At 72.3% G+C, this 42981-nt stretch carries 42 protein-coding genes and 1 pseudogene (1 of these 43 only partly in view); 18 read left to right on the plus strand and 25 right to left on the minus strand.

Annotated elements, in window-relative coordinates:
* The 8 genes from IH00_RS0124655 to IH00_RS0124690 form a co-directional block, all read right to left on the minus strand.
* Positions 1–277: the beginning of a TetR/AcrR family transcriptional regulator gene (locus tag IH00_RS0124655; RefSeq protein ID WP_031077161.1), read on the minus strand. The gene continues 374 nt to the left of window position 1, outside the view; 277 of the gene's 651 nt are visible here — the first part of the coding sequence; its start codon is at positions 275–277; its stop codon lies beyond the left edge, outside the window.
* A gap of 126 nt (positions 278–403) precedes the next feature.
* Positions 404–1753: a dicarboxylate/amino acid:cation symporter gene (locus IH00_RS0124660; RefSeq protein WP_420710917.1), complete on the minus strand. Its 1350-nt coding sequence runs from the start codon at positions 1751–1753 to the stop codon at positions 404–406.
* Between the two features lie 347 nt (positions 1754–2100).
* The gene (locus IH00_RS0124665; protein ID WP_234334949.1) at positions 2101–2355 is read right to left on the minus strand and encodes a DUF4229 domain-containing protein; all 255 of its coding nucleotides are present in this window, start codon (positions 2353–2355) and stop codon (positions 2101–2103) included.
* A gap of 113 nt (positions 2356–2468) precedes the next feature.
* Positions 2469–2996, minus strand: a complete 528-nt coding sequence (locus tag IH00_RS0124670; RefSeq protein WP_031077168.1) for a GNAT family N-acetyltransferase — start codon at positions 2994–2996, stop codon at positions 2469–2471.
* Positions 2997–3015: 19 nt separating this feature from the next.
* Complete coding sequence (locus IH00_RS0124675) at positions 3016–3669, minus strand: UdgX family uracil-DNA binding protein (RefSeq protein ID WP_031077171.1); 654 nt, start codon at positions 3667–3669, stop codon at positions 3016–3018.
* Between the two features lie 53 nt (positions 3670–3722).
* Positions 3723–4886: an aminofutalosine synthase MqnE gene (gene mqnE, locus IH00_RS0124680; protein WP_031077172.1), complete on the minus strand. Its 1164-nt coding sequence runs from the start codon at positions 4884–4886 to the stop codon at positions 3723–3725.
* Positions 4887–4979: 93 nt separating this feature from the next.
* Positions 4980–5435 carry an Lrp/AsnC family transcriptional regulator gene (locus tag IH00_RS0124685; RefSeq protein ID WP_031077173.1) on the minus strand — a complete coding sequence of 152 codons (456 nt, stop codon included), beginning with the start codon at positions 5433–5435 and terminating at the stop codon, positions 4980–4982.
* Between the two features lie 110 nt (positions 5436–5545).
* Entirely contained in the window at positions 5546–6211 is a 666-nt protein-coding gene (locus IH00_RS0124690) for a UbiX family flavin prenyltransferase (protein WP_031077174.1), read from the minus strand.
* A 94-nt stretch (positions 6212–6305) separates the two neighbouring features.
* Here IH00_RS0124690 and IH00_RS0124695 point away from each other — a divergent pair, with 94 nt between their 5' ends.
* Positions 6306–6926: a rhomboid family intramembrane serine protease gene (locus tag IH00_RS0124695; RefSeq protein WP_031077175.1), complete on the plus strand. Its 621-nt coding sequence runs from the start codon at positions 6306–6308 to the stop codon at positions 6924–6926.
* A 28-nt stretch (positions 6927–6954) separates the two neighbouring features.
* Here IH00_RS0124695 and mqnP read toward each other — a convergent pair whose 3' ends face one another.
* The 3 genes from mqnP to IH00_RS0124710 are packed head-to-tail and all read right to left on the minus strand — an operon-like array spanning position 6955 to position 9793.
* Complete coding sequence (mqnP, locus tag IH00_RS0124700; RefSeq protein WP_031077177.1) at positions 6955–7875, minus strand: menaquinone biosynthesis prenyltransferase MqnP; 921 nt, start codon at positions 7873–7875, stop codon at positions 6955–6957.
* Entirely contained in the window at positions 7875–8345 is a 471-nt protein-coding gene (locus tag IH00_RS0124705; RefSeq protein WP_031077178.1) for a hypothetical protein, read from the minus strand. The genes mqnP and IH00_RS0124705 overlap by 1 nt, the downstream gene beginning before the upstream one ends.
* Positions 8342–9793 carry a menaquinone biosynthesis decarboxylase gene (locus IH00_RS0124710; RefSeq protein WP_031077180.1) on the minus strand — a complete coding sequence of 484 codons (1452 nt, stop codon included), beginning with the start codon at positions 9791–9793 and terminating at the stop codon, positions 8342–8344. The genes IH00_RS0124705 and IH00_RS0124710 overlap by 4 nt, the downstream gene beginning before the upstream one ends.
* 89 nt (positions 9794–9882) lie before the next feature.
* On the opposite strand from IH00_RS0124710, the gene IH00_RS0124715 reads away from it, so the two are divergent.
* The 4 genes from IH00_RS0124715 (at position 9883) to IH00_RS0124730 (ending at position 15244) form a co-directional block, all read left to right on the plus strand.
* Complete coding sequence (locus tag IH00_RS0124715) at positions 9883–10278, plus strand: PLD nuclease N-terminal domain-containing protein (protein ID WP_031077182.1); 396 nt, start codon at positions 9883–9885, stop codon at positions 10276–10278.
* A gap of 326 nt (positions 10279–10604) precedes the next feature.
* The gene (locus tag IH00_RS0124720) at positions 10605–12668 is read left to right on the plus strand and encodes a hypothetical protein (protein WP_039947400.1); all 2064 of its coding nucleotides are present in this window, start codon (positions 10605–10607) and stop codon (positions 12666–12668) included.
* 5 nt (positions 12669–12673) lie between these two features.
* Entirely contained in the window at positions 12674–14224 is a 1551-nt protein-coding gene (locus IH00_RS0124725) for a type 1 periplasmic-binding domain-containing protein (RefSeq protein WP_031077187.1), read from the plus strand.
* 129 nt (positions 14225–14353) lie between these two features.
* Positions 14354–15244 (plus strand): SDR family oxidoreductase, encoded by an 891-nt coding sequence (locus IH00_RS0124730; RefSeq protein WP_031077189.1) that lies wholly within the window; start codon positions 14354–14356, stop codon positions 15242–15244.
* A 49-nt stretch (positions 15245–15293) separates the two neighbouring features.
* Here IH00_RS0124730 and IH00_RS0124735 read toward each other — a convergent pair whose 3' ends face one another.
* The 8 genes and pseudogenes from IH00_RS0124735 to hemL all read right to left on the minus strand — a co-directional run bounded on the left by IH00_RS0124735 (position 15294) and on the right by hemL (position 23760).
* Positions 15294–15806 (minus strand): SRPBCC domain-containing protein, encoded by a 513-nt coding sequence (locus IH00_RS0124735; RefSeq protein ID WP_031077190.1) that lies wholly within the window; start codon positions 15804–15806, stop codon positions 15294–15296.
* 61 nt (positions 15807–15867) lie between these two features.
* Positions 15868–16953 (minus strand): c-type cytochrome biogenesis protein CcsB, encoded by a 1086-nt coding sequence (ccsB, locus tag IH00_RS0124740; protein ID WP_031077193.1) that lies wholly within the window; start codon positions 16951–16953, stop codon positions 15868–15870.
* Positions 16950–18749, minus strand: a complete 1800-nt coding sequence (resB, locus tag IH00_RS0124745; RefSeq protein WP_031077195.1) for a cytochrome c biogenesis protein ResB — start codon at positions 18747–18749, stop codon at positions 16950–16952. The genes ccsB and resB overlap by 4 nt, the downstream gene beginning before the upstream one ends.
* Before the next feature lie 5 nt (positions 18750–18754).
* Entirely contained in the window at positions 18755–19492 is a 738-nt protein-coding gene (locus IH00_RS0124750; RefSeq protein WP_031077197.1) for a cytochrome c biogenesis CcdA family protein, read from the minus strand.
* A gap of 216 nt (positions 19493–19708) precedes the next feature.
* Positions 19709–20308: pseudogene (locus IH00_RS0124755) on the minus strand (TlpA family protein disulfide reductase); the annotation flags it as partial.
* Between the two features lie 68 nt (positions 20309–20376).
* Positions 20377–21624, minus strand: a complete 1248-nt coding sequence (locus tag IH00_RS0124760) for a polysaccharide deacetylase family protein (RefSeq protein WP_031077202.1) — start codon at positions 21622–21624, stop codon at positions 20377–20379.
* A 121-nt stretch (positions 21625–21745) separates the two neighbouring features.
* Positions 21746–22456: a histidine phosphatase family protein gene (locus tag IH00_RS0124765; protein ID WP_031077204.1), complete on the minus strand. Its 711-nt coding sequence runs from the start codon at positions 22454–22456 to the stop codon at positions 21746–21748.
* Positions 22453–23760 (minus strand): glutamate-1-semialdehyde 2,1-aminomutase, encoded by a 1308-nt coding sequence (hemL, locus tag IH00_RS0124770; RefSeq protein WP_078887934.1) that lies wholly within the window; start codon positions 23758–23760, stop codon positions 22453–22455. The genes IH00_RS0124765 and hemL overlap by 4 nt, the downstream gene beginning before the upstream one ends.
* Positions 23761–24043: 283 nt before the next feature.
* Here hemL and IH00_RS0124775 point away from each other — a divergent pair, with 283 nt between their 5' ends.
* From IH00_RS0124775 to IH00_RS0124790, 4 genes are all read left to right on the plus strand, one after another.
* The gene (locus IH00_RS0124775; RefSeq protein ID WP_078887935.1) at positions 24044–24688 is read left to right on the plus strand and encodes a hypothetical protein; all 645 of its coding nucleotides are present in this window, start codon (positions 24044–24046) and stop codon (positions 24686–24688) included.
* A gap of 288 nt (positions 24689–24976) precedes the next feature.
* The gene (locus tag IH00_RS0124780) at positions 24977–25492 is read left to right on the plus strand and encodes a GNAT family N-acetyltransferase (RefSeq protein ID WP_031077210.1); all 516 of its coding nucleotides are present in this window, start codon (positions 24977–24979) and stop codon (positions 25490–25492) included.
* Positions 25493–25686: 194 nt separating this feature from the next.
* A complete protein-coding gene (locus tag IH00_RS0124785; protein WP_234334944.1) occupies positions 25687–26601 on the plus strand; it encodes an NmrA family NAD(P)-binding protein in 915 nt (304 codons plus the stop codon).
* Positions 26602–26901: 300 nt separating this feature from the next.
* A complete protein-coding gene (locus tag IH00_RS0124790; RefSeq protein WP_031077213.1) occupies positions 26902–27636 on the plus strand; it encodes a Mut7-C RNAse domain-containing protein in 735 nt (244 codons plus the stop codon).
* A gap of 34 nt (positions 27637–27670) precedes the next feature.
* Here the strand turns inward: IH00_RS0124790 and IH00_RS0124795 are convergent, their stop codons facing one another.
* Positions 27671–28156 carry a MarR family winged helix-turn-helix transcriptional regulator gene (locus IH00_RS0124795; RefSeq protein ID WP_031077215.1) on the minus strand — a complete coding sequence of 162 codons (486 nt, stop codon included), beginning with the start codon at positions 28154–28156 and terminating at the stop codon, positions 27671–27673.
* A gap of 149 nt (positions 28157–28305) precedes the next feature.
* Entirely contained in the window at positions 28306–28893 is a 588-nt protein-coding gene (locus IH00_RS0124800; RefSeq protein WP_234334945.1) for a TetR/AcrR family transcriptional regulator, read from the minus strand.
* Between the two features lie 178 nt (positions 28894–29071).
* Here IH00_RS0124800 and IH00_RS0124805 point away from each other — a divergent pair, with 178 nt between their 5' ends.
* A complete protein-coding gene (locus IH00_RS0124805) occupies positions 29072–30520 on the plus strand; it encodes an FAD-dependent monooxygenase (protein ID WP_324615798.1) in 1449 nt (482 codons plus the stop codon).
* A 31-nt stretch (positions 30521–30551) separates the two neighbouring features.
* Here the strand turns inward: IH00_RS0124805 and IH00_RS0124810 are convergent, their stop codons facing one another.
* On the minus strand, positions 30552–31148 hold the full coding sequence (locus tag IH00_RS0124810; protein WP_158827923.1) for a hypothetical protein: 597 nt from the start codon (positions 31146–31148) through the stop codon (positions 30552–30554).
* Between the two features lie 42 nt (positions 31149–31190).
* On the opposite strand from IH00_RS0124810, the gene IH00_RS0124815 reads away from it, so the two are divergent.
* Together IH00_RS0124815 and IH00_RS0124820 are read left to right on the plus strand one after the other, a co-directional pair.
* The gene (locus tag IH00_RS0124815; RefSeq protein ID WP_031077223.1) at positions 31191–31526 is read left to right on the plus strand and encodes a YnfA family protein; all 336 of its coding nucleotides are present in this window, start codon (positions 31191–31193) and stop codon (positions 31524–31526) included.
* Between the two features lie 70 nt (positions 31527–31596).
* Positions 31597–32379, plus strand: coding sequence for an SDR family NAD(P)-dependent oxidoreductase (locus IH00_RS0124820; protein ID WP_031077224.1), 783 nt, complete (start codon positions 31597–31599; stop codon positions 32377–32379).
* A 249-nt stretch (positions 32380–32628) separates the two neighbouring features.
* Here the strand turns inward: IH00_RS0124820 and IH00_RS0124825 are convergent, their stop codons facing one another.
* Positions 32629–33822 (minus strand): RtcB family protein, encoded by a 1194-nt coding sequence (locus IH00_RS0124825; RefSeq protein WP_031077226.1) that lies wholly within the window; start codon positions 33820–33822, stop codon positions 32629–32631.
* A 176-nt stretch (positions 33823–33998) separates the two neighbouring features.
* Here IH00_RS0124825 and IH00_RS0124830 point away from each other — a divergent pair, with 176 nt between their 5' ends.
* The 3 genes from IH00_RS0124830 to IH00_RS0124840 all read left to right on the plus strand — a co-directional run bounded on the left by IH00_RS0124830 (position 33999) and on the right by IH00_RS0124840 (position 37254).
* On the plus strand, positions 33999–34847 hold the full coding sequence (locus tag IH00_RS0124830; protein WP_031077228.1) for a hypothetical protein: 849 nt from the start codon (positions 33999–34001) through the stop codon (positions 34845–34847).
* A gap of 111 nt (positions 34848–34958) precedes the next feature.
* The gene (locus IH00_RS0124835) at positions 34959–35684 is read left to right on the plus strand and encodes a DUF3558 family protein (protein WP_031077230.1); all 726 of its coding nucleotides are present in this window, start codon (positions 34959–34961) and stop codon (positions 35682–35684) included.
* 130 nt (positions 35685–35814) lie between these two features.
* Positions 35815–37254, plus strand: a complete 1440-nt coding sequence (locus tag IH00_RS0124840; protein ID WP_031077231.1) for a DUF2637 domain-containing protein — start codon at positions 35815–35817, stop codon at positions 37252–37254.
* Positions 37255–37291: 37 nt separating this feature from the next.
* On the opposite strand, the gene IH00_RS0124845 is transcribed toward IH00_RS0124840, so the two are convergent.
* Both IH00_RS0124845 and lysS read right to left on the minus strand, forming a co-directional pair.
* Positions 37292–37495, minus strand: coding sequence for a hypothetical protein (locus tag IH00_RS0124845; RefSeq protein ID WP_031077232.1), 204 nt, complete (start codon positions 37493–37495; stop codon positions 37292–37294).
* Positions 37496–37650: 155 nt separating this feature from the next.
* Positions 37651–39402 (minus strand): lysine--tRNA ligase, encoded by a 1752-nt coding sequence (lysS, locus tag IH00_RS0124850; protein WP_031077233.1) that lies wholly within the window; start codon positions 39400–39402, stop codon positions 37651–37653.
* 206 nt (positions 39403–39608) lie between these two features.
* On the opposite strand from lysS, the gene argS reads away from it, so the two are divergent.
* The 3 genes from argS to IH00_RS37675 all read left to right on the plus strand — a co-directional run.
* A complete protein-coding gene (gene argS, locus IH00_RS0124855) occupies positions 39609–41375 on the plus strand; it encodes an arginine--tRNA ligase (protein WP_031077235.1) in 1767 nt (588 codons plus the stop codon).
* 237 nt (positions 41376–41612) lie between these two features.
* On the plus strand, positions 41613–42362 hold the full coding sequence (locus IH00_RS0124860; protein WP_234334946.1) for a DUF4253 domain-containing protein: 750 nt from the start codon (positions 41613–41615) through the stop codon (positions 42360–42362).
* Between the two features lie 105 nt (positions 42363–42467).
* Positions 42468–42981 (plus strand): hypothetical protein (locus IH00_RS37675; RefSeq protein WP_039947392.1); only part of this gene is annotated, 514 nt, incomplete at its 3' end.

The raw sequence follows: 42981 nt of genomic DNA on the forward strand, positions 1-42981 counted from the left end.
GCTGCCGGTCGGCCGGCAGCCCGGGCCGGACCGCGGCGCGGACGGCGGCGACCAAAGCGGCGGCCTCCCGCCGGATGCACGCCGTGAACAGCTCCTCCTTGGAGTTCAGGTAGAGGTACACCAACGGCTTGGACACGCCCGCCAGTTCGGCGATCTCGTCCATGGACGCCGCCCGGTAGCCCCGCTGCCCGAAGGTCCGTACCGCCGCGTCCATCATCTGCTGCTCGCGCACGGCCCGCGGCATCCGCTTCGGCTTCGCACCCGCTCCCGTGCTCATCACGGCCCCTACCTCCTACCCTTCGGTAGCCACACAGCCTAAGGCGTGCGGGCGCGCACGCCGGTGCCCCCGGCCCTCCGCTCGGACGCGAGGGGGGCCGGGGGCACCGACAGGGGCGGGCGGGCGTCAGGCGGTGGCCGGCACGGACACCTTCTGCTCGGCCTCGCGCACGCCGAACGCCTCGTCCTCCTCGTCGACCGGGGAGGCGGTGGCCGCGTTGTACGCGTCGAGGTCGAGGATCTTCTCGCGGGCGGCGACGACGACCGGGACCAGGGCCTGGCCGGCGACGTTCGTGGCCGTGCGCATCATGTCCAGGATCGGGTCGATCGCCATCAGCAGGCCCACGCCCTCCAGCGGCAGCCCCAGCGTGGAGAGGGTCAGCGTCAGCATGACCGTCGCGCCGGTCAGACCGGCCGTGGCCGCGGAGCCGATGACCGAGACGAAGGCGATGAGCAGGTAGTCGCCGATGCCCAGCTGTACGTCGAAGATCTGCGCGATGAAGATCGCGGCGAGCGCCGGGTAGATCGCGGCGCAGCCGTCCATCTTCGTCGTGGCGCCGAACGGGACGGCGAAGGAGGTGTACTCCTTCGGCACGCCGAGACGCTCGGTGACCTTGACCGTCACCGGCATGGTGCCGACGGACGAGCGGGAGACGAACGCGAGCTGGATGGCCGGCCAGGCGCCCTTGAAGAACTGCAGCGGGTTGAGCTTGGCGACGGTCGCCAGCAGCAGCGGGTAGACGCCGAACAGCACCAGGGCGCAACCGATGTAGACGTCGGCGGTGAAGGTGGCGTACTTGCCGATGAGGTCCCAGCCGTAGTCGGCGATCGCGTAGCCGATGAGGCCGACGGTGCCGAGCGGCGCGAGCCGGATGACCCACCACAGGGCCTTCTGGAGCAGCTCCAGCACGGACTCGCTGAGCGTGAGCACCGGCTGGGCCCGGTCACCGAGCTTCAGGGCGGCGATGCCGGCGACGGCGGCCATGAAGACGATCTGCAGCACGTTCAGCTCGGTGAACGGCGTGATGACGTCCGTCGGGACGATGCCGGTGAGGAAGTCCAGCCAGGAACCGGCGTGTTCCGGCTTCTCGCCGTCCTTCGGCGTCAGACCGGTCCCCGCGCCCGGGTTCGTGAGCAGGCCGATCGTGAGGCCGATGGCCACGGCGATCAGCGATGTGATCATGAACCAGAGCAGGGTGCGGCCCGCGAGGCGGGCGGCGTTGTTCACCTTCCGCAGGTTGGTGATCGACACCAGGATGGCGAAGAAGACGAGCGGTGCGACGGCCAGCTTCAGCAACTGGACGAAGATGTGGCCCACCTTGTCGAGCGTGGTGTAAAGCCACTGCACGTCATAGGTGCGGGTGACCCAGCCGAGGACGACGCCGAGCACGAGACCGGCGACGATCTGGGCCCAGAAGGGCACCTTGGGGACGGATATGCGGCGGGCGGGCTTCTCGGTGCTCGCGGACGCGGACACGGACACACTCCAGTGAGGGCGTATCGGGGAATACGGGACAGGATGGGGTGGGTGCGGCGCACGCGCGCTTCAGGCGGCGCCGCTGCATGATGCCGGGTCAGACCTCGCGGCAACAGACCGCGGACATACAGCGGCACAAATCGACATGCAGGCGCGCCACGAGCGGGAGGCTCATGGCTTCACGGGGGCGCACAGCTGTCTTCACGCCGAACACGTTAACACTTGTACTTTGAGACCCTCAAAGCACTTCTTTGGGTCGGCTTGCTCCATGAACGCCAACACCCCCGTGCGAAGCGCGGCTTCGGCACGGGGGTGCGGACGGGCTGTGGGCTACGTCACGGCGCTGCTCACTGCGCGGTGGCGTCCTCCTGGGACCTGCTGGCCTCCAGCCGCGCCTTCACGCCGTCGACCTTCGGCGCGATCTGCGCGGACATCGCGTCCCGCTGCTTGCGCAGCAGGACGAAGCTGAGGGGCGCCGAGATGACGATCGAGAGCAGCAGGACCCACAGGAGGTTGGAGTCACCGAGCCCCCGCGGCAGGACTCCGGCGTACACCAGGCCCCACAGGGCGAAGAAGCAGCCGGCGAAGATGCCGAAGCGCATGAGGGTGTAGCGGATGGTGGCGCTCGTCCAGGCGGCAGCGGACACGGCGGGGCCTTCCTTCTTCCTGTTCGCTCGGTTGCCCATCCAGTGAAGCACGTGCCGTTTGGATCATTTCAGGGGGTGAGCGGCAGATACATGATGATGTCGTCACGGTCGTCACCCTCGGCGACCCGGATCGCGCCCGGGATGCGCCCGACCTCCTTGTACCCGCAGGAGGCGTAGAACCGGTCGACGCCGGTGCCGCCGCGGCAGGTGAGCCGTATCGCCTCGATGCCGCCGAAGCCGCGCACGGCCGCCTCCGTCGCGGCCATCAGGTCCCGCCCGTACCCCTTGCCCTGGTGGCGGGGGTGCACCATCACCGTGTAGAGCCACACCCAGTGGGTCATCAACCGGTGCGTGTTGTACGTGATGAAGGCGGTGGCGGCGACGGCCCCGTCCTCGTCGTACCCGGCCAGCAGGCGCGTGCGGCCCTCCTCGATGGCGACGAGGTGCTTGACCCACTCCGGGCGGACGTCGTCGGGGACCACCGGGGGGACGAAGCCGACGGAGCCGCCCGCGTTGGAGACGTCCGTCCACAGGCGGAGGACGCCGTCGCGCAGGGCGGCGTCGATACGCGGGTCGAGGGCGAAGGTCAGTGGCATGCCCTCGACGGTAGACGACTCACCCCAGGGCCCGGGCGGCCATCCGCAGGTCGGACACCAGCCCCGCGTAGACCGCCTCGCGGTCGTCCGCGCGCAGCACGGCGGACGGGTGGACGGTGGCCAGCAGGGTCTCGCCGCGGTCCTCGTACGGCAGGAGCATGCCGCGCTGCCTGGTCACCCGGAAGCCGGAGCCGAGCAGCGCTTTCCCGGCGGTCGCGCCGAGCGCGACGATGATCTCCGGGTCGACGAGCCGCACCTCCGCGTCGAGCCACGGCTTGCAGGCGCTCATCTCCCGCAGGCTGGGCGCCTTGTGGATGCGGCGCTTGCCCCGCTCGGGGACGATCTCGAACTTGAAGTGCTTGACGGCGTTGGTGGTGTACGTGTCGCCGGGGTCGATCCCCGCCTCGGCCAGCGCCCGCGCCAGCACCTTGCCCGCGGGCCCGACGAACGGCGCCCCCTGCCGGTCCTCCTGGTCGCCCGGCTGCTCGCCGACGAGCAGCACCCGGGCGTGCGCGTTCCCCGCGCCGAACACGGTCTGCGTGGCGTCGCGGTGCAGCGGGCAGCCCCGGCACCCGGCGGCGGCCTCGCGCAGCGCCTCGATGCCGCCGCGCCCGGGCACGAAGGGCTCGGCGGTGTACGCGTCCTCCGGGGCGGTCCCCGTACGACCGGCCATGCGCCCCGGGTACCCACCCGGGGCGCGGACGAACGGGCCGGAGTTGCGGCAGGTCAGACGCGCATCGGCTGCGGGGTCTCCCGGCGGCCGGCGTCCGGGCCCGGGTACTCGCGGATGATCTCGTAGCGGGTGTTGCGCTCCACCGGGCGGAAGCCGGCGTCGCGGATCAGCTCCAGCAGGTCCTCACGGCTGAGCTTGTTCGGGGTGCCGTAGTTGTCCGCGTCGTGCGTGATCTTGTACTCGACGACCGAACCGTCCATGTCGTCGGCGCCGTGCTGGAGCGCCAGCTGCGCGGTCTGCACGCCGTGCATGACCCAGAAGACCTTGACGTGCTGGACGTTGTCGAAGAGGAGCCGCGAGACCGCGAAGGTCTTCAGCGCCTCCGCGCCCGTCGCCATGGTGGTGCGCGCCTGCAGGCGGTTGCGGATCTTGCCGTCCTGCATGTCGACGAAGTCGTGCTGGTAGCGCAGCGGGATGAAGACCTGGAAGCCGCCGGTCTCGTCCTGGAGCTCACGCAGCCGCAGCACGTGGTCCACGCGGTGGCGGGGCTCCTCGATGTGGCCGTACAGCATCGTGCACGGGGTCTTCAGCCCCTTCTCGTGCGCGAGCCGGTGGATCCGCGACCAATCCTCCCAGTGGGTGCGGTGGTCCACGATGTGCTGGCGCACTTCCCAGTCGAAGATCTCCGCGCCGCCTCCGGTCAGCGACTCCAGGCCGGCCTCGATCAGCTCGTCGAGGATCTCGGAGGCGGACAGCCCGGAGATGGTCTCGAAGTGGTGGATCTCGGTCGCCGTGAACGCCTTCAGGGAGACGTTCGGCAGCGCCTTCTTCAACTCGCTGAGGGAGCGCGGGTAGTAGCGCCACGGCAGGTTCGGGTGGAGCCCGTTGACGATGTGCAGCTCGGTGAGGTTGTCGTTCTCCATCGCCTTGGCGAGGCGGACGGCCTCCTCGATGCGCATGGTGTACGCGTCCTTCTCGCCCGGCTTGCGCTGGAACGAGCAGTACGCGCACGACGCCGTGCACACGTTCGTCATGTTGAGGTGCCGGTTGACGTTGAAGTGCACGACGTCGCCGTTCTTGCGCGTGCGCACCTCGTGGGCGAGACCGCCGAGCCAGGCCAGGTCGTCCGACTCGTAGAGGGCGATGCCGTCCTCGCGGGTCAGCCGCTCCCCGGACCGGACCTTCTCCTCCAGCTCGCGCTTGAGCCCCGCGTCCATGTCAGGCCGCCTCCCATACGTGTGTCAATCGGGCCTGCCCCACCGTACTCCCCCGCCTTCCGCAGGCGGGCGGAGCCCCGTCGAGGCAGTGCGTCACGCCTCCTCGGGCAGGTCGCCGACCCGGTTCTCCCACTTCGTGGACAGCACGATGGTGGTGCGCGTGCGGGACACGCCCTTCGTGCCCGACAGCCGCCGGATCGTCTTCTCCAGGCCGTCCACGTCCGTCGCCCGCACCTTGAGCATGTACGAGTCGTCGCCCGCGATGAACCAGCAGTCCTCGATCTCCGCGAGGTCCCGCAGCCGGCGCGCCACGTCCTCGTGATCGGCGGCGTCCGAGAGCGAGATGCCAATCAGTGCCGTGACGCCCAGGCCGAGGGAGGCGGAGTCGACGGTGGCGCGGTAGCCGGTGATGACGCCCGCCGCCTCCAGGCGGTTGATGCGGTCGGTGACGGAGGGCCCGGAGAGCCCGACCAGCCGGCCGAGCTCGGCGTACGAGGCCCTGCCGTTCTCCCGCAGGGCCTGGATGAGCTGCCTATCCACGGCGTCCATATGCCTGAAGCCTTCCATCTGGTCAGCGAAACCGCGCGTTTGAGTGTCAATCTAAGGCATGCGAGGTCGGCACCCCGCACCACATCTTTACGGAACGCCGCGAGGCGCCGTCATTCGTTCCGGGAGGCCCCGAGCTCCCCTCTCCAACGGCGGTACAGCCCGTGCGGCACGCCCGCCGCGTCCAGCACCCGTCCGGCGACGAAGTCCACCAGGTCCTGGATGTGGGTCGCGCCCGCGTAGAACGCCGGGGACGCCGGGAGGACCACCGCGCCCGCCTCGTCCAGCGCCACCAGGTGCTTCAGCGTCTGCCCGCTCAGCGGGGTCTCCCGCACCGCCACCACCAGGGGGCGCCGCTCCTTCAGCGTCACGCTCGCCGCCCGCTGCAGCAGGTCCTTCGACAGGCCCAGCGCCACCCCGGCCACGGCGGCGGTGGACGCGGGCACGATCAGCATCCCCTTGACGGGGTACGAACCCGACGACGGCCCCGCGGCCAGGTCGCCCGCCGCCCAGTGCCGCACGTCGTCCACCCGCACCGGGAACGTCCCGGGCTTGCCGTCGGCGCCCCGCGCCAGCCACTCCCGCAGGTCCTCGCGCCAGTGCGCGTCGCGGAAGGCGATCCCGGTCTCGTCGAGCAGCGTCAGCCGCGAGGCCCGGGACACCACGAGGTCCACGCTCTCACCCGCCGCGAGCAGGCCGCGCAGCACCGCGGCGGCGTACGGCGTCCCCGACGCCCCGGACACCCCGACGACCCAGGGAACGCGCTTGCCGACAGTCATGCGCCCGAGCCTATCCGGCCGGGCAGGCGGGGAACCGGCCAAGGTGCCCGGACGTTTCCCGAGGTGGGAGCACGCCATACCGCAGGGGGCCGCGATGACGGGGACGACGGGCCGCGAGCCCGGGGCACGGAGCGGCGCCGGCCGGGTCTGGGCGGCCGCGCAGCTGATGCTGGCCTGGGTGGCGCTGCTGTGGGTGCTGGAGGCCGTGGACCTGGCGACCGGCCACGCCCTGGACGGGTACGGCATCAGCCCGCGGGAGGTCACCGAGCTGCGCGACCTCGTCCCCGCGGCGTTCCTGCACTTCGGCTTCGGCCACGTCGCGGCGAACACCGTGCCGCTGCTGGTCCTCGGCTTCCTCGCGGCGCTCGGCGGCATCCGCCGCTTCCTGGCCGTCGCCGCGCTGATCGTGGTCGTCGACGGGCTGGGCGTGTGGCTCGTCTCCCCGTCGTACAGCGTCACGGCGGGCGCGTCGGGGTTGATCTTCGGCCTCTTCGGCTACCTGGTGTTCCGCGGTTTCGTGGACCGCAAGGCGCTGGACATCGGCGTGGGCCTGCTGATCGGCGCCGTCTGGGGCAGCACGATCCTGCTCGGCATATCCCCCACCCAGTCCGGCGTGAGCTGGCAGGGCCACCTCTTCGGCCTGGTGGCGGGGGTGGCGGCGGCCTTCGTCTTCCGCCGCCGCACCCGCGGGGCACCGGCGCTCACACCGGTCTGACCCCGGTCCGGCGCCCTCCGCCGGACCGTCAGACCGTGAGCCCGCGCACCAGCAGGTCGATCAGCGCGCACACGAAGAGGCTGATCCCGATGAAGCCGTTCGTCGTGAAGAACGCCCGGTTCAGGCGCGACAGGTCGTGCGGCCGGACGATGGTGTGCTCGTAGACGAAGGCGACGGCCACGACGGCCAGGCCCGCCCAGAAGAAGGCGCCCGCGTCCGTGACCAGGGCGTACCAGACCAGCAGCGCGGTCGTCACGACGTGGCACGCCCGCGCGCCGTACAGCGCCGCCGGGATGCCGAAGCGGGCGGGGACCGACATCACGCCGTGGGCGCGGTCGGCCTGGACGTCCTGGCAGGCGAAGATCAGGTCGAACCCGCCGATCCAGACGCCGACGGCGAGCCCCAGGACGACCGCGTCCCAGGACCAGGCCCCGGTGACCGCGAGCCAGGCGCCGACCGGGCCGATGGCCTGGGCGAGGCCGAGGATGGCGTGCGGGTAGTTGGTGAAGCGCTTGCCGTACGGATAGACCACCATCGGCACGACGGCCAGCGGCGCGAGCGCCAGGCACAGCGGGTTCAGCAGGGCCGACGCGCCCAGGAAGACCGCCAGCGCCACCAGCGCCCCGGTCCAGGCCGAGCGCACGGACACCGCTCCGGTCACCAGCTCGCGTCCCGCGGTGCGCGGGTTCCGCGCGTCGATCTCCCGGTCGATGATCCGGTTGCAGGCCATGGCGAAGGTCCGCAGGCCCACCATCGCGACCGTGACCAGCAGCAGGGTCGGCCAGTCGATCGTCCGGTCGAGCTCGTACATCGCGGTGAGGGAGGCGATGTACGCGAAGGGCAGCGCGAAGACCGAGTGCTCGATCATCACCAGCCGCAGGAAGGCCTTCACCTTGCCGGTGGAGCGCGGCGCCGGGCCGGAGCCGACGACCCCGTCGGTGGTCGTCATCACGCGAGACTCCCGAGGAACGCGTCGAGATCGGCCAGGAGCCCGGCGGTGGGCACGGGGCCCGTCTCCACCGTCAGCGTGGTGCCGGGGTCGTCGGGCGGGGTGACGCGCACCGTGAACGCGCAGGCGTTCGCGCCCGCCGGGCGGGCGTCCAGGCGCAGCACGGCCCCGCCGTCGACGGTGAACGGCCCGGAGGCGGCGGCGAGCTCGGCGCGCAGCGTCCCGGCGAAGCCGGCGGGCTCCACGTCGCGCACACCGGGCAGCTCGAAGCCGTCGCCCTCGCCGCCGGTCTCGACCATGACCATCCAGACGTCCCCGGGGCCGGCGAACTCCTCGGGCGGGACGCCGGCCTCCGCGGCCGCGGCCCGCACGCCCGGGTCGGCCGGGTCCAGCGCGGGGCGCACCAGGGCCACGTAGTCGGTGTCGGTGCCGATGAAGAGGGCCGGGCCGCCGGCATCGACGGGGCTCACAGGCCGTACTCCTTCCAGCGGCGGTCCACCAGCGCGGCCGTCGCCGGGTCGGACTCCACCATGTCCGGCCAGCCGCCGTCGCGGGTGTAGCCCTCCTCGGGCCACTTCCTCGTCGCGTCGATGCCCGCCTTGCCGCCCCAGAACTGCTGGTAGGAGGCGTGGTCGAGGTGGTCGACCGGGCCTTCGACGACGGTCAGGTCACGGGCGTAGTCGGTGTTGCCGAGTGCTCGCCAGGAGACCTCGTGCATGTTGCGGACGTCGCAGTCGGCGTCGACGATCACGATCAGCTTGGTCAGCGACATCATGTGCGCGCCCCAGATGGCGTGCATGACCTTCTGCGCGTGCTTCGGGTACTTCTTCTCGATCGAGACGATCGCGCAGTTGTGGAAACCGCCCGACTCCGGCAGGTGATAGTCCACGATGTCCGGCACGATGATCTTCAGCAGCGGCAGGAAGAAGCGTTCCGTCGCACGGCCCAGCGGTCCGTCCTCGGTCGGCGGGCGGCCGACCACGATCGACTGGAGCAGCGGACGCTTCCGCATCGTCACGCAGTCGATCGTCAGCGCCGGGAACGGCTCCTGCGGGGTGTAGAAGCCGGTGTGGTCGCCGAACGGCCCCTCGGGGAGCATCTCGCCCGGCTCCAGCCAGCCCTCCAGCACGACCTCGGCCTGCGCGGGCACCTGGAGCGGCACGGTCTTGCAGTCGACCATCTCGATCCGCTTGCCCTGGAGGAATCCGGCGAACAGGTACTCGTCGATGTCCTCCGGCAGCGGCGCGGTCGAGGCGTACGTCACGGCCGGCGGGGCACCGAAGGCGATGGCCACCGGCAGCCGCTCCCCGCGCCGCGCGGCGACCTGGTAGTGGTTGCGGCTGTCCTTGTGGATCTGCCAGTGCATGCCGATGGTGCGCTTGTCATGGCGCTGGAGCCGGTACAGACCGAGGTTGCGGATGCCGTTCTCGGGGTGCTTGGTGTGGGTCAGGCCCAGGTTGAAGAAGGAGCCGCCGTCCTTGGGCCAGGTGAAGAGCGCCGGGAGCCGGTCCAGGTCCACGTCGTCACCGCGCAGCACGACCTCCTGCACGGGCGCGTCCTTGACCTTCTTCGGCGGCACGTGCGTCATCGCGCCCAGCTTGCCGAAGGCCTCCCGTACGCCCACGAAGCCGTGCGGCAGCTCGGGCCTCAGCAGCCCGCCGATCTTCGCGCTGATCTCGTCGTACGACTTCAGGCCCAGCGCCTTCAGCAGCCTCCGGTCCGTCCCGAAGACGTTCATCGCGAGCGGCATGTCGGAGCCCTTGACGTTCTCGAAGAGCAGCGCCGGGCCACCGGACTTCTGCACCCGGTCGACGATCTCCCCGACCTCCAGATACGGGTCGACTTCGGCCTTGATGCGCTTGAGGTCGCCTTCGCGGTCCAGGGCCCTGAGCAGCGAGCGGAGATCGTCGTAAGCCATGGGGTCAAGTATCCGCCACCGGCTACTCTGGCCCTGTCACCGGGGCTGTCGAAACGCGGCCCGCCGAAGCTTCCAGGGGGCTGTCCCACATGCTCAGGGCACTGATGTACATCCTGCCGCTGGCGCTGACGATCTACGCGTTCATCGACTGCCTGAACACGCCCGAGGACGAGGCCAAGCACCTGCCGAAAGTGGCGTGGATCTTCATCATCCTGCTCTTCTGGGTGGTCGGCCCGATCGTCTGGTTCGCCGCCGGCAAGATGCGCCACGCCCCGGCCGGCGGCCGCACCCCCTCCGAATGGCATCGCAACCACCGCATGGAGTGGGTCGCCCCGGACGACAACCCCGAGTTCCTGAAGTCGCTGCGCGCGGAGAACGAGAAGGACGAGGCGCTCCTGAAGGACTGGGAGGCCGACCTGCGCCGCCGCGAGGAGGAGCTGAAGAAGCGCGAGCAGGACGGCGACGACGACCCGAAGAAGTCCTGAGCCGCACCCCGCCGGAGCACGCCCCGGCCCGGGCGGGCGGGGCCGTGGGCCGGACCGTCGCCCGTACCGGTTGCCGTACCGGAACCGATCGCCCCGCGGGAGGGGGCGCCCCCTGGCCTGTGGAGCCCCGGGGCACCGGGTCCGGAGGCGTGCGGCAGCACCCCGGTCCGCTCGGCCCCCGGTAGCGGCCCGGTGCGAACGGCTCGATGCGAACGCATCGGAGGGATCGGCGCGAACGGATCGGTGCGATCGGATTCCCGTGATGCTTCTCGCGCCCAGCGGTTCGAAAGTAACCTTGGTCTGACACTGAGTCACGGGGGGTGGCGGTGGACAGACAGCTGTACGGCCGCGAGGCGGTTCTCGAAGCGCACGGTCTCGCCGCACGCCTGACCGGGCTCACCCCGTACAGCTTCGCCAGGACCGAGTACGAGCACGGCGACGACCCACCGGTCACCGTGTTCACCGGCGGCCGCGGCATGGGCAAGACCGCGCTGCTCAAGCAGCTCCGCAACGCCTACCGCGGCGGCACCCCGCTCGCCCTGCTCGACTGCGCGCACATCGAGCCGCCCCTGGACCACGGCCCCGGCTGGACACCGCTCACCGGCGCGCTCGCCGAGCTCGCCGTACAGCTGTCGCCGAAGGTGCACGCGGCGAAGGCGGTGCAGTTCCCGCGGTTGTCGCTGGGGCTGGCGGCCGTGGCGGCCATCAGCTGGTCGCAGGAGGACGACGAGCGGGCCCGGCGCGACCTGCAGCGCCTCGGCCCCGTCCTGGCGACCGTCGACGAGGCGAAGGGCGCGGCCACCACCTGGGTGTCCAAGGTGCTGGCCAAGCTCGCCGCGACCGCAGCCGGGACCACCGCGCCGCTCGCCGGACTCCTCGCGGAGGCGACGGTGGAGACCGTCCTGGAGGAGGTCTTCGGCCGCTACCAGCGCAAGTCCGAGACCTGGTACGGCACGTACCGAAACGCGGGCGGCAACGGCAAGATAGGGCTCCACCAGCTCGCCGTCGACTTCGAGCAGGGCGGGCGCCGCCGCGCCGAGGCCGAGGGCTTCCTGGTCGGCGCGCTCGTCGAGGACCTCCGGCGCGCGTACACGGGCCTGGCCCACCGCGGCACCCGGCGCGGCCGCCCGCTCCTGCTCCTCGACAACGCGCACGTGCCGCTCGGCCGCCGGCTCATCGAGCCGGTCCTGCGGGACCGCAACGACGGCCGGCGCGACCAGCTCGTGGTCGTCGCCGCCTCCCGCGACCGCGACCACGAGGGGCTGCGCCGCGCCACCCGCCTCAGACTGCCGGAGGTCGCGCACCGGGCGCCCTGCCCGCGCGGCACCGACATCACCTCGGGAATCCTCGCCGTGAAGCTCACCCCGCTGAGCGCCGCCCACACCCGGGACGCCTTCGACCGGTACGACCCGGCCGGCCGCACCCCCGCCGAACTGCCCGGCGCGGTGCACCGGCTGACGGGCGGACGGCCGCTCGGTGTCGTCCTGCTGGGCCGGGCGGCCGGTGAGGCGCCCGCCCGCGAGCGCGGCCGGCTCACCCCGGCGGCGCTGCTGGACCTGACCGTCGAGCTCCGCGAGGACGCCCCCGCCGCACCCGTCGCCGACACTCTCCTGGCCGCGCTCATGCCGGAACTGCGCCCCGACGCGCCCGCGGTGCTCGCCGCCGCCCACGACGAGGAGTCCGCACGGCTGCTGGCCCGCACCCGGCTGCGCGCCCAGTCCGTGGACGGGGACCCCGCCCTGCTGGTCCGCGACGCGCTGCGGGCGGACGGCTGGTCCACCGGGCCCGAGCGCTTCGTCGCCGACCCGCTGCTGCGGGCCCTGCTGCTGCACCGGCTGCGGTTCCACGACGGCGACCGCCCCGCGTACGCCGCCTGGCGCGCCGTGTACGAGACGCTGCACCGGCACTACGGGCCGGACCCGACCCCGCACCGCCTCCAGCAGGAGCTGGCGCTCGGCCGGACCGAGGAGGCGGTGACCCGGCTGGCGGCCCGGTTCCCGGAACCGGACGTGCGGGGCTGGCTGGACCGGCTGCGCTTCATCACCGCGGCGCCGTACCCGCGCGAGCAGCACCGCTCCGGCCCCGACCCGCGCCGCGCCCTGGCGCTGGGCGAGGACCCGGGCGGGCCGCCGCCGGACGGGCTCGACGCGGACGGGGTGGCGCTGCACCTGTGCGTCCGGCGGCTGCTGCACGCCGTGTGGCTGCTGACCGATCCGCTGGCCCTGCCCGACGACGGGGTCGTCGACAAGCTGGCGCACGAGCTGCGGCAGCTCTCGGGCCGGCACCTGACCGGCCACAGCGCACTCTGGGACGCGGCCACCCGCTGGCCGAGGGACATCCGTGCCTGGCGGGCGCTGTCGGTGCCCCCCGGCCCGGGGGACGGAGCCTGACCGCCATGGCGAACCCGCTGCGCTACCGCGTCTTCTACACCACCCGCCAGAAGATCGTCACCAGTGTCGTGGTGCTGGCCCTCCTCGCCTGGGGCGCCTTCACCGTGATCGACCGGGCGACGACTCCGGAGGACCGCTCCTGCGCCCCGGGGGTCGCCCGCCCGCAGGGCAGCGAGGAGTGCGTCGGCGTCTCCGGGGACGGCCACGACTTCCGGGTCCCCGGCCTCACCGCCGTCGCGAAGGCGATCGCCCGCGAGAACGGCCGGCTGAAGGCGGGCGAGTACGCCACGGTGGCGCTGATGCTGCCGCTGACGTCCACCAGCGCCGGCATGCGGATCAAGGTGCTGCACGAGGTGCAGGGCGCCTACGCCCAGCAGTACCGCGCCAACCACGCGTCGAACGGCCAGGTCCCGCGGATCCGGCTGGTCCTCGCCAACACCGGCAACGGCAACGCCCACTGGCGTACCACGGTGGCGCAGCTCAAGGGCATGACCGGTGCCCCGCACCAGCTGCGCGCGGTCTCCGGCATAGCCACCAGCAGCGCCCCGGTCCGGGATGCCGTGACCGAGCTGACCGGAGCCCGTATCGCCGTCGTCGGCACCACCATCACCGCCGACGACCTCGCCAACAGCTCCAGCGCCACCCCCTTCCCCGGCCTGGCCCGGGTCTCCCCCACCAACACCGACGAGGCCCGCGCCCTCGCCAACTTCGGGAAGGTGGACGCGGGGAAGGCGCTCCTGGTCCACGACACGCGCACCGGCGACCACTACACGGACACGCTCAAGCGGGCCTTCACCGCCCTGCTGAAGGACGCCCCGTACGAGCCGCAGCTGTTCACCTCGCCGGAGAACCAGACCGACGACGGCACCACGGCCAACACCTTCCGCCGGATCACCGACCTCGTGTGCGACACCCGGGCGGAGACGCTGTTCTTCGCCGGACGCCACACCCAGCTGCGGCAGTTCATCAACGCGCTCGGCGGGCGCGGCTGCACGCACCGGAAGTTCACGTTGCTGACCGGTGACGAGGGCTCGTACCTCGGCGCCGACCGGCGGCTCGACCCGACCGCGCTCGACAACGGGGTGACCGTCCGCTACGCCGCCCTCGCGCACCCCGACGCCTGGCGGGCGGTCGCGGGCCGCCCGCTGCCGTCGACGGGCGGCTCGCCCGGCGCGTACGCGGAGTTCGAGCGGATGATGCGGGCCGTGAGCGGCACGACGTACGGACCGGTGGGCCCGGTGGAGCTCGCGGACGGGCAGTCGATCATCGCGTACGACGCGATGGCCGCGGCCGTGCTCGCGATCCGGGAGGCGACGCCGGAGGGCGCGAAGCTGCCGCTGCTGGGGGACGTGGGGCGGCAGTGGCCGCAGGTGAAGGGGTCGCTGCGGGTGTCCGGGGCGAGCGGCTGGATCTGCCTGGACAACGCAGGCAACCCGTACAACAAGGCCGTACCGGTGGTGCAGCTGGCCCGGGACGGCACGCCGCGCTTCGTCCAGATCGCCTGGCCGGAGGAGAAACCGCCGCCGGCCGACTGCCTGCCGCCCCGCCGGCCCTAGGTCGGCCACCGGGGGTCGCGGTCCTCGCGCCGGGGCGTCCGCGCCCGCCGTCGCCGACGGGCCGCCCGCCCCGGCTGCCCGTAGCGTGGGAGGGCGCCTTCGTATCCCCACGGCTGAGGGAGTCGCCGCATGACAGCGCAAGCGAACCCGCTCCGCGGCCGCACGGCGGTCGTGACGGGAGCGGCCCGGGGCCTGGGGGAAGCCATCGCCGTGTGCCTGGCCGACCGCGGCGCCAAGGTGGCGCTGCTCGGGCGCGAGGAGGAGTCCCTCGCCCGGGTCGGGGAACGGCTGCCGACCGAGTCGTCGTGCTGGGAGGTCGACGTCACCGACGATGCGGGCATGGCGCGGGTCGCCGCCGAGGTCCGGGAACGGCTGGGCCCCCCGTCCGTGGTCGTGGCGAACGCCGGCCTGGCCGAGGGCGGGCCCTTCGCGGAGTCGGACCCGGCCGTCTGGCGCCGGGTGGTCGAGGTCAATCTGGTGGGCAGCGCCGCCACCGCCCGCGCCCACCTTCCGGCGCTCTTCGAGACGTGCGGATACTTCCTCCAGGTCGCCTCCCTCGCCTCCATCGGTGCCGCGCCGATGATGAGCGCGTACTGCGCCTCCAAGGCCGGGGTCGAGTCGTTCGCCCACTCCCTGCGCGCGGAGGTCGCCCACCGGCGGGTCGGGGTGGGCATCGCGTACATCAACTGGACCGACACGGACATGATCCGGGACGTCGACGCCCACGCGGTGCTGCGGGAGCTGCGCGGCCACATGCCCCCGCCCGCCCGCAGGGTGTATCCGGCGCCGTACGTGGCGGAGCGGCTGGTCCGTGCGGTCGAGCGGCGGCGTCCCGCGGTGTACGTGCCGTCCTGGCTGCGGGCGACGCAGCTCGTCCGGGCGGCCATGCCGCCCGTGGTCACGCTGCTCTCCCGCCGGGAGCTGCCCCGGCTTGCCGCCGTTCACCCGTTCGAGCCCACGGGCCTCCTGGGAGCGGGCGGCCTCGCCGACGCCTCGGCGCCGCGCGCCACGGAACGCTGACCCGGGGAGACCCGGACAGCGGGGGTCCCGCGGGTCGGCTCGCAGCGGGTCAGCTCGCGTCGAAGTCGCGGGCCTCGTACTTGTCGCGCAGCTCCTGCCAGCGCTCCCTGGACCAGGACGACCAGTCGGCCGGCTTGCCGGCCAGCGCGTCGACGAGGTACGTGAAGTGGTCGTGCCACCCGGCCAGGCTGTCCAGCCGCCGGTCGTCGGTGCCCCGGAACTCGTTGAGGAACCGCAGCACCGTGCCGTCCCGGCCGCCGCCGGGCTCCAGGTGCATCCGGATGCGGCCGTGCACCTCGACGGTGTACTCGGCGATGCGCTCGACGTCCCAGGCGGTGACCGTGCCGGACGCCACGGTGCCGCTGTTGAGCCAGCGCAGGGTCACCGGGCCGCCGAGGTGCGGTTCCAGCATCTCGGCCTCGGCCAGCCAGCCGCGCAGGCCGCCGGGGGTCGACAGGGCGAGCCAGACGCGCTCCACGGGATGCGCCAGGGGCACATCGAACCGCAGGATGTGGGTGTCGCCGCGGGTCTCGGTCGTACCGGGAGGGATCGGATCGGCCATACCTCCAGCCTGGCCCGGCCTCCCGGCCCGCGCTACCGCAGGGACTCCTCCGCGGCGCCGGTCAGACGCCCGCGTAGGAGTGCTTGCTGCTGACGAAGATGTTGACGCCGTAGTAGTTGAAGAGGAAGCAGGCGAAGGCGATCAGCGCGATGTACGCGGCCTTGCGGCCCTTCCAGCCGGCCGTGGCGCGGGCGTGCAGGTACGCGGCGTACCCGACCCAGGTGATGAACGACCACACCTCCTTGGCGTCCCATCCCCAGTAGCGGCCCCATGCGTCGCCGGCCCAGATCGCGCCCGCGATGATCGTGAAGGTCCACAGCGGGAAGATCGCCGCGTTCACGCGGTACGCGAACTTGTCCAGGCTCGCGGCGGCCGGCAGCCGCTCCAGCACGGAGCGGGCGAAGGCGCTCGGCGTGCCGCCGTCCGCCAGCTTGCCCTCGTAGGAGTCGCGGAAGAGGTAGAGGAGCGTGGCGACGGCACCCAGGTAGAAGACCGCCCCGCAGAAGATCGCGGTCGAGACGTGGATCCACAGCCAGTACGAGTGCAGGGCCGGGACGAGCTGGTCGCTCTCGGTGTAGAGCCAGGTGGTGGCGATGCCGAGGTCGAGGAGGACCGTGGTGACCAGCGGCAGGCCCATCCAGCGGACGTTCTTCCGCGCGACGAGGAAGCCGAGGTACGCGCCGACCGCCACCGTGGAGAAGGTGGTGGAGAACTCGTACATGTTGCCCCAGGGGGCCCGCTGCACCGACAGGGCGCGGGTGACGACCCCGGCGGCCTCGACGAGGAAGGCGAGGGTGGTCAGGGAGACGGCGATCCGCCCGTACAAGTCACCCTTCTCGTCCCCGCCGGCCGCGCCGGGCCCGTCCGGTACGTCACGGGCGCCCGCGGAGGCACGGGTGACGACCTGCGGCTTGTCCAGGACCGCGGTGGCCCCGCCCCGCTGCCGCACCTGGACCTGCACCGCCGGCGCGGCGGCCGCGGGGCGGGCGGTCAGGGCCGCCGCCGTGCGGCCGACCTTGCTGCGGCTGCCGAAGACCCACTCGGCGATGTGGGCGAGGAAGGCCAGCGTGTAGACGGCCATGGACGAGTAGATGAGCACGTTGCTCATCTCCGCCAGGCTCTCGTTGGTCGCGGCGGCGAGATTCACTTCCCAGCCCCTTCGGCAGGTGCCTCTTCGGCTTCTTCGGCTTCTTCGGCCTTTTCGGATTCTTCGGATCGACCGGCCTCGCCGGTTCCATCGGCCTCGCCGGTTCCATCCGGTCGGCCGGCGTCTCCGGCGGCGTCCTCCGCCGCGCCGGGCGCGGTCGGCGCCGCGGCGCTGAGCGTGGCCGCGAGACCGGCCAGTTCCTCGGGGAGCCTCGCGGACTCGCTCCTCCCCAGCCCCGCCATCTCGACGACGGTCACGCCGTCGTCACCCCGTACGGCCCGGACCCACACGCGGCGGCGCTGGATGAACAGCGAGCCGACCAGCCCGGCGATCGCGGCGATCGCACCCGCGAGGGCGAGACCGTTGCCGGGCTGCTGCGAGACCTGGAAGCTGGCCCACTCCTTGATCTCCTTCTCGAAGGTGATCGAGCCCGCCCCGTCCGGCAGCGTCATGCTGTCGCCGGGCAGCAGCGTCTGCTTGAAGATGTCGCCCTTGGCGTCCTTGAACGGCTTCATCTTGCTGGTGTTCAGCTGGTACACGTTCTGCGGCATGCCGGCGTCGACGCGCAGGTCGCCGTGGTACGCGCTGAGGTTCAGCGCGGGGAAGCCCAGGCCCGGGAACTGACTGAACATCTGGCCGTGGCCCTTGCCCGCGTACGTCGGGACGAAGAAGGCGGGGAAGCCGAGCTGCACCTTCTTGCCGGTCTCGTCCCGGTAGCCGTCCATCACCTTGATGACGCCGGTGGAGGTGATGTTGTTGTCGATCGGCAGGAGCGGGACGGCGGCCTGGTAGACGATCTCGCCCTTGCGGTCCCGGACGGTGACGACCGGCGCGTACCCGTGCGAGATCAGGTAGACCTTCGAGCCGTCGATCTCCAGCGGCTCGTTGACCCGGATGACGCTCTTCTTCTCGGGGCCGCCCGCCCGGGAGTACGTCACGTCCGCCTCGAAGGTGCGGGGGGTGCCGCGCTGCGGGCCGCTGGTCTCGTACGTACCGGTGAACCGGTCCAGGCTGAAGTGGAACGGCGCGAGGTCGTCCGCACCGGCCAGGGAGCCGAACTTGATGTCGTCGTACTGGGTGAGGGTGTTGGAGAAGCCGTCGCCCTCGACGATCAGCTTGCCGCCCTCGGTCTTGAACAGCTGGCCGGTGGCGAAGGCCACCAGCATGACGATGAGCGCGACGTGGAACAGCAGGTTGCCGACCTCGCGCAGGTAACCCTTCTCGGCGGCGACGGCGTCACCGGTCGCGTGGGCGCGGAACCGCCGCTTCTTCAGCAGCGCCAGCGCCGCCTCCCGCACCTCCTCGGGCGCGGCGTCCGTGCGCCAGGTGGCGTACACCGGCATGCGGGTCAGGCGCTTCGGCGCGGCCGGCGGGCGGCTGCGGAGCTGGCCGGCGAACTGCCAGGTGCGGGGCACGATGCAGCCGATGAGCGAGACGAACAGGAGGATGTAGATCGCCGAGAACCACACCGAGCTGTAGACGTCGAAGAGCTGCAGCTTGTCGTAGACCGGCGCGAGGACCTCGTGCTCCTCCTTGAAGGTGCGCACCTTCAGCTCGTCGGCGCTGTTCTGCGGGATCAGCGAGCCGGGGATGGCGCCGAGGGAGAGCAGGAAGAGCAGGATCAGCGCCACCCGCATGGAGGTCAGCTGGCGCCAGAACCAGCGGATCCACCCGAGGGCGCCGAGCGCCGGACCGCCGGGGCCGCTGAGCTCTTCCGTGGGAGCGGTCGACAGCTGCGACCCGGCTTCCGTCACGTCCCGCTCGGTGTCCCGCCCGGACGTCTCTGTCTTGCTCATGGAACTCAGATCCCCACCTGGAAACCGTTCGACCAGACCTGCATCTGCTGCACGAGGAAGTCCCACGCACCGGTGAGCAGCAGCAGCCCGGTCACGATCATCATGCCGCCGCCGATCCGCATCACCCACGCATAGTGCCGCTTCACCCACGCGAAGGCGCCCAGCGCCTTGCGGAAGGCGATCGCGGCGAGGACGAACGGCAGCCCGAGGCCGAGGCAGTACGCCACCGTCAGCAGTGCCCCGCGGCCGGCGCTGGCCTCGTTGGCGGCCAGCGCGTTGACGGACGCGAGCGTCGGGCCGATGCACGGCGTCCAGCCGATGCCGAACAGCGCGCCCAGCAGGGGCGCGCCGGCCAGGCCCGCCACCGGGCGCTTGTGGAAGCGGAACTCGCGCTGCGTGAACCACGGCATGAGCCCCATGAAGAAGATCCCCATCAGGATCATCAGCACGCCGAGGACGGTGGTGAGCGTCTCGCGGTGCTGCTGGAGGGTCCAGCCGAAGTAGCCGAAGAGCGCGCCGCCGGAGACGAAGACGGCGGAGAAGCCGACGACGAAGAGGACGGCGCCCGCGGTCATCCGGCCGCGCCGCGCCTCGGCGAGGTCGGTGCCGGTGACGCCGGTCACGTACGAGAGGTAGCCGGGCACGAGCGGCAGCACGCAGGGCGAGAAGAAGGAGACCAGCCCGCCGAGCACGGCGATGGGGAGGGCCAGCAGGAGGGCCCCGCTGAGTACCGTCTCGTTCATCTACGCGCCCGTGCTCTTCCCGGAGCCCTGCGCGGGCGGCCCGGAACGCGCGGACGACCCGGAGCCCTGCGCGGGCGGCCCGGAACGCGCGGACGACCCGGAGCCCTGCGCGGGCGGCCCGGAACGCGCGGACGACCCGGAGCCCTGCGCGGGCGGCCCGGAACGCGCGGACGACCCGGAGCCCTGCGCGGGTGCTCCGGCCGCCTTGCCGGTGGTCTTCTCCGCGACCAGCGGGTCGATCAGCTCGCGCAGCTGCTCCTCGCCCAGTGGGGCGAGCGCACGCACGGCGATCTTGCCGTCGCGGTCGAGCACGATGGTGGTGGGGATGGCCTGCGGGTTGAGCGTGCCCTTGGGGAAGCCGTTGAGGATGAGCTTGCCGGCCGGGTCATAGAGGCTCGGGTAGCCGATCCCGTAGTCCTTCTCGAAGGCGAGCGCGGGCTGCTTGCTGACGTCGCGGGTGTTGATGCCGACGAACGCCACGCCCTTCGGTTCCAGGTCCCGGGCGACCTTGGCGAAGTGCTTGGCCTCGGCGCGGCAGGGCGGGCACCACGAGCCCCAGACGTTCAGGACGACGACCTTGCCCTTGAGGTCGGCGACGTCGAGCTGCTCGCCGTCGAGGGTCTCGCCCGCCAGGGTGTGGGGGGCGGTGCGCTCGCCCTTGGCGACGGTGGCGATGCCGCCGTCGCCGGCGACGAAGTTGGTGTTGCCGCCACCGCCGGACTTTCCGTTGTCGCCGCTGCACGCGGTCAGCGCGAGCGCGGCCGCCAGGGCACCGGTGGCGAGCAGGATCCCTCGGGGGGCGCGGCTGAGGCTCATGTGAAAAGTTTCGCATGGGCGTTTTCGGGGATCTTCCGCACCCCCCTCGGTGACCGTGAAGCCCGGTGTCAGGCGGTCTTGAGGAAGGTGTTCCAGCCGCCCGCGGGCGATTGCCCGACCTCCAGGGTGCGGAGCTTGTCGAGGATCTTCGGATCCTGGACGTCGAGCCAGTCGGTGAACTGCTTGAAGGAGACCAGGCGCACGTCCTTCTTCCCGGCCATGCCCTTGAGCGCGTCCTCGACGGCGTCCATGTAGATTCCGCCGTTCCACTGCTCGAAGTGGTTGCCGATGAAGAAGGGCGCGCGATTCGTCTCGTAGGCGCGCTTGAATCCGGCGAGATACGCCTCGGTGGCCTGCTTCTTCCAGCCGGGATAACGCGACGGCATGCCCTTGGTCGTGTTCTGCGACTGGTTCGCGAGGATGTTGTAGTCCATGGAGAGGACCTCGAAGGAGTGGCCCGGGAACGGCATGGCCTGCAGCGGCAGGTCCCAGATCCCCTGGCGCTTGTCTGGCCACCGCTGGCGGCCGCCGGGCGAGCTGGCGTCGTAGCGCCAGCCGAGCTTCCTGGCGGTCGGCAGCAGGTTGTCCTGGCCGAGGAGGCAGGGCGTGCGGCCGCCGACGAGTTCCTTGCGGTAGTCGAAGGGCAGCGGGTCCAGGTCGGTCCAGCCGCTGTTCGTCTTCCATTCGGTGACGAACTTCACGGCCTGGTCGATCTCGCTTTGCCACTGCGCGGAGGTCCAATTCCCGACCGAGCCGGAGCCGGCGCAGAAATGCCCGTTGAAGTGGGTGCCTATCTCGTGTCCGTCGAGCCACGCCTGACGCACGTACTTCAGCGTGTCCTTGATGTGCTCGTCGGTGAGGTATCCGATGTCGGAGGCACCGATGCGGTTGTTCGGCGGGCGGTAGAGGGTCTTCTTCGATTCGGGCAGCAGGTAGATCCCGGAGAGGAAGAAGGTCATGGCCGCGCCGTGGTCCTTGGCCAGCTCCAGGAAGCGGGGGAAAAGACCGTTGCCGACCTCCCCCGCGCCGTCCCAGGAGAAGATCACGAACTGGGGCGGGGTCTGGCCGGGCTCCAGGGGGACGGGCTTGTCGGGCTGGTGGGGCTGCTTTCCCGTGTCGGAGGTGGAGCCGTCACCTATCGGGCGGCCCTGCGGCGTGCCGGGCGCGGGGTTTCCCTGCCCGTCCTTGCCGGGCTGCCGGGCACCGCCCTTGCCCCCGTCACCCTTGCCGCCCTCAGGACCGCAACCGGCGATTCCGATCGCGGCTGCGGCCCCGACTCCGGCTCCCAGCAATCCCCTTCGGCTGATCCCGCGCATATCGTCCCCATCCGCGCTCGCTTTTTGCCGGAAAAGTCATCCGGACCGGCAGTGGGAGAGATGCGGACGGGAACACACGGGTTCCAGGATTAATGCGATTATCTGCTCTGTGACATGACGGTTACGCGCCGAAGGCCTTCGACGAGTCGGCACCCTTCACCGGCTTGGCCCCGGCCAGCAGATGCGCCGGCACGAGGTCGCGGGCCGGCTCGCTGTACCCCACCGAAACGATCTTGTCGCCGCGGTACGTGAACGTCGTCAGCGACGCGAGCGTGCACTGCCGGCGCCGCGGGTCGTGCCACAGCCGGCGGCGCTCGACGAAGCTGCGCACGATCCAGATCGGCAGCTGGTGGCTGACGCACACGGCCTCGTGGCCACGAGCCGCGTCCCGCGCCGCGTTCAGCGCGCCCATCATCCGTACGACCTGGTCGATGTAGGGCTCGCCCCACGAGGGCCGGAACGGGTTCGTCAGGTGCTTCCAGTTGGAGGGCCTGCGCAGCGCGCCGTCGCCCACCCCGAAGGTCTTGCCCTCGAAGACGTTCCCCGCCTCGATCAGCCGCTCGTCGGTGGCCAGCTCCAGGCTGTGCGACGTGGCGATCGGCTGGGCGGTCTCCTGGGCGCGCTCCAGCGGCGAGGCCACGACGTGGGTGATGTCGCGCCCCGCCAGATGCTCGGCCACCCGGTCGGCCATCTGCCGGCCCAGCTCGGAGAGGTGGTAGCCGGCGCGGCGCCCGTACAGCACCCCGTCCGGGTTGTGCACCTCGCCGTGCCGCACCAGGTGGACGACGGTGATCTCGTCGCCGCCCTGCCCCTGCCCCTGCCCCGCGGTCATGCCGTCGCCTCCGCGGCGGCGCGGGCGGCGGCCGGCAGCGCGGCGGCGATCCGCTCGACCGCGCGCTCGTCGTGCGCCGTCGACACGAACCACGACTCGAAGGCCGAGGGCGGCAGGTACACGCCCTCCGCCAGCATCGCGTGGAAGAAGGCGGTGAAGCGGAACGCCTCCTGCTTCTTGGCGTCGTCGTAGTTCACGACCTCGGCGTCGGTGAAGAAGACGGAGAACATGTTGCTCGCCGTCTGCAGCCGGTGCGCCACGCCCTCCTTGGCCAGCGCCCCGGTCACCAGGCCCTGGATCTCCCGCGAGACGGCGTCGACCTTCGCGTACGCCGCGTCGTCGAGCAGCCGCAGCTGCGCGAGCCCGGCGGCGGTGGCGATCGGGTTCCCGGAGAGGGTTCCCGCCTGGTAGACGGGCCCGGCCGGCGCCAGGTGCGCCATGACGTCGGCACGCCCGCCGAACGCGGCGGCCGGGAAGCCACCGCCCATGACCTTGCCGAACGTCATGAGGTCGGGCACCACGCCGTCGACCCCGTACCAGCCGGCCTTCGACGTGCGGAAGCCGGTCATGACCTCGTCGGAGATGTACAGCGCGCCGTGGGCGGCGCACAGCTCCTTCAGCCCGGCGTTGAACCCGTCACGGGGCGGGACCACGCCCATGTTGCCCGGCGACGCCTCCGTGATCACACAGGCGATCTCCCCCGGGTGCGCGGCGAACGCCTCGCGCACCGCCTCGAGGTCGTTGTACGGCAGGACGATGGTGTCGCCCGCCTGCGCCCCGGTCACGCCCGGTGTGTCGGGCAGCCCGAAGGTCGCGACACCGGAGCCGGCCGCGGCCAGCAGCGCGTCCACGTGCCCGTGGTAGCAGCCGGCGAACTTGACCACCTTGGCGCGGCCCGTGAAGCCGCGGGCCAGCCGGATCGCCGACATCGTCGCCTCGGTGCCGGACGACACCAGACGCACCTGCTCCACCGGCGCGACGCGGGCCACGATCTCCTCGGCGAGCGCGACCTCGCCCTCACCGGGCGTACCGAAGGACGTGCCGCGCGCCACCGCCTCCTGCACGGCAGCGATCACCTCGGGGTGGGCGTGCCCCAGGATCATCGGCCCCCACGAGCAGACGAGGTCGACGTACTCACGGCCGTCCGCGTCCGTGAGGTACGGGCCCGTACCGGACACCATGAACCGGGGCGTTCCGCCCACCGCTCGGAAGGCGCGCACGGGAGAGTTCACGCCGCCGGGCGTCACGAGGGACGCGCGGTCGAAAAGCGTCTGTGAGACTGGGGCTTCGTATGAATACGGCACTTTGGTCCTGACCTGCGAGAACGAGTGGACGGGCGGCAATGCACGAGCACGGCCGGCGGACGGCGACGATCTTGCTGACGACCTTGTTTTACGACGGGGCGCCAGCCCTCCGCGTCTGCGAAACTGGGACGTCATTGGGAAAGCTCACGGAAACCATGGTGTCAGAGGCCCGGACGTTCTTGCGGACAGGTGTTTCACCGCACGCGCGTGGGGGAGGTCACTGTCACGATGATCGGGTTGCGCGGCGGGGGCCGCGTTGCCTAAAAAGCAGTCGGGTGGAGATATGCATCGCGGTGGCGGACTGGGTGAAGGGACCGGCGATCTGGGCCCTGAGCCCGCCCGGCGGGGGAAGCACCGGCGAGAGCGGGACGATCCCTCGGGGGACAAGTCCCCCCGGAACACGCCCTCGGGGAACAGGTCCCTGGGCGACGAGCACATGGGGAGCGCCCCCTTGGGAAGCGGCGCCCTCGGGAGCGGGGGTGGCCGGGGCATGGGGGTGACCTACAAGTACTTCGGCGCGCCCAACGGCGCCACGGCCGCGCGCGTCCCGATCTCGATGCGCCCGGAGGAGCTCGGCGGCGACGAGCTCGGCATGGGCGGCATGTTCACCAAGATCAAGCCCGAGACGATAGCCGCGATGGTGCTCACCGGCATCCAGGGCATGCCCCTGCACAAGGTCCCGCCCCTGGAGCTGGTGGTCCTCCACCCGGACTACGCCGTGGTGAAGCTCCCGATGACGGTCGTCGACCCGCTGCGCGGCGTCGGCGAGGAGTCGGTGGGCGCGGCCGCCTTCATATGGTCGACGGTCCCGGACCGCGGAGGGCCGCGGGACGCGTTCGACGTGTACCAGCTCCTGCACGAGTGGCAGGACTTCTCGGTACGGCTGCACGAGGCGGGCCACCAGCCGTACTGCCTGGTGTGGCCCTGAGCAGGGGTGGCCCCTGCCTGCCGGAAACCGGCGGCGGGGCGGCCGCGGGACGCCGGCGTCAGGCCGGTCGCGCGGCGATGCCCTCGGCGACCGCGGTGAAGAAGCGCGCGTAGGCGGCCGGGCTCGGTGGGCCTCGGGGTTCCAGGGCACGGTGACCGCCCCGGTCACGGTGTGGGGACGGCTCGCGTGGGCGCGGCTGCGGGGCCGTGCGGGGCGGCGGAGGCGGGCGGAGCCGGGGCGCGGCCGGTGGGCGGGCCGCTGTCGGTCACCCGTCCTAAGGTGACGCACATGACCGTACGCATCGAGGCCTGGTCCGAGCGGGACTTCGACCTGCTCCTGGCGGCGAACGCACCGGAGCTGATGGTCCACCTCGGCGGGCCCGAGACGGAGGAACAGCTGGTCAAGCGGCATCAGCGGTACGTCGACCTCAGCGCGGACCGCACGGACGCGGGGCGGATGTTCCGGATCGTGCTGCTGCCGGAGGAGGTGCCCGTGGGGACGATCGGCTTCTGGGAGCAGACGTGGAACGGGGCGCGGGTGTACGAGACGGGGTGGGTGGTGCTGGCCGGTTTCCAGGGGCGCGGCATCGCCACGTCCGCGACCGCCGCGGTCGTCCGGGAGGCGCGGGCCGCACGCAAGCACCGCCACCTGCACGCCTTCCCGTCCGTGGACAACGCCGCCTCGAACGCGGTGTGCCGGAAGGCGGGGTTCGCGCTGCGCGGTGCGTGCGAGGTCGAGTACCCGCCGGGGCGGCTGATGCGGAGCAACGACTGGCGGCTCGACCTCACGCGGCCGGCCTCCTGAGGGGCGAGGCTGCTGACGTCCGGGAGCGGCTGACGTCGGGGCGGTAAAGCGGTTGACGGACGACCCTCACTCCTGGACATTTATCTGCGTCACGCAGATATTGCGTGACGCCGATACCCAGCCCCCGGGCTCACGTGCGGACGTCTCACGTCCGCGCCGTGCCGCCCCGGGGAACGCACACGAAAGGCATCGCCATGACCAGCGCCGCCATGACCAGCACGGTCCTCGTCACCGGAAGCCGCGGCCGCGTCGGCTCCGCACTCGTCGACCGGCTCCACCGCCGGAACATCCCCGTGCGGGCCGCCTCGGCGAGCCCGGCGGACCTCACCCCGCCCGCCGGGGTGGAGGTCGTCCGCTGCGACCTCCGCGATCCGGCCACCTTCCCCGCGGCCCTCGACGGCGTCGGTGACGTCTTCCTGTACGCCGACCCCACGCACATCGACGCGTTCATCGCGCGGGCCCGTGCGGCGGGCGTCCGGCACATCGTGCTGCTCTCGTCCAGCGCCGTCCTGTTCCCCGACGCCGGGGCGAATCCGATCGCGGCGCACCACCTCGCGGTCGAGCGCGCGCTGGCGGCCGCAGCGGCGGAGGGCGCGTTCGACGTGACGTACCTCCAGCCCGGTGCCTTCGCGACCAACGCCTTGCAGTGGGCGCCCGCGGTGCGGGCGGCCGGCGCCGTGGACCTTCCGTACCCGGAGGCGGTCGGCGACCCACTCCACGAGGAGGACCTCGCCGACGCGGCGTACGCCGTCCTCACCGACGAGCGGCTGCGGGGCGCGTCGTACGCGCTGTCCGGACCGGAGGTGCTGACCTTCGCCGAGCAGCTCGCGACGATCGCGCGCGTCACCGGGCGCGAGATCCGGGTGGGCACCGTGACACCCGAGGCGTGGAAGGCGTCGGTCGAGCCGTACATACCGGCGGAGTTCGCGGACGCACTGCTCGACCACTGGCGGGCCGGCGCGCCGGAGTCCCTGCCGCAAACCCGTACCGTCGAGGAGCTGACCGGCCGCCCGGCCCGGACCTTCGCGCAGTGGGCGGCCGACCACGCGGCGGCGTTCGGTGGCGCCGGGCAGGCGGTCGCGCAGGAGGCGGCGGCCACGCGGCGGTGACGCCGGTGGCGAGCACCCTCCGGGAGGCACCGGACAGGAGGCACCGGACAGGAGGCGCCTGTCGGAAGGCACCGGACGGGCAGCGGTCGCCGGGGGGGCTTCCGGGGGCAGGGACCTCCGGGATCAGGAGCCTCCGGGGGCAGGGACCTCCGGAGGCAGCGGCCGGCCCCAGCAGGTGGGGGGCCGGGAATCGGCGCCCCCCGCGCGGCCGCCGCCGGGGGACGGGAGCCGTCCCAGCAGGTGCGGGCGGCCGGGGAAATGACCTGGCCGGGCCCGGAGCCCCGGTGGCATGCTGGCGACGTGAACCGACCGGAGATCCACATCAGTTTCGCCCCCGAGCTCGGCCTCTTCGTCGCGGCGCCCCGCCGCACGGGCCGTACGGCCGTGATCACGGACGGCGCCTCGACACTCGGGCACGTCGTCGAGTCGCTCGGGGTCCCGCTGACCGAGGCGGGCACGCTGGTGGTGGACGGCCGGGCGGTCGGCACGTCCCACATCCCGGCGCACGGCGAGCACGTCGAGGTACTGGGCCACGAGCGTCCGCAGCCGGTGCCGGGCGCCCCGCTCCGGTTCCTGCTCGACGTCCATCTCGGCACGCTGGCACGCCGGTTGCGGCTGCTCGGTGTCGACGCGGCGTACGAGAGCGAGGACATCGGCGACCCGGCACTGGCCGCGTGGTCGGCGAAGGAGCGGCGCGTGATGCTCTCGCGCGACCGCGGGCTGCTGCGCCGCCGGGAGCTGTGGGCCGGGGCGTACGTGTACAGCGACCGGCCGGACGACCAACTGCGTGACGTCCTGGAGCGGTTCGCCCCGGCCCTCGCGCCCTGGACGCGCTGCACGGCCTGCAACGGAACGCTGACCGACACCGACAAGGACGAGGTGCGCGAGCACCTGGAGCAGGGCACGCAGCGCACCTACGACGTGTTCGCCCAGTGCACGGCCTGCCGCCGGGTGTACTGGCGCGGCGCACACCACGCCCGCCTGGAGGCGATCGTCGAGGACGCGCTGCGGGAGTTCGGCGACGCCGCGGTCTGAGGGGTGACCCGGGAAGGGCCGGGCTCGGAGGGGGTCAGTCCGGGGCGTGCGTGCGGAGGCGCTCGACCTGGGCGGCGCTGACGTCGACGGTGCGCCGCATGTGAGCGGTGAGAAACGCCACCTCCTCATCGGTGTACGCGTCGAACATCTCGGCCCAGGGGCCGCCCACCCGCTCCCAGACCGCGGCGAACTCGGCCATCCGCTCGGGCACGGTGCTCACCAGCACCCGCCGCCGGTCGTGGACGTCGCGCTCGCGGGTGACGTACCCGGCCCGCTCCAGCCGGTCGACGAGTCGGGTGGCGGAGCCCGTGGTGAGCCCGGTCAGTTCGGCGATGCGCCCGGTGGTGACGGGCCCCTGCTCCAGGTCGAGCAGGTTCAGGCACTGCACGTCGGTGGGGTGCAGCCGCAGCCGGTCGGCGAGGGCCTGGTTGAAGAGGGCGTACGAGGCCATGTAGCGGCGGGACGCGCCGAACAGGTCGGCCATCAGCCCCGGACGTCGCCCCCGGTTCTCCTGCGGCATGCAGGGAGTCTACGCAGCGCCGAGGCGCGGCCGGCCGGCACTCCGGGCGGCGCGGGCGAACCCCCGGCCGGCACTTCGGGCGGCGCGGGCGAACCCCCGGCCGGCGCGGGCCGAGTGCCTGACGCTCCCGTCGGGGCCTCCGCCGGCGCTCAAGGCCGCTCCGCCGTGAGGTAGCGCTGCACGGTCGGCGCCAGCCAGGCGACGACCTCCTCACGGGACATCTCCACCGCGGGCGGGAGCCTCAGCACATAGCGGGCCAGCGCCATGCCGAGTATCTGCGAGGCGACCAGGGCGGCGCGGCGGGGCGCGTCGGCCGGATCGGGGCAGACACCGGCCGCGATGGGCCCGAGCTGCGCCCTGAACACCCCGCGCATCCGCTCGGCCCCCGCGCTGTTGGTCACGCCGACCCGCAGCACGGCCGTCAGGACGTCGTCCTGCTCCCAGCGGTCGAGGAAGTGCGAGACGAGGACGGCGCCGATGTGCCGGGCGGGCAGCGCGCCGACCTCGGGGAGGCGCAGGTCGATGTCGGAGGCGGCGGCGAAGAGGCCCTCCTTGTTGCCGTAGTAGCGCATCACCATCGACGGGTCGATGCCGGCGTCGCGGGCGATGGCCCGGATCGTGGCCCGCTCGTATCCGTCCGCGGCGAACCGCTCGCGGGCGGCCTCGAGGATCGCGGCGCGGGTGGTGTCCGAGCGGCGCGGGGCACTCGGGGCGTCTGCGGCGGCTTCCGACATCATGCCAACAACTGTAGGCCAACAAGCGTTGACAGGCCAGCGGCGCCGGGTCTACCTTTACCAACAAGCGTTGGCCAACAAGCGTTGACCAACGGCTGTTGACGCCGGCGGAGGACGACCGGCGGACGACGACCGACGGCCGGCACCCGGCCGTCGGCGTCCACCGCCGGTCGTCCCACCGCTGTCCACCTGCACGAACACCACAGGAGCAGCCATGAATGGCAAGCCGGGTACGGAGTTCGATGTCGTCGTCGTGGGCGCGGGCCCCACGGGAATGCTGCTCGCCGGCGACCTCGCCGCCGCGGGCCTGAACGTCACGGTCGTGGAGCGCCGTCCGCGGGAGACGAGCAACCTGACGCGCGCCTTCGCCGTGCACGCCCGCACCCTGGAACTGCTCGACGCCCGCGGCCTCGCGGACGAGCTGGTGGGGAGGGGCACGCCCGTCACCCGGCTGCGCCTGTTCGCCCGGCTGTCGCTCGACCTGTCACGGCTCCGCTCCCGCTTCCCGTTCCTGCTGATCACCCCGCAGTACGAAGTGGAGCGGCTGCTGGAGCGCCGCGCCGCCGAGGCCGGCGTGACCTTCCGGTACGGCACGGAAGTGCGCGGCCTCCACCAGGACGCCGCGACGGTCACCGCCGAGGTCACCGGCCCGGACGGCGCCCCCGCCGAGCTCCGCGCCCGCTACCTCGTGGGGGCGGACGGCGTACGGAGCACCGTCCGCCGCAGCCTGGGTCTGCCCTTTCCCGGTCGGGCGGTCATCCGTTCCATCGTCCTCGCCGACGTCCGTCTCGCGGAGGAACCGGAGAACCTGCTCACGGTGGACGGCCGGGGCGGCGCCTTCTCCTTCATCGCCCCCTTCGGCGACGGCTGGTTCCGCGTCATGGGCTGGGACCGCGACCGCCAGGCCGCCGACAGCGAACCCGTCGGCCTCGACGAGATCCGCGGCATCGCCCGCCGCGCCCTCGGCTCCGACTACGGCATGCACGACGCCCGCTGGATCTCCCGGTTCCACAGCGACGAGCGCCAGGTCCCCGCCTACCGCACGGGCCGCGTCTTCCTCGCCGGGGACGCCGCGCACGTCCACTCGCCCGCGGGCGGCCAGGGCATGAACACCGGTCTGCAGGACGCCGCCAACCTCTCCTGGAAGCTCGCCGCCGTCCTGCGCGGCCGGGCCTCCGACCCGGAGGCGCTGCTCGACAGCTACCACTCCGAGCGCCACCCCGTCGGCGCGATGGTGCTGCGCAGCAGCGGCGCGATCATCCGCATCGCCATGGCGCACCACCCGCTCCTGCGGGCCGCCCGCGCCCTGGGGGCCGCGATTTTCGACGCGACACCCCCGGCGACCACCAGGGCGGTGGGCCTGATCAGCGGCATCGGCATCTCCTACGGCGCCGGGCGCGGCTCCCACCGCCTCACCGGCCGGCGCGCACCCGATCTGGCACTGTCCGAGGGCCGGCTGTACGAACTGCTGCGCCGGCAGGCCTTCGTACTCGTCGGTCCCCGGTCCGGCGCCGCTGCGGACACCCCCGCCACGCCCGGCACGGTCATACGGGCGACCTGGGCCGACCCGGCCCGCCGCGGCACCCTCCTGGTGCGCCCCGACGGATACATCGCCTGGGCCCGGGACTGAGCGGCCGGGCACAGCACCGGCAGACATGACGTCAGAAGACGTACGGGTCCCCGGTCGCGGGGACCAGCACGTGGTGCTGGTTGTTCTCCGGGTTCCGGTCGCTCGCGCCGCCGTTCCACTCGGTCGCCACCCGGATCGTCACCTCGTGCGGCACGCCGGTCGTACGCAGGCCGAACACGGTCTCGCGGGCCGGGCCGTCCGCCCGCAGCGATCCCGTCGAGCACAGCACCTCCCGGTCGCTGTCCCACAGGCAGTGGGCAGGCAGGGGCGGTCCGCCCGCCACAGGAACCGAGAAGGACAGCCGCACGGTCGCGGTGCCGAGACTCGACGGACCGTGGTTCCGGCTCGCCAGCAACAGGTCCAGCCGGTCGCCGTCGAGGGAGGCGTGGCCGTGGTGCGCGACATCCGCCTCGGGAGCGACGCCTCCGGCCTCCGGCGCCTCGCCACCGCGCACCTCGCCACCCTGCACTGCGGAACCGCGCACTGCGGGACCGCCCGTGCCGGTGACCGGCACCCGGTCACCCACACCCACCCCCGCACCCGCACCCGCGCCTGCGTTCACCACCGTCAGGGCCACCGCGGCGGACACCACGGACACCACCAGCACAGCCCTGCGCATCGCAACCATGCCCAGAAGGTACTGATTTCGGCGCCCCCTTACGCTGACGCCATGCTCATCGCCCGCTCCGCCGCCCTTTTCGTCCTGGCCGCCCTGTGCGAGATCGGCGGCGCCTGGCTCGTCTGGCAAGGCGTCCGGGAGCACCGGGGCTGGATCTGGATCGGCACCGGCGTGCTCGCCCTGGGCGTGTACGGCTTCGTGGCCACCCTCCAGCCGCAGGGCGACTTCGGCCGCATCCTCGCCGCGTACGGCGGGGTCTTCGTGGCCGGCTCGCTGGCCTGGGGCATGGTCGCCGACGGCTACCGCCCGGACCGCTGGGACGTGATCGGCGCCCTGATCTGCCTCGCCGGCATGGCCGTGATCATGTACGCCCCACGCGGCCGCTGACCGGGCGGGACCCGCGCCTATCCTGGCGGCGTATCGACCGTCCCTTCGATCACCCGTGCGAGGAGCCCCCATGACCGCCGCCGATCCCGCCGCCCCACCCGTCGCCGTCGTCACCGGAGCGAGCAGCGGTATCGGTGCCGCCACGGCGCGGCAGCTCGCCGCGGCAGGCCACCACGTGGTGCTCACCGCCCGCCGCAAGGACCGCATCGAGGCCCTCGCCGCCGAGCTCAACGCCGCGGGCCGGCAGGCCACGGCGTACGCCCTCGACGTCACCGACCGCGCGGCCGTCGACGCCTTCGCGCGGACGCTCGACCGCTTCCCCTCCGTGAACGTCCTCGTCAACAACGCGGGCGGTGCGCTCGGCGCCGACCCCGTCGCCACCGGTGACCCGGCCGACTGGCGCGAGATGTACGAGGTCAACGTCATCGGCACCCTCAACATGACCCAGGCCCTGCTCCCCGCCCTCACGGCGAGCGGCGCCGGCACGGTGGTCGTGGTCACCTCCACCGCCGGCCACGCCACCTACGAGGGCGGGGCGGGCTACGTCGCCGCCAAGAACGGCGCCCGCGTCCTCACCGAGACCCTCCGCCTCGAAATCGTCGGCACTCCTGTCCGGGTGATCGAGGTGGCCCCCGGCATGGTGAAGACCGACGAGTTCGCCACGACGCGCTTCCGCGGCGACACCGAGAAGGCGGCCAAGGTCTACGCGGGCGTCCCCGACCCGCTCTCCGCGGACGACGTCGCCGACACCATCACCTGGGCGGTCACCCGCCCCGCCCACGTCAACATCGACCTCCTGGTGGTCCGGCCCCGCGCCCAGGCCTCCAACACGAAGGTCCACCGCGAGTCGTAGACCGGACGGCACGCACCGCCCCGCCGGCCCTGGCAGACCGAGCGGCCCCACCGGCCCAGGCAACTCAGGCAGCCCCACCCGCCCAGGCAACTCAGGCAGCCCCACCCGCCCACCGGCCCAGGCAGCCCAAGCGGCCCAGGTGCGGGCGGAAAAAGGGCCAGGGCGGGCCGGCGGACGCGACAGGACCCCGGCGCCAACCCGCCGGGGCCCTGACCGTCCGTACGCGCGTGGTGCGCCGAGCCGCGGGGCTCAGCCCTTCACGCACACCACCTGCTTGAGCTTCGCCACGACGTCGACCAGGTCCCGCTGCTGGTCGATGACCTTCTCGATCGGCTTGTACGCGCCCGGGATCTCGTCCACGACACCCGAGTCCTTGCGGCACTCCACCCCCCGCGTCTGTTCCTCCAGGTCCCGCGTCGAGAAGCGCTTCTTCGCGGCGTTCCGGCTCATCCTGCGACCGGCGCCGTGCGAGGCCGAGTTGAAGGAGGCCGCGTTCCCGAGGCCCTTGACGATGTACGAGCCGGTGCCCATGGAACCGGGGATGATCCCGTAGTCGCCCGAACCCGCCCGGATCGCGCCCTTCCGCGTGACCAGCAGGTCCATCCCGTCGTACCGCTCCTCCGCCACGTAGTTGTGGTGGCAGGAGATGACCGGGTCGAAGGTGGGCCTGGCCTTCTTGAACTCCTTGCGGACGACGTCCTTGAAGAGCTCCATCATGATCGCGCGGTTGTACTTCGCGTACTCCTGCGCCCAGAAGAGGTCGTTGCGGTACGCCGCCATCTGCGGGGTGTCCGCGATGAAGACGGCGAGGTCGCGGTCGACGAGCCCCTGGTTGTGCGGCAGCTTCTGCGCCTGGCCGATGTGGTGTTCGGCGAGTTCCTTGCCGATGTTCCGGGAGCCGGAGTGGAGCATCAGCCACACCGTTCCCGACTCGTCGAGGCAGAACTCCACGAAGTGGTTACCGCTCCCGAGGGTTCCCATCTGCTTCACGGCCCGCTCCTGACGGAACTTGACCGCGTCCGCCACCCCGTCGAACCGGGACCAGAAGTCGTCCCAGCCCGCCGTCGGGAACCCGTGGAGCCGCCCGGGGTCGACCGCCTCGTCGTGCATGCCCCGGCCCACCGGAATGGCCTGCTCGATCCTCGAGCGCAGCCGCGACAGGTCCCCCGGCAGGTCGTTCGCGGTGAGCGAGGTCTTCACCGCCGACATACCGCAGCCGATGTCCACACCCACCGCGGCCGGGCAGACCGCGCCCTGCATCGCGATGACCGAGCCGACCGTCGCGCCCTTGCCGAAATGCACGTCCGGCATCACGGCCAGGCCCTTGATCCACGGCAGCGTCGCCACGTTCCGCAGCTGCTGCATCGCGACGTCCTCGACCGTCGACGGGTCCGTCCACATCCGGATCGGAACGTTCGCCCCCGGCACCTCTACATACGACATGATTCCTCGATCCCCCGAAAAGTCTGAAAACGCAAAAACCGGAGCCAACGTCCACATAAGCGACAACGGACCGGCATCGACGGCTGCGCGTGCGATACACATTGTGTCCACCCGCCGGCGTCGGACGGCAACATGTTTTCGGTGGGCAGGCACCCGAGCGAAAGGAGCCCCGGACCGTGCAGCGAAGGGCGTACGCACCCGGCCTGGCCGCACTCCTCGCGGCGGTCACCGCCGGCGTCACCGGGCTCACCGGCTGCACCGCCGGCTCCGGCGGCGACGGCTCCCCCACCGACTCGAAGGCCGGCAGCCCGGCCGAGGCCGCCGCGCCCCCCGGCAAGTACCGCACGCTCCTCGAACCCTGCGGTTCCGTCCAGCGCTCCACGCTCAGGGACCTGCTCCCCGGCATCGACTACCTCCCCGAGGAACAGCGCGAGCACGTCTACCGCGGCACCGCCGCCGTCACGTACGACACCGACCGCCGCGCCGGCTGCAGCTGGAAGGCGGACGGGCCCGACGCCTCGCACCAGCTCACCCTCGACTTCGAGCGGGTCGTCTCGTACGACCCCGCCGTCAGCGACGACGACCGCGCCCAGCAGGTCTACACGGGCAAGGAGAGCGCCGCCGGGCTGTCCGCCGGCCCGACCGCCCCGCTGCCCTCCGGCTCCCCCGCCGACCCCCCGGCCGGCGCCTCCCCCGCCGGCGCCGCCGCTGCGGGCACCACGCCGCAGACCGCCGGCCCGGGGACGCCCACCTCCACCGGCACCACCACGTCGGCCCCCGAGGGCCTCGAGCCCCGCCTGCTCGCCGGCCTCGGCGACGCCGCGTTCCTCGACGACGTCCTCACCCGCGCCGGTTCGACCGCCCAGCGGCGCACGGTCAGCGTGGTGTTCCGCACATCCAACGTGATCGTCACCGTCCGGTACGGCGAGCAGCCCGGCCGCATCACCGAGGTCCCCGACAGCAAGGAACTGCAGGAAAAGGCGCAGGGACTGGCCCGCACGCTCGCCGAGAAGTTCGACGAGTAGCCACGCCCGCCCCGCACGCCGCGCACCGGCAGCCCGCCCCCGGGCCCGTACCGACTCGGGCTACCGTGTCCGGACTGCCGGACGCCCGTACGACAAGCGACTGAAGGAACCATGTACCGATCAGCCCCGCGACTCACCCGCATACTCGCCTGCGCAGCCGTCCCGGTGATGCTCGTCGTCGCCGGCTGCTCGTCGGACTCCGACAGCAAGAGCACCCCGGCCAAGGAGAACTCCCCGGCCGCCGCCTCGCCCGACGCCGCCAAGGCGACACCGAAGAAGGTCGAGCCGGCCACGTACGCCAAGCTCCCCGACGCGTGCAAGGCGATCGCCGCGAAGACCATCGAGGACATGGTCCCGGACGTGAAGACCAAGTCCGGTACGCCCGGGAAGTCCAGCGACATCGCCAGCCGCAGCAGCTGTTCCTGGAACGGCCTGGAGGACAAGGGCATCAAGGGCTCGAACTACCGCTGGCTCGACGTCTCCCTCCTGCGCTACGACTCCGACCCGTCGCTCGGCAGCGGCGAGGAGCGCGCCAAGGAGAGCTTCGACAAGGAGGTCGCCAAGGTCCAGGCGACCCAGGGCGCCACCGCCGTGCGCACCTCGGTCGCCACGGGCGTCGGCGACCAGGCGACGGCCGTCAGCTACGGCCTGAAGAAGACCGGTGAGGACTTCAAGTACGCGGCGATCGTGACCCGCACCGAGAACGCCGTCATCACCCTCTCGTACAACGGCGCCGGGTACGCGGGCGCCAAGACGCCCGACCCGAACGACCTGATGGAGGACGCCGTCAAGGCCGCCAAGGAGGCCGTGGCCGCCGTCGCCACCGCCAACAAGTAGCCCGCGTACGGCGCACGGGCGGCAGCCGCCACCGGCTCGTTGCGGAGTCCGGCCCTCCCCCTGAGGGCCGGGCTCCGTACGTATGTGCCAGGCTGTGCCCGCCAGACTCGACAACGGGAGGGGATCGCGGGTGGCCGCGATGCAGCTGACTCGGACGCACCGCCTGCTCATAGGTGTCGTCATCACCGGTGCGGTGATCATCGCCGGTATCGGCTTCGCGGGCTCCTACGCGGCGGTGCGCGAGCTCGCCGTGCAGAAGGGCTTCGGCGACTTCTCGTACTTCTTCCCGATCGGCATCGACGCGGGCATCTGTGTGCTGCTCGCGCTGGACCTGCTGCTGACCTGGATCCGCATCCCCTTCCCGCTGCTGCGCCAGACGGCGTGGCTGCTGACCGCCGCCACCATCGCCTTCAACGGCGCGGCCGCCTGGCCCGACCCGCTCGGCGTCGGCATGCACGCCGTGATCCCGGTGCTGTTCGTGGTCGCCGTCGAAGCGGCGCGGCACGCGGTCGGCCGGATCGCCGACATCACGGCCGACAAGCACATGGAGGGCGTACGCCTCACCCGCTGGCTGCTGTCGCCGGTGCCCACCTTCCGGCTGTGGCGCCGGATGAAGCTGTGGGAGCTGCGCTCGTACGAGCAGGTCATCAAGCTCGAGCAGGACCGGCTGATCTACCAGGCGCGGCTGCAGGCCCGGTTCGGCCGGGCGTGGCGCCGCAAGGCCCCGGTCGAGGCGCTGATGCCGCTGCGGCTGGCGAGGTACGGCGTGCCGCTCGCCGAGACGGCTCCGGCGGGCCTGGCTGCGGCGGGCATCGAGCCGGTGCTCCTGCCGCCGAACCCGACTCCGAACCCGGCCCCGGTTCCGGCCGGCGCCGCAACGACCGCGGCTGCCGCCGAGCAGAGCCTCCCTTCCGGCCCGCGCCCGGCCGCCGCCGCGCTGCCGCAGGCGGCCACCCCCGCACAGCCGCAGGCCCACCCCGGTCCGCGGCCCGAGGAGCAGGCCCCGCCGCCCCGGCAAGCCCAGCAGCCCCAGCAGCCGGGCCCGGCGCGTGCCCCGCAGGACGAGCTCGCCGAGGAGTTCCCGGCCCCGCACCCCGAGGACGGCGCTCCGCAGCCGCAGCTGCCCGGCAACCACGTGAGCCCGTGGTTCGCCGCGCCCCAGCTCCCGCCGACCACCTACGACGGCACCTACGACCCCGCCTTCGACCCGGACCCCGCCGGGGTTGCGCAGCCCGCCGGCCCCGCCGACCAGCTCCCGCCGGAGGACGGCACCGCACCCGGCACGTCTCCCGGCACCGCACCCGGCGCGGCCCCGGACGAGGCCCCGGACGACGAGCTGCACGCCGAGCTCGACGGCGCGGACGCCCAGGGGTTCGCCGGCCTGGCGTACCCGGTGTTCAAGCAGTACGTCGACGAGAACAACGTCTGGCCGAGCGTGGAGGTCCTCGACATACACCTCGGCGACCGCCACGGCATCCGCCACCCGCTCAGCGCGGTGCTGCTGCGGCGCATGCTGGACGACTTCAAGCAGCGCTACAACACGGAGCTCGAAGCGGAGCACATCGCGTAGCGGGCCGTACGGGCCCGGCCGTGTCCGGGCCCGCGGCTCAGCGGGCCGCGCGCTTCTTCGCCGTCTCCCCGTACACGGCGAGAGCCGCGCCGACGACGGCGATCACCGCGTATCCCGCCGTGGGGATCTCCCACCACTTGTGCAGCAGGCCCCACGGCCCGTCGCCGAACGTCCGCCCGGCGACCCCGAGGGCGCCCTGGATACCGGTGACCCAGCCGATGACTGCCACGATCTCTTTCATGGCTCCACGCTCCCGCGGGCGACGCCCGGTTACGTCCTGCGCGGGGCGGAACCCGAGGTCGTCCGAAGGATGCAGTACAGGCCGGAGGGCCCTCACCCGCAGGTGGGGGCCCTCCGCCGAACCGACGGGAACCGGCCGTGGCCGGCCCCGGACGCCTACGCGGCGAGCAGCTTGCGCACCCGGTCCGCACCGACGGCCAGCAGCAGCGTGGGCAGTCGCGGCCCGGTGTCCCGGCTCACCAGCAGCCGGTACAGCAGCGCGAAGAAGTTCCGCTGGGCGACCTTCAGCTCGGGCGTCGGCTTCGCCTCCGGGTCGAGCCCCGCCATCACCTTCGGCACGCCGTAGACGAGCGTGGTCAGCCCGTCCAGCGACCAGTGGCTGTCGAGGCCCTCCAGCAGCAGCCGGAGCGACTCGCGGCCCTCGTCGTCCAGGGAGCCGAGCAGCTCGGTGTCGGGCTCGGTGCGGACGACGGTGCGCTGGTCGGCCGGGACCTGGGTGGAGATCCAGTTCTCGGCGCGGTCCAGCCGCGGCCGGACCTCGTCGAGCGAGGCCAGCGGCCGCGCCGGGTCCAGCTCGCTGAGGATGCGCAGCGTCTGCTCGTCGTGCCCGGCGGTGATGTCGGCCACCGAGGCGAGCGTCCGGTACGGCAGGGGGCGCGGGGTGCGCGGCAGCTCACCGGCCGCGGTGCGCACCGCCCGCGAGTGGGCGGCGGCGTCCGCGGGCAGCACGGAGCCGTCGGCGACCTTGGCCTCCAGCTTGTCCCACTCGTCGTAGAGCCGCTGGATCTCCTGGTCGAACGCGATCTTGAAGGACTGGTTGGGCTTGCGGCGCGCGTACAGCCAGCGCAGCAGCGGCGCCTCCATGATCTTCAGGGCGTCGGCCGGGGTCGGCACGCCGCCCTTGGAGGAGGACATCTTCGCCATGCCGGAGATGCCGACGAACGCGTACATCGGCCCAATGGGCTGGACGCCGTCGAAGACCTCGCGGACGATCTGCCCGCCGACCACGAAGGACGAGCCGGGCGAGGAGTGGTCGACACCGCTGGGCTCGAAGATCACGCCTTCGTACGCCCACCGCATCGGCCAGTCGACCTTCCAGACCAGCTTGCCGCGGTTGAACTCGCTGAGCTTCACCGTCTCCGAGAAACCGCACACGCACGTGTACGCGAGCTCGGTCGACTCGTCGTCGTACGCCGTGACCGTGGTCAGGTCGCGCTCGCACCGCGCGCAGTACGGCTTGTACGGGAAGTAGCCGCCGGCGCCGCCGGAGCCGTCGTCCTCGCTCGCCGCGCCCGATCCCTCGGCGGCCTCCAGCTCCGCCTCGTCGACCGGCTTCTGCTGCTGCTTGACCTGCTTCTTCGGCTGGCCGGTCGCCTTGTCCTTGGTCCGGTAGCGGTCCAGGATCGCGTCGATCGTGCCGCGGTGCTTCATCGCGTGCAGGATCTGCTCGCGGTACGCGCCCGCCGTGTACTGCTCGGTCTGGCTGATGCCGTCGAACTCGACGCCGAGCTCGGCGAGCGACTCGACCATCGCGGCCTTGAAGTGCTCGGCCCAGTTCGGGTGCGGGGACCCGGCCGGCGCGGGCACCGACGTCAGCGGCTTGCCGATGTGCTCGGCCCAGGTGTCGTCGACGCCCGGGACACCGGCCGGCACCTTGCGGTACCGGTCGTAGTCGTCCCAGGAGATCAGGTGGCGGACCTCGTGGCCCCGTCGGCGGATCTCGTCGGCGACCAGGTGCGGGGTCATGACCTCGCGGAGGTTGCCCAGGTGGATGGGGCCGGACGGCGACAGGCCCGAGGCGACCACGACCGGTTTGCCAGGCGCACGTCGCTCCGACTCGGCGATGACCTCGTCCGCGAAACGGGAGACCCAGTCGGTCTCGGTGCTGCTCTGAGCCACGATCGGCACGTCCTTGATTGCTCGGGGTTCTCGAAGGCTTGGCGTAAGCCATTCTCCCAGACGGATCCACCCGGTCCGAGGTTGTCCACAGGTCCGCGGTTCACGGGTCCGCGGGTTGTCCACAGGCCACGCCTCACGCGACAAAGAGCTTGCGGACCCGTGGGACACTTGACAACCGGAATACGCATTCACCACCACGACAGGAACGGAAGCTCATGGCCTCGGTCCCTTCCCTCGCTTCGACCGTGCAGCAGCGCCTCGCGGACGCCCTCTCGGCAGCCCTGCCGGAGGCCGGCTCCGCCGACCCGCTGCTGCGACGAAGCGACCGGGCGGACTTCCAGGCCAACGGCATCCTCGCCCTGGCCAAGCGGCTCAAGGGCAACCCGCGCGAGCTCGCCGGCAAGGTCGTCGACGCCCTCCCGGCGAACGACCTCATCGGCGACATCGAGGTCTCCGGCCCCGGCTTCCTCAACATCACCGTCACGGACGAGGCGATCACCGCGACGCTGGCGGCCCGCGCCGCCGACGAGCGCCTCGGCGTCCCGCGCAAGGACCGGCCCGGCACGACGGTCGTCGACTACGCCCAGCCGAACGTGGCGAAGGAGATGCACGTCGGCCACCTGCGCTCCGCCGTCATCGGTGACGCCGTGGTCAAGATCCTCGAGTTCGCGGGCGAGAAGGTCGTGCGCCGCCACCACATCGGCGACTGGGGCACCCAGTTCGGCATGCTCATCCAGTACCTGATCGAGCACCCGCACGAGCTGGACCACAAGGACGCGGACGTCTCCGGCGAGGAGGCGATGTCCAACCTCAACCGGCTGTACAAGGCGGCCCGCGCCCTGTTCGACTCCGACGAGGAGTTCAAGGCCCGCTCCCGCGACCGCGTGGTGGCCCTCCAGTCCGGTGACGAGGAGACCCTCGCGCTGTGGCAGCGGTTCGTCGACGAGTCGAAGATCTACTTCTACTCGGTCTTCGACAAGCTGGACATGGAGATCGCCGACCCGGACGTGGTGGGCGAGTCGGGCTACAACGACATGCTCGACGAGACGTGCCGCCTGCTGGAGGAGTCCGGCGTCGCCGTGCGCTCCGAGGGCGCCCTGTGCGTGTTCTTCGACGACGTGAAGGGCCCGGACGGCAACCCCGTCCCGCTGATCGTGAAGAAGTCCAACGGCGGGTACGGGTACGCAGCCACCGACCTCTCCGCGATCCGTGACCGGGTGCAGAAGCTGGGCGCCGACTCCCTGGTGTACGTCGTGGACGCGCGCCAGTCGCTGCACTTCAAGATGGTCTTCGAGACGGCCCGCCGCGCCGGCTGGCTGAACGACCAGGTGCACGCGTACCAGCTGGCCTTCGGCACGGTCCTGGGCAAGGACGGCAAGCCGTTCAAGACCCGTGAGGGCGAGACGGTCCGACTGGTCGACCTGCTGGACGAGGCGATCGACCGGGCCACCGCCGTGGTCCGCGAGAAGGCCGGGAAGGTCGGCCTGAGCGAGCAGGAGATCGTCGAGAACGGCCGGTACGTCGGCATCGGCGCCGTGAAGTACGCCGACCTGTCCACCTCCGCGTCCCGGGACTACAAGTTCGACCTGGACCAGATGGTGTCGCTCAACGGCGACACCTCCGTGTACCTCCAGTACGCGTACGCCCGTATCCAGTCGATCCTGCGCAAGGCGGGCGACGCCAAGCCGGCCGCGCACCCGGAGCTGCCGCTGGCCCCGGCCGAGCGTGCGCTGGGCCTGCACCTGGACCAGTTCGGCGAGGTCCTCGCCGAGGTCGCCTCCTCGTACGAGCCGCACAAGCTGGCCGCGTACCTGTACCAGCTGGCGTCGCACCTGACGACGTTCTACGACCAGTGCCAGGTGATCAGCGACGAGAACGCGCCGGAGGTCGTGGAGAACCGGCTCTTCCTCGTCGACCTGACCGCCCGCACCCTGCACCAGGGCATGGCGCTGCTCGGCATCCGCACGCCCGAGCGCCTCTGACCCCGCGTCACCCCGAGTCCGGGCCCCCGCCGCACCCGCCGTGCGACGGGGGCCCGTCCGTTCCCGTGGGGCGCGCCGCACCGCACGGCCAGCCGCCCCGACTGCCGCCCCAACTGCCGTTCCACCGGCCGGGAATCGGCCGGGGACCGGCCGGTGGACCGGCCGGGAAAGGAGCCGGGAAGGGCCCGGAGCTGCGGCGTGAGCGCGTTGTCAGTGGCGCGCCCTATGGTCGGTCGCATGGTCATCAACCCGAACGCCCTGGGCCTGGAACTGCCGGCCGGCACCGTACGCGTGCAGCCGTCCTACTGGTACGCGGACGAGCACGCCACGTCCGGCACGTGGAGCCGTCTGATGTCCGCGCGCGAGGCGGCCGGGCTGCAGCCGCTGTTGCTCGCCGAGCCCCAGTACCTCCACCCGAGCCAGGTGGACGACCCGGACGACCACGACGCCGCCTCGATACTGGCCGAGCTGTGGCGGGAGATCCAGCAGGAGGCGGACGACGACGAGGACGGCGAGGCCGCCGACGCGCTGATCGAGCCCTTCACGCGCGCGTGGCCCGGCCTCGCACCGGCCGGTGCGCCCGGCGCTGACCCGGACGCCGTGGCCGCCCGCGTGGCCGCCGGACTGGCCGAGGGGGACGAGTGGCTGAAGGACGCCCGCGGCGCGCTCGTCCCGGCCCGCCGCAGCGCCGACATCCTGGCCGCCCTCGGCTGGGGCGGCGCCGCCCAGCACACCGAGGCGGTCCGGCTGTCGGCCGTCCTGCGCTCCTGGGAGGAGCGGTTCGGCATTCGGCTGGTGGGCCTCGGCTCGGACCTGCTCGTCGTCTCCGTCGCGGCACCGCCGAGCACCCCGGACGACGCGCTCGCGCTGGCCGCCGAGCACTACGCGTTCTGCCCCGACGCCGTGTGGCAGGACTACGACTCCCTGCGCGAGTACGCCGCCGAGGAGGTGCTCAACCGTCACCAGTGGACATTCTGGTGGGACTGATCCCGACGGGGTGTCATCCGGCCGCGGGGCAGCGGGAGTTCTAGGGAGTGGAGAGGCGCCGCTCCGTCATGTCCGCCCTGCTGATCCGCAAGGAGATCCGCATCCATGACCAGGATGAAGAAGTACGCGCTGGCCGTGTCCGTGACCGCCGCGCTGGTGGCGGTCCCCGCCACCCTGCCGACCACGGCGTTCGCGACCGCGTCCCCGGAGCCGGTACCCGCGCCGGGTGCGACCGTCGCGGCCGCACCGGCGCAGCCGGCCCCCGCGAAGGCCCCTGCGGACGCCCCCTCCGGGATCACCGCGAAGACCATCGGGAAGGCCGCCGGGAAGACCCATGCGTCTCCCGTGCGGGTGGTGGCCCCGGGCGAGCGTGTGAAGGCCGCCCCCGGCGTGGAGCTGTGGCTCACCCCCGAGGGCAAGCACTGGTCCACCGGCGACGGCGGCGAGAACTTCCGCAGCGTCGTCGACGGCAACCTGGACATGTCCGCGCCGGGCGTCAGCCACCAGACCGAGGGCACGGCCAAGCGCCTGTTCCACTCCGGCGTCTACTACGGAACCAAGGCCGCCGCTCGCGTCGTACTCACCGACGCGACGGGCGGGACCACCACCGCCAAGCTCG

The sequence above is a fragment of the Streptomyces sp. NRRL S-118 genome (assembly GCF_000716335.1).
Classification (GTDB): Bacteria; Actinomycetota; Actinomycetes; order Streptomycetales; family Streptomycetaceae; genus Streptomyces.

Bases quoted from the DNA above. Each gene is read 5' to 3' on its own strand.
- IH00_RS0124665 (WP_234334949.1), bottom strand. From the start codon at position 2,355: ATGCGCTTCGGCATCTTCGCCGGCTGCTTCTTCGCCCTGTGGGGCCTG.
- IH00_RS0124670 (WP_031077168.1), bottom strand. From the start codon at position 2,996: ATGCCACTGACCTTCGCCCTCGACCCGCGTATCGACGCCGCCCTGCGC.
- IH00_RS0124675 (WP_031077171.1), bottom strand. From the start codon at position 3,669: ATGGCCGGTCGTACGGGGACCGCCCCGGAGGACGCGTACACCGCCGAG.
- mqnE (WP_031077172.1), bottom strand. From the start codon at position 4,886: ATGGACGCGGGGCTCAAGCGCGAGCTGGAGGAGAAGGTCCGGTCCGGG.
- IH00_RS0124685 (WP_031077173.1), bottom strand. From the start codon at position 5,435: ATGGACGCCGTGGATAGGCAGCTCATCCAGGCCCTGCGGGAGAACGGC.
- IH00_RS0124690 (WP_031077174.1), bottom strand. From the start codon at position 6,211: ATGACTGTCGGCAAGCGCGTTCCCTGGGTCGTCGGGGTGTCCGGGGCG.
- IH00_RS0124695 (WP_031077175.1), top strand. From the start codon at position 6,306: ATGACGGGGACGACGGGCCGCGAGCCCGGGGCACGGAGCGGCGCCGGC.
- mqnP (WP_031077177.1), bottom strand. From the start codon at position 7,875: ATGACGACCACCGACGGGGTCGTCGGCTCCGGCCCGGCGCCGCGCTCC.
- IH00_RS0124710 (WP_031077180.1), bottom strand. From the start codon at position 9,793: ATGGCTTACGACGATCTCCGCTCGCTGCTCAGGGCCCTGGACCGCGAA.
- IH00_RS0124715 (WP_031077182.1), top strand. From the start codon at position 9,883: ATGCTCAGGGCACTGATGTACATCCTGCCGCTGGCGCTGACGATCTAC.
- IH00_RS0124725 (WP_031077187.1), top strand. From the start codon at position 12,674: ATGGCGAACCCGCTGCGCTACCGCGTCTTCTACACCACCCGCCAGAAG.
- IH00_RS0124730 (WP_031077189.1), top strand. From the start codon at position 14,354: ATGACAGCGCAAGCGAACCCGCTCCGCGGCCGCACGGCGGTCGTGACG.
- IH00_RS0124735 (WP_031077190.1), bottom strand. From the start codon at position 15,806: ATGGCCGATCCGATCCCTCCCGGTACGACCGAGACCCGCGGCGACACC.
- resB (WP_031077195.1), bottom strand. From the start codon at position 18,749: ATGAGCAAGACAGAGACGTCCGGGCGGGACACCGAGCGGGACGTGACG.
- IH00_RS0124750 (WP_031077197.1), bottom strand. From the start codon at position 19,492: ATGAACGAGACGGTACTCAGCGGGGCCCTCCTGCTGGCCCTCCCCATC.
- IH00_RS0124760 (WP_031077202.1), bottom strand. From the start codon at position 21,624: ATGCGCGGGATCAGCCGAAGGGGATTGCTGGGAGCCGGAGTCGGGGCC.
- IH00_RS0124765 (WP_031077204.1), bottom strand. From the start codon at position 22,456: ATGACCGCGGGGCAGGGGCAGGGGCAGGGCGGCGACGAGATCACCGTC.
- IH00_RS0124775 (WP_078887935.1), top strand. From the start codon at position 24,044: ATGCATCGCGGTGGCGGACTGGGTGAAGGGACCGGCGATCTGGGCCCT.
- IH00_RS0124780 (WP_031077210.1), top strand. From the start codon at position 24,977: ATGACCGTACGCATCGAGGCCTGGTCCGAGCGGGACTTCGACCTGCTC.
- IH00_RS0124785 (WP_234334944.1), top strand. From the start codon at position 25,687: ATGACCAGCGCCGCCATGACCAGCACGGTCCTCGTCACCGGAAGCCGC.
- IH00_RS0124795 (WP_031077215.1), bottom strand. From the start codon at position 28,156: ATGCCGCAGGAGAACCGGGGGCGACGTCCGGGGCTGATGGCCGACCTG.
- IH00_RS0124800 (WP_234334945.1), bottom strand. From the start codon at position 28,893: ATGATGTCGGAAGCCGCCGCAGACGCCCCGAGTGCCCCGCGCCGCTCG.
- IH00_RS0124810 (WP_158827923.1), bottom strand. From the start codon at position 31,148: ATGGTTGCGATGCGCAGGGCTGTGCTGGTGGTGTCCGTGGTGTCCGCC.
- IH00_RS0124815 (WP_031077223.1), top strand. From the start codon at position 31,191: ATGCTCATCGCCCGCTCCGCCGCCCTTTTCGTCCTGGCCGCCCTGTGC.
- IH00_RS0124820 (WP_031077224.1), top strand. From the start codon at position 31,597: ATGACCGCCGCCGATCCCGCCGCCCCACCCGTCGCCGTCGTCACCGGA.
- IH00_RS0124825 (WP_031077226.1), bottom strand. From the start codon at position 33,822: ATGTCGTATGTAGAGGTGCCGGGGGCGAACGTTCCGATCCGGATGTGG.
- IH00_RS0124835 (WP_031077230.1), top strand. From the start codon at position 34,959: ATGTACCGATCAGCCCCGCGACTCACCCGCATACTCGCCTGCGCAGCC.
- IH00_RS0124845 (WP_031077232.1), bottom strand. From the start codon at position 37,495: ATGAAAGAGATCGTGGCAGTCATCGGCTGGGTCACCGGTATCCAGGGC.
- argS (WP_031077235.1), top strand. From the start codon at position 39,609: ATGGCCTCGGTCCCTTCCCTCGCTTCGACCGTGCAGCAGCGCCTCGCG.
- IH00_RS0124860 (WP_234334946.1), top strand. From the start codon at position 41,613: ATGGTCATCAACCCGAACGCCCTGGGCCTGGAACTGCCGGCCGGCACC.